The sequence below is a fragment of the Curtobacterium sp. MCBD17_023 genome, from assembly GCF_003224415.1.
Taxonomy (GTDB): domain Bacteria; phylum Actinomycetota; class Actinomycetes; order Actinomycetales; family Microbacteriaceae; genus Curtobacterium.
Genome location: NZ_QKLJ01000002.1, coordinates 230,351 through 287,275, shown reverse-complemented (window position 1 = coordinate 287,275; position 56,925 = coordinate 230,351). Strand labels below are relative to the sequence as shown.

At 72.0% G+C, this 56,925-nt stretch carries 55 protein-coding genes (2 of these 55 only partly in view); 22 read left to right on the top strand and 33 right to left on the bottom strand.

What is annotated here, in order from left to right; all coding sequences use genetic code 11:
• The 15 genes from DEI84_RS15585 to DEI84_RS03830 form a co-directional block, all read right to left on the bottom strand.
• Positions 1–1,191, bottom strand: the 5' portion of a protein-coding gene (locus tag DEI84_RS15585) for a flagellar hook-length control protein FliK (protein WP_110889746.1). Its footprint begins 432 nt before the window's first position; the window shows 1,191 of its 1,623 coding nt (coding positions 1–1,191); it begins with the start codon at positions 1,189–1,191; its stop codon lies off the left edge, out of view.
• The gene (locus DEI84_RS03895) at positions 1,188–1,934 is read right to left on the bottom strand and encodes a C40 family peptidase (protein WP_110889745.1); all 747 of its coding nucleotides are present in this window, start codon (positions 1,932–1,934) and stop codon (positions 1,188–1,190) included. The genes DEI84_RS15585 and DEI84_RS03895 overlap by 4 nt, the downstream gene beginning before the upstream one ends.
• The gene (locus tag DEI84_RS03890) at positions 1,931–2,356 is read right to left on the bottom strand and encodes a flagellar FliJ family protein (protein WP_110825491.1); all 426 of its coding nucleotides are present in this window, start codon (positions 2,354–2,356) and stop codon (positions 1,931–1,933) included. Before DEI84_RS03890 ends, DEI84_RS03895 begins: the two co-directional genes overlap by 4 nt.
• Positions 2,356–3,696, bottom strand: coding sequence for a FliI/YscN family ATPase (locus DEI84_RS03885; RefSeq protein WP_110889744.1), 1,341 nt, complete (start codon positions 3,694–3,696; stop codon positions 2,356–2,358). The genes DEI84_RS03890 and DEI84_RS03885 overlap by 1 nt, the downstream gene beginning before the upstream one ends.
• Positions 3,693–4,322, bottom strand: a complete 630-nt coding sequence (locus DEI84_RS15580; RefSeq protein ID WP_111059827.1) for a hypothetical protein — start codon at positions 4,320–4,322, stop codon at positions 3,693–3,695. Before DEI84_RS15580 ends, DEI84_RS03885 begins: the two co-directional genes overlap by 4 nt.
• Positions 4,315–5,352, bottom strand: coding sequence for a flagellar motor switch protein FliG (fliG, locus tag DEI84_RS03875; RefSeq protein ID WP_110889743.1), 1,038 nt, complete (start codon positions 5,350–5,352; stop codon positions 4,315–4,317). The genes DEI84_RS15580 and fliG overlap by 8 nt, the downstream gene beginning before the upstream one ends.
• A complete protein-coding gene (gene fliF / locus DEI84_RS03870) occupies positions 5,349–7,013 on the bottom strand; it encodes a flagellar basal-body MS-ring/collar protein FliF (RefSeq protein ID WP_110889742.1) in 1,665 nt (554 codons plus the stop codon). The genes fliG and fliF overlap by 4 nt, the downstream gene beginning before the upstream one ends.
• The gene (gene fliE / locus DEI84_RS03865) at positions 7,013–7,318 is read right to left on the bottom strand and encodes a flagellar hook-basal body complex protein FliE (RefSeq protein ID WP_110825486.1); all 306 of its coding nucleotides are present in this window, start codon (positions 7,316–7,318) and stop codon (positions 7,013–7,015) included. The genes fliF and fliE overlap by 1 nt, the downstream gene beginning before the upstream one ends.
• Positions 7,318–7,713: a flagellar basal body rod protein FlgC gene (locus tag DEI84_RS03860; protein ID WP_258365955.1), complete on the bottom strand. Its 396-nt coding sequence runs from the start codon at positions 7,711–7,713 to the stop codon at positions 7,318–7,320. The genes fliE and DEI84_RS03860 overlap by 1 nt, the downstream gene beginning before the upstream one ends.
• Positions 7,710–8,054, bottom strand: a complete 345-nt coding sequence (locus tag DEI84_RS03855; RefSeq protein WP_110825485.1) for a flagellar basal body protein — start codon at positions 8,052–8,054, stop codon at positions 7,710–7,712. Before DEI84_RS03855 ends, DEI84_RS03860 begins: the two co-directional genes overlap by 4 nt.
• Before the next feature lie 159 nt (positions 8,055–8,213).
• Positions 8,214–8,540 (bottom strand): hypothetical protein, encoded by a 327-nt coding sequence (locus tag DEI84_RS03850; RefSeq protein ID WP_110889741.1) that lies wholly within the window; start codon positions 8,538–8,540, stop codon positions 8,214–8,216.
• Positions 8,530–9,012 carry a flagellar export chaperone FliS gene (gene fliS, locus DEI84_RS03845; protein ID WP_110889740.1) on the bottom strand — a complete coding sequence of 161 codons (483 nt, stop codon included), beginning with the start codon at positions 9,010–9,012 and terminating at the stop codon, positions 8,530–8,532. The genes DEI84_RS03850 and fliS overlap by 11 nt, the downstream gene beginning before the upstream one ends.
• A 17-nt stretch (positions 9,013–9,029) precedes the next feature.
• Positions 9,030–10,433 (bottom strand): flagellar filament capping protein FliD, encoded by a 1,404-nt coding sequence (gene fliD, locus DEI84_RS03840; RefSeq protein WP_110889739.1) that lies wholly within the window; start codon positions 10,431–10,433, stop codon positions 9,030–9,032.
• Positions 10,434–10,555: 122 nt separating this feature from the next.
• Positions 10,556–11,722: a flagellin gene (locus tag DEI84_RS03835; protein WP_110889738.1), complete on the bottom strand. Its 1,167-nt coding sequence runs from the start codon at positions 11,720–11,722 to the stop codon at positions 10,556–10,558.
• Between the two features lie 131 nt (positions 11,723–11,853).
• Positions 11,854–12,672: a sigma-70 family RNA polymerase sigma factor gene (locus tag DEI84_RS03830; RefSeq protein WP_110825534.1), complete on the bottom strand. Its 819-nt coding sequence runs from the start codon at positions 12,670–12,672 to the stop codon at positions 11,854–11,856.
• Between the two features lie 371 nt (positions 12,673–13,043).
• Between DEI84_RS03830 and DEI84_RS03825 the strand changes: the two genes are divergently transcribed.
• Genes DEI84_RS03825 through DEI84_RS03805 form a run of 5 tightly spaced genes read left to right on the top strand, consistent with a single transcriptional unit; the run spans position 13,044 to position 17,140 of the window.
• Positions 13,044–13,529 (top strand): flagellar protein FlgN, encoded by a 486-nt coding sequence (locus DEI84_RS03825; RefSeq protein WP_110889737.1) that lies wholly within the window; start codon positions 13,044–13,046, stop codon positions 13,527–13,529.
• 2 nt (positions 13,530–13,531) lie between these two features.
• Positions 13,532–14,968: a flagellar hook-associated protein FlgK gene (flgK, locus tag DEI84_RS03820; RefSeq protein ID WP_181420338.1), complete on the top strand. Its 1,437-nt coding sequence runs from the start codon at positions 13,532–13,534 to the stop codon at positions 14,966–14,968.
• A 2-nt stretch (positions 14,969–14,970) separates the two neighbouring features.
• Positions 14,971–15,855: a flagellar hook-associated protein FlgL gene (flgL, locus tag DEI84_RS03815; protein ID WP_110889736.1), complete on the top strand. Its 885-nt coding sequence runs from the start codon at positions 14,971–14,973 to the stop codon at positions 15,853–15,855.
• The gene (fliW, locus tag DEI84_RS03810; RefSeq protein ID WP_110825478.1) at positions 15,852–16,244 is read left to right on the top strand and encodes a flagellar assembly protein FliW; all 393 of its coding nucleotides are present in this window, start codon (positions 15,852–15,854) and stop codon (positions 16,242–16,244) included. Before flgL ends, fliW begins: the two co-directional genes overlap by 4 nt.
• Before the next feature lie 59 nt (positions 16,245–16,303).
• Positions 16,304–17,140, top strand: a complete 837-nt coding sequence (locus DEI84_RS03805) for a hypothetical protein (RefSeq protein WP_181420337.1) — start codon at positions 16,304–16,306, stop codon at positions 17,138–17,140.
• A gap of 79 nt (positions 17,141–17,219) precedes the next feature.
• On the opposite strand, the gene DEI84_RS03800 is transcribed toward DEI84_RS03805, so the two are convergent.
• Together DEI84_RS03800 and DEI84_RS03795 are read right to left on the bottom strand one after the other, a co-directional pair.
• On the bottom strand, positions 17,220–18,188 hold the full coding sequence (locus DEI84_RS03800) for a beta-ketoacyl-ACP synthase 3 (protein WP_110889735.1): 969 nt from the start codon (positions 18,186–18,188) through the stop codon (positions 17,220–17,222).
• Between the two features lie 63 nt (positions 18,189–18,251).
• Positions 18,252–18,641 carry a ChaB family protein gene (locus DEI84_RS03795; protein WP_110889734.1) on the bottom strand — a complete coding sequence of 130 codons (390 nt, stop codon included), beginning with the start codon at positions 18,639–18,641 and terminating at the stop codon, positions 18,252–18,254.
• Between the two features lie 89 nt (positions 18,642–18,730).
• Here DEI84_RS03795 and DEI84_RS03790 point away from each other — a divergent pair, with 89 nt between their 5' ends.
• A complete protein-coding gene (locus DEI84_RS03790; protein WP_110889733.1) occupies positions 18,731–19,702 on the top strand; it encodes an aldo/keto reductase in 972 nt (323 codons plus the stop codon).
• Between the two features lie 68 nt (positions 19,703–19,770).
• Positions 19,771–20,094, top strand: a complete 324-nt coding sequence (locus DEI84_RS03785; protein WP_146236301.1) for a hypothetical protein — start codon at positions 19,771–19,773, stop codon at positions 20,092–20,094.
• 69 nt (positions 20,095–20,163) lie between these two features.
• On the opposite strand, the gene DEI84_RS03780 is transcribed toward DEI84_RS03785, so the two are convergent.
• Both DEI84_RS03780 and zapE read right to left on the bottom strand, forming a co-directional pair.
• Entirely contained in the window at positions 20,164–21,438 is a 1,275-nt protein-coding gene (locus DEI84_RS03780) for an ammonium transporter (protein ID WP_110889731.1), read from the bottom strand.
• 176 nt (positions 21,439–21,614) lie between these two features.
• Positions 21,615–22,685, bottom strand: coding sequence for a cell division protein ZapE (zapE, locus tag DEI84_RS03775; protein ID WP_258371689.1), 1,071 nt, complete (start codon positions 22,683–22,685; stop codon positions 21,615–21,617).
• A 135-nt stretch (positions 22,686–22,820) separates the two neighbouring features.
• On the opposite strand from zapE, the gene DEI84_RS03770 reads away from it, so the two are divergent.
• The 6 genes from DEI84_RS03770 to DEI84_RS03745 all read left to right on the top strand — a co-directional run bounded on the left by DEI84_RS03770 (position 22,821) and on the right by DEI84_RS03745 (position 26,479).
• On the top strand, positions 22,821–23,732 hold the full coding sequence (locus DEI84_RS03770; RefSeq protein ID WP_110889730.1) for a sulfurtransferase: 912 nt from the start codon (positions 22,821–22,823) through the stop codon (positions 23,730–23,732).
• Positions 23,729–24,178, top strand: coding sequence for a SufE family protein (locus DEI84_RS03765; RefSeq protein WP_110889729.1), 450 nt, complete (start codon positions 23,729–23,731; stop codon positions 24,176–24,178). The genes DEI84_RS03770 and DEI84_RS03765 overlap by 4 nt, the downstream gene beginning before the upstream one ends.
• A gap of 284 nt (positions 24,179–24,462) precedes the next feature.
• Positions 24,463–24,873: a DUF6188 family protein gene (locus DEI84_RS03760; RefSeq protein WP_110889728.1), complete on the top strand. Its 411-nt coding sequence runs from the start codon at positions 24,463–24,465 to the stop codon at positions 24,871–24,873.
• Positions 24,870–25,244, top strand: coding sequence for a hypothetical protein (locus DEI84_RS03755; RefSeq protein ID WP_110825464.1), 375 nt, complete (start codon positions 24,870–24,872; stop codon positions 25,242–25,244). Before DEI84_RS03760 ends, DEI84_RS03755 begins: the two co-directional genes overlap by 4 nt.
• The gene (locus DEI84_RS03750) at positions 25,241–25,636 is read left to right on the top strand and encodes a DUF6188 family protein (protein ID WP_110825463.1); all 396 of its coding nucleotides are present in this window, start codon (positions 25,241–25,243) and stop codon (positions 25,634–25,636) included. Before DEI84_RS03755 ends, DEI84_RS03750 begins: the two co-directional genes overlap by 4 nt.
• Positions 25,637–25,684: 48 nt before the next feature.
• Positions 25,685–26,479 (top strand): hypothetical protein, encoded by a 795-nt coding sequence (locus DEI84_RS03745; RefSeq protein ID WP_110889727.1) that lies wholly within the window; start codon positions 25,685–25,687, stop codon positions 26,477–26,479.
• 94 nt (positions 26,480–26,573) lie between these two features.
• Here the strand turns inward: DEI84_RS03745 and DEI84_RS03740 are convergent, their stop codons facing one another.
• Entirely contained in the window at positions 26,574–27,818 is a 1,245-nt protein-coding gene (locus DEI84_RS03740; RefSeq protein ID WP_181420336.1) for a S9 family peptidase, read from the bottom strand.
• A gap of 98 nt (positions 27,819–27,916) precedes the next feature.
• Between DEI84_RS03740 and DEI84_RS03735 the strand changes: the two genes are divergently transcribed.
• From DEI84_RS03735 to DEI84_RS03720, 4 genes are all read left to right on the top strand, one after another.
• Positions 27,917–28,513, top strand: a complete 597-nt coding sequence (locus tag DEI84_RS03735; RefSeq protein ID WP_110889725.1) for a DUF3000 domain-containing protein — start codon at positions 27,917–27,919, stop codon at positions 28,511–28,513.
• Positions 28,506–29,864, top strand: a complete 1,359-nt coding sequence (locus tag DEI84_RS03730) for an HRDC domain-containing protein (protein ID WP_110889724.1) — start codon at positions 28,506–28,508, stop codon at positions 29,862–29,864. The genes DEI84_RS03735 and DEI84_RS03730 overlap by 8 nt, the downstream gene beginning before the upstream one ends.
• A gap of 126 nt (positions 29,865–29,990) precedes the next feature.
• Positions 29,991–31,202: a thiolase family protein gene (locus DEI84_RS03725; RefSeq protein ID WP_110889723.1), complete on the top strand. Its 1,212-nt coding sequence runs from the start codon at positions 29,991–29,993 to the stop codon at positions 31,200–31,202.
• Between the two features lie 2 nt (positions 31,203–31,204).
• A complete protein-coding gene (locus DEI84_RS03720; protein WP_110889722.1) occupies positions 31,205–33,343 on the top strand; it encodes a 3-hydroxyacyl-CoA dehydrogenase NAD-binding domain-containing protein in 2,139 nt (712 codons plus the stop codon).
• 193 nt (positions 33,344–33,536) lie between these two features.
• Here the strand turns inward: DEI84_RS03720 and dxs are convergent, their stop codons facing one another.
• The 5 genes from dxs to dut form a co-directional block, all read right to left on the bottom strand.
• A complete protein-coding gene (gene dxs / locus DEI84_RS03715; RefSeq protein ID WP_110889721.1) occupies positions 33,537–35,471 on the bottom strand; it encodes a 1-deoxy-D-xylulose-5-phosphate synthase in 1,935 nt (644 codons plus the stop codon).
• Positions 35,472–35,599: 128 nt separating this feature from the next.
• The gene (locus DEI84_RS03710; RefSeq protein ID WP_110889720.1) at positions 35,600–38,437 is read right to left on the bottom strand and encodes an aconitate hydratase; all 2,838 of its coding nucleotides are present in this window, start codon (positions 38,435–38,437) and stop codon (positions 35,600–35,602) included.
• 129 nt (positions 38,438–38,566) lie between these two features.
• On the bottom strand, positions 38,567–39,337 hold the full coding sequence (locus DEI84_RS03705; protein ID WP_110889719.1) for a DUF3159 domain-containing protein: 771 nt from the start codon (positions 39,335–39,337) through the stop codon (positions 38,567–38,569).
• A 41-nt stretch (positions 39,338–39,378) separates the two neighbouring features.
• Positions 39,379–40,104 (bottom strand): DUF3710 domain-containing protein, encoded by a 726-nt coding sequence (locus tag DEI84_RS03700; RefSeq protein WP_110889718.1) that lies wholly within the window; start codon positions 40,102–40,104, stop codon positions 39,379–39,381.
• Complete coding sequence (dut, locus tag DEI84_RS03695) at positions 40,101–40,664, bottom strand: dUTP diphosphatase (protein ID WP_375537640.1); 564 nt, start codon at positions 40,662–40,664, stop codon at positions 40,101–40,103. The genes DEI84_RS03700 and dut overlap by 4 nt, the downstream gene beginning before the upstream one ends.
• A gap of 77 nt (positions 40,665–40,741) precedes the next feature.
• Between dut and DEI84_RS03690 the strand changes: the two genes are divergently transcribed.
• Complete coding sequence (locus DEI84_RS03690; protein WP_110825451.1) at positions 40,742–41,203, top strand: DUF3093 domain-containing protein; 462 nt, start codon at positions 40,742–40,744, stop codon at positions 41,201–41,203.
• Positions 41,204–41,338: 135 nt separating this feature from the next.
• On the opposite strand, the gene DEI84_RS03685 is transcribed toward DEI84_RS03690, so the two are convergent.
• Positions 41,339–41,638, bottom strand: a complete 300-nt coding sequence (locus DEI84_RS03685; protein WP_110825450.1) for a DUF4193 domain-containing protein — start codon at positions 41,636–41,638, stop codon at positions 41,339–41,341.
• A gap of 262 nt (positions 41,639–41,900) precedes the next feature.
• Between DEI84_RS03685 and sepH the strand changes: the two genes are divergently transcribed.
• The gene (sepH, locus tag DEI84_RS03680) at positions 41,901–42,920 is read left to right on the top strand and encodes a septation protein SepH (RefSeq protein ID WP_181419580.1); all 1,020 of its coding nucleotides are present in this window, start codon (positions 41,901–41,903) and stop codon (positions 42,918–42,920) included.
• A 96-nt stretch (positions 42,921–43,016) separates the two neighbouring features.
• On the opposite strand, the gene DEI84_RS03675 is transcribed toward sepH, so the two are convergent.
• Positions 43,017–44,171: an alkaline phosphatase family protein gene (locus DEI84_RS03675; protein ID WP_220032864.1), complete on the bottom strand. Its 1,155-nt coding sequence runs from the start codon at positions 44,169–44,171 to the stop codon at positions 43,017–43,019.
• A 25-nt stretch (positions 44,172–44,196) separates the two neighbouring features.
• Between DEI84_RS03675 and DEI84_RS03670 the strand changes: the two genes are divergently transcribed.
• Positions 44,197–46,683: a DNA topoisomerase (ATP-hydrolyzing) subunit A gene (locus DEI84_RS03670; RefSeq protein WP_110889715.1), complete on the top strand. Its 2,487-nt coding sequence runs from the start codon at positions 44,197–44,199 to the stop codon at positions 46,681–46,683.
• A gap of 143 nt (positions 46,684–46,826) precedes the next feature.
• On the opposite strand, the gene DEI84_RS03665 is transcribed toward DEI84_RS03670, so the two are convergent.
• Positions 46,827–49,034, bottom strand: a complete 2,208-nt coding sequence (locus DEI84_RS03665) for a type IIA DNA topoisomerase subunit B (RefSeq protein ID WP_110889714.1) — start codon at positions 49,032–49,034, stop codon at positions 46,827–46,829.
• 178 nt (positions 49,035–49,212) lie between these two features.
• Here DEI84_RS03665 and DEI84_RS03660 point away from each other — a divergent pair, with 178 nt between their 5' ends.
• Positions 49,213–49,440, top strand: a complete 228-nt coding sequence (locus tag DEI84_RS03660; RefSeq protein WP_110825445.1) for a hypothetical protein — start codon at positions 49,213–49,215, stop codon at positions 49,438–49,440.
• A gap of 102 nt (positions 49,441–49,542) precedes the next feature.
• On the opposite strand, the gene DEI84_RS03655 is transcribed toward DEI84_RS03660, so the two are convergent.
• From DEI84_RS03655 to DEI84_RS03635, 5 genes are all read right to left on the bottom strand, one after another.
• A complete protein-coding gene (locus DEI84_RS03655) occupies positions 49,543–50,316 on the bottom strand; it encodes a hypothetical protein (RefSeq protein ID WP_110889713.1) in 774 nt (257 codons plus the stop codon).
• Entirely contained in the window at positions 50,313–51,575 is a 1,263-nt protein-coding gene (locus DEI84_RS03650) for a MurT ligase domain-containing protein (protein ID WP_110825443.1), read from the bottom strand. Before DEI84_RS03650 ends, DEI84_RS03655 begins: the two co-directional genes overlap by 4 nt.
• A gap of 7 nt (positions 51,576–51,582) precedes the next feature.
• Positions 51,583–52,896 (bottom strand): RNA polymerase sigma factor, encoded by a 1,314-nt coding sequence (locus tag DEI84_RS03645; protein WP_110889712.1) that lies wholly within the window; start codon positions 52,894–52,896, stop codon positions 51,583–51,585.
• Positions 52,897–53,067: 171 nt separating this feature from the next.
• On the bottom strand, positions 53,068–54,387 hold the full coding sequence (locus DEI84_RS03640) for a nitrate/nitrite transporter (RefSeq protein WP_110889711.1): 1,320 nt from the start codon (positions 54,385–54,387) through the stop codon (positions 53,068–53,070).
• 84 nt (positions 54,388–54,471) lie between these two features.
• Complete coding sequence (locus tag DEI84_RS03635) at positions 54,472–55,386, bottom strand: proteasome assembly chaperone family protein (RefSeq protein ID WP_110889710.1); 915 nt, start codon at positions 55,384–55,386, stop codon at positions 54,472–54,474.
• Positions 55,387–55,481: 95 nt separating this feature from the next.
• Between DEI84_RS03635 and DEI84_RS03630 the strand changes: the two genes are divergently transcribed.
• Positions 55,482–56,925, top strand: partial view of a leucyl aminopeptidase gene (locus DEI84_RS03630; RefSeq protein WP_110889709.1) — the 5' portion only. Its footprint extends 62 nt past the window's final position; only the first 1,444 of its 1,506 coding nucleotides appear in the window; it begins with the start codon at positions 55,482–55,484; its stop codon lies beyond the right edge, outside the window.

Sequence of the window (56,925 nt, the reverse complement as noted above, 5' to 3'; positions counted from 1 at the left end):
GTTCGGCGCTGCGGTGCCGGTGGGGGCGGCGGGTGCGGTTGCGCCGCTGGTCGACGCGGTCGACCCGGTGGTCGCCGGGGCGGCGAGCACGACCGGTGCGTCTGTTCCGGTCACGGCCGGGAGGCCCGTCCCGCCCTGGTCGGGAGCGGCTGCGCCCGCCGCGTGGCCGGGTCGAGCGGCGCCCGACTGCGCGCCACCGGCTGCCGCGCCGGCCGTGGTCGGAGCGGCCGTGGCCGGGGCCGCCAGCGCCGGAGTGGACAGCACCGGGGTGGCCAGCGCCGGGGTGGACAGCGCCGGAGTGGACAGCGCCGGAGTGGACAGCGCCGGAGTGGAGAGGGCGGGAGTGGCCGGTGCCGGGTCTGCCTGAGCGGGAGCGGACTGCCCGGTGGCCGACGATGCCGTGGCGACCGGTGTCGGCGTACCGACCCCGCTGCCCGTCGCGCCCGCTGTCGAGCCGCTCGGGGAACCGGTGGCGGCGGCTGCCGGGACCGCGATGGCCGGGACCGCGCCCGTCGCGACCGCGGCGCCGGCGTCCGGGGATCCCACGGCGACGATCGGTGCGGAGGGGCCCGAGTGCCCACCGGCGCCGTCGGCCGTGACGACGTCCGCGGCACGAGTGGTCTCGCTGCCGGTCGAGGACCGGTTGGCGGCGGTAGTGGACGGTCCGGACGCGGGAGCGAGTGCTCCCGCCGTGTCGAGGCCGGTCGGAGCGGCAGCGACGGCGGCGGACGGACCCCCGGTCATCACCGCGACGGTCTCCGGGCCTGCCGTGGTCGGCTCGCCCGGGTCTGCGGCGCCCGGGGTCCCACCGTTCGCCGCCGGGACCGGCGCAGCGGATACGGGACCGGACTGCGTACCCGACGCCACCGTCCCACTCGTCGGCACGACCGGGAGGGTCCCGCCGAGAGCGACCACACCGGCGTCGACGACCGACGGGTCGCCGGCGGGGGCTGTGGCGTCGGCGTCGGCGCTCGGTCGGGCGGCGGTGTCGGCCGACGACCGGCTCGCGGACGAGGTCCTGCCGTCCGGGGCCACACCGCGGTCGTCGGACCGCCCGGAGGCGAGCTGCGCGGCGGCGGTCGTCAACGCCAGTCCGAAGCCGGCAGCGGCGTCCGGCCTGCTGGTGCTCCGGCCACGGGACGCGTCGGCCCCCGGGGCGACTCCGGACGGCGGAGCGGTCACGGCGTTCATGCGGCGCTCCCGGCGAGGAGCGACTTGAGTGCCGCGGTCTGCAGGTCGGTCGTGCTCGGCGTCCCCGCTGCACCGACCGTCGGGACGGACTTCGCGGCGGCAGCGGCTGCTGCCTCCTGGCCGGAGGGGACGATGCGCCGGATGGTGGCGATGTCGCCGTCCGAGTACCAGTTGTCGACGATCCGGACGTCCTTGCCGGGCCGCGGCGCGTGGAGGACCTTGCCGTCGCCCAGGTAGATGACGATGTGCCCCTCGCCCTTCGGGATGATGAGGTCACCGGGTTGCGCCTGCGCGAGCGACGGCACCGCGACGCCCATGTCGGCCTGGTCCGGCACGACGCGGGGCATGCTCACGCCGAGGTCCTTGAAGACGGTCTGCACGAGACCGGAGCAGTCCATGCCGGCCCGGGTCTCGCCGCCGAACACGTACGGGACGCCGAGGTACTGCTTCGCGGCGGCGACGACGTCGTCCCCGGTCGCGCCGCTGCCGGTCGCGATGGTGCCGTGCCCGGCGTCGACGGAGGTCGCGGGGGCGGCAGACGCGGCGGCCGTGCTCGCCGGAGCGGCGGGCGCCGCCGTGGCGGAGCCGGTGCCGGTACCCGTCGCGGTGGCCAGGGCGTCGGCGAAGGCGGACGAGGACGCGGCGGCCGACCCGGCGGCCGTCGGCACGGTGGTACCGCCCTGCAGCGTCTCGATCCGGCTGCGGATCTCACTGATCCGCGAGAGTACGGCGTCGATGCTCATCGGCTTCCTCCTTCGGTGCGGCGGCGCGCGGCGATCTCGTCGAGCGCGGTCTGTTCGGCACGCAGGTCCTCGGCGGCGACACGGCTGGTGTGCTGCCCCTCGAGCTTCTCCAGCCCGAGGGCGGACCGGCGTGCGGCGTTGTAGGTCTCCTGCGCCCGCTCGGCGTCGGCACGGCGGGACCGGACGACGGCGTCGAGTTCCTCGAGCATCCCCCGGGTCGCGGCACGGGCCGACGCGACGGCGCTGAGCGTCGCTGCGTCGGTCACCGTCTGCGGCTCGTCGTCGAGGGTGCGGCGTGCGGCCATCCGGGCGTCGGCGGCGTCGCGGACCCGTCCGTTCGCGTCGGCGAGGGACGCTGCGGCACGGTCCTGTTCGGCGTGGCGGAGGCGGAGGAGCCCGGCGAGCGGGAACCGGCGCGCCATCAGGACACGCTCCCGGACACGCCGAGCGTGCGGACGAGACCGGCCAGACGCTCCCAGGACCCCGCGGCGGTGACCTGCTCGGCCATGCCCTGCCGGAGGAACCCGTCGATGGCGTCCTGGTGGTCCACGGCGGCGTCCACGAGCGGGTTCGTCCCGCGCTGGTAGGCACCGACGTCGAGCAGGTCCTGGGCGCTGCGTCGCGCTGCCATGACCTTCCGCAGGGTGGTCGCGACCGCCCGCTGCTCGGGGGTCGTCACCTTCGAGGCCACGCGCGAGATCGACCCGAGCGCGTCGACGGACGGGAAGTGCCCGGTGACCGCGAGCTTGCGGTCGAGCACGACGTGTCCGTCCAGGATGCTGCGCGCCGCGTCGGCGATCGGCTCGTTGTGGTCGTCGCCGTCCACGAGCACGGTGTACAGCCCGGTGACGCTGCCGACCCGGTCGGTGCCGGCACGCTCGAGCAACCCGGCGAGCACGGAGAAGGTCGACGGTGGGTAGCCCCGGGTGGCCGGGGGCTCCCCGACCGACAGCCCGATCTCGCGCTGGGCCATCGCGACGCGGGTGAGCGAGTCCATCATGAGGACGACGTCCTGGCCGGCGTCGCGGAACGACTCCGCGATCCGGGTGGCGACGAAGGCCGCGCGCAGCCGCATGAGGGCCGGTTCGTCGGACGTCGACACGACGACGATCGACCGCGCGAGCCCCTCCGCGCCGAGGTCGTCCTCGAGGAACTCGCGCACCTCGCGGCCGCGCTCACCGACGAGGGCGATCACGTTGACGGCGGCGTCGCTCCCCCGCGCGATCATCGACAGCAACGAGGACTTGCCGACGCCGGAGCCCGCGAAGAGCCCCATGCGCTGCCCCCGCCCGACCGTCGTGAGTGTGTCGAGCACCCGGACGCCGAGCTGCAGCGGGGTGTCGATCCGGGTGCGCGCCATCGCGTTCGGCGTGTCGTGGTCGAGCGGGACCCACGCGTCGGTGTCCAGCGGTCCCCGGTCGTCGATCGGCCGTCCGAGCCCGTCGAGCACCCGCCCGAACAGGCCGGTCCCGGTCGGGACGAGGACGGGTCGCCCGGTCGACCGCGCCGGGGTGCCCGCGGTGATGCCGGTGAGCCGCCCGAGGGGCATGCAGCGCACGCCGGACGCGTCGGTCGCGACGACCTCGACGGCGGTCTGCTCGCCGCCCTCCGCCCCGACCGTGATGACCTCGCCGACACGGGCGTCGAGCCCGGCGATCGTCAGCCCGAGACCGACCGCGCTCGTCACGGTCCCGACGCGCTGCGGGCGGGCCGCGGCGACGGCCACGTCCAGACCGCGTGGCCGGAGCAGGGTCGCCGTCACCGGAGGACCCCGAGCGCGACGCGGGCGCGGGCGAGCGCTGCGTCGATCCGGGCGTCGAGGACGCCGTCCGGCAGGTCGACCACGGCGTCGCCGTCCCGCAGCGCGGGGTCGGCGACCACCGGGACCGGCAGGGTCACGTCGGCGAGCACGGCCGCGTCGGCCGGGCTCAGCCGCACCGCCGTCGCGACCGGCGCGTCCGCGGCCGCGAGGGCGCGTCGGACGGTCTCCTCGGCCGAGGCGGCGCGTCGGCCGGTCGGACCGCTGCCGTCGCCGTCCGGACGGGAGGCCCGGATCGCGGACCCGACGACGGCCTCGGCGAGGTCGACGGCCGCGGCGGCGACGGACTCCTCGGCGGCCGCCAGCACCGGTGCGACCCGGGCCTGCAGCGCTGCCGCGGCGCGGTCGAGGACGGCGACCCGTTCGGCGACGACGGCGTCGAGGGCCGCGAGGCGCGCCTCGTGCTCGGCGACGAGCCGTGCACGGAGCGCCTCCGTCTCGACCTGGGCGACCCGGAGACCGGCTGCGTAGCCGGCAGCGTGCCCACGGACGTCAGCGCTCGCGGCGCGGCGGGTGACCGCGGCGTCCGTGATGACCGGGAACGCGACCGGGGCGAAGGCGTCAGTCAACGAGCTCGTCCTCCTCGGCACGGTGCACCGTGATGACGCCCTGGGCCTCGAGCTCGCGGACGGACCGGACCACCTCGGCGCGGGCCTCCTCGACCTGCGACACCCGGACCGGGCCCATCGACTGCACCTCGTCGTCCAGGAGCTCGCGGTTGCGCTCGGACACGTTGGCGCGGATCGTCTCGACGACCGCGACCGGGGCGCCCTTCATGGCGGTGGCGAGGATCTTCGAGTCGATGCCGCGCAGGACCTGTTGGATGTCGCGCGACTCGAGCTTGACGATGTCCTCGAAGGTGAGCATGCGGGAACGGATGTCCTCGGCGAGCTCCGGGTCACGGGCCTCCAGGCCGTCGAGCACGGCCTTCTCGGTCGCGACGTCGGAACGGTTGATGATCTCGACGAGCGGCGCGATGCCGCCGACGACCTCGACGCTCTCGCGGGGCGAGACGACGGCACCGGCACGCGCACGGAGGACGCCGGCGACGATGCCCACCGACTCCGGGGTGGCGGTGCCCATGGTGGCGAACGACTGCGCGACGTCCGTCCGGACCCGCTCGTCCACGCCGGCGAGCACGGCGCTGGCCTGCCCCGGCTTGAGGTGTGCGAGGACCAGGGCGATGGTCTGCGGCAGCTCGCCCTCGAGCAGGGCGATGACCTGCCCGGGCTCGGCGTCGTCGAGGAACTCGAACGACTGACCGGCCAGGTTGGAGGCGAGACGGTCCATCACGCCGGCGGCGCGCTCGGCCCCGAAGGACGCCTCGAGCAGCCCGAGCGCGGTGTCCTTGCCGCCGCGGCGACCGGTGCGCCCGGTGCGGGTCAGGCGGTGGAACTCGCTGAGCGTGCGGTCGACGGTCTCGTCGTCGACGCGACGCATCCGCACGATCTCGGCCGAGATCTCCTCGGCCTCGAGTTCGGAGAACTGCTTCATCACCTCGGCGGCGCGCTCGGTCTCCATCTGCATGAGGATGAGCGCCACCTTCTGCGCGCCGGTCAGCTGCCGGTCGGTGCCGGGCGCGGGGACGACGGTGCTCACACCGACGCCCGGTCGTCGAGCAGCCCGCGGAGGAGCTCGGCCGTGCGCTTCGGGTCCCGCTCGGCGAGGGCGGAGATGTCCTGGCGCCGACGCTCGGCCGTGATCTCGTCGGTGGTGAGCACCTCGGTCGGGGCGTCCTCGACGGGCAGGGCCTGCAGGGCGACGGTCGGCGCGTCCCCGGCGTCCAGACCCGTGCGGTGGTCGGCCGGTTCGACGGCGAGCGGCAGCTGGAACGCATCGCCGAACGCGTCGAGCTCGCCGATGTCGACCTGCTCACGCTGCTGACGCCGGCTGCGGCGGGCGAGGAACACCATCACCGCGACGAGTGCCAGCACGACGCCGATGACGATGCCCGCCGTGCGGATCGCCGACCAGAGCGCTTCCTGCTCGTCCGCCTTCTGCTGCGCCTCGAGCGCCTTCGCCGCGTCGTCCGCGGCGCTCGTGTCGAAGTCCATCATCGCGACCTCGACCCGGTCGCCCCGCGCCGTGTCGATGCCGGCGGCGTTCGCGACCAGGTCGTTGATGCTCTGCAGGTTGACGCCCTGCACCGACGTCGCCCCGGAGTTGAGTGCGACCGAGATCGTCTGGCGGTCCATCGCCCCGGCCGGGATCTGGGTGGTCTCGGTCGTCTTGTCGACCGCGTTGTTCTTCGTCGCCGACTCGTTCTGGTAGCCGCCGTCCGTCCCGGCGCCCGCGGTGCCGTTCGGCACGGCGATGTTGTCCGGACCGAGGACACCGGTGGCGTTCGCGCCGGCACCGGAGCCCGCGCCGTACTCCTCCTTCGTGGAGGACTCGTTGAGCGCGACGGGGCCGGTCGTCGGCGTCGTGTAGGACTCGGTCGTCCGGGTGCCGGAGTTGTCGCTCATCGTCGCGGAGACGACGACGCTCGCGTTGCCGGCGCCGAGCGTCGTGTCGAGCAGGTCCTGGATCTTCTTGCTCGTGGCGGCGTCGTAGTCGGCGGCCTGGTCGGTGCCCGAGCCGGTCGCGCCGGTGCCCACCGCGGACAGGGTCTGCCCCTTCTGGTCGACCACGGACACGTCGGTCGGCTGCATGCCCTCGACGGCGGCGCTCGTCAGGTGCACGATCGCCTGGACCTGGTCCGAGCCGAGCTCGGCACCGTTCTTCGTCGCGATGAACACCGACGCGGTCGGGTCCTTCTCCTCGTCGACGAACACGGACTTCTCCGGGATGGCGAGTTGGACGCTCGCGGTCTGCACGCCGTCCATCGCGGAGATGGTCTTGGCGAGCTCGCCCTCGATCGCCCGCTTGTACGTGACGTCCTGCTGGAACTCGGAGCTCGTCACGCCCATCGTGTCGAGCAGCGAGTAGCCGCCCTCGTTCGAGGACGGCAGGCCGTTCGACGCCGCCGCGAGTCGCTCCCCGTACACCTTGTCCTGCGGCACGAGGATCGTCGCCCCGCCGTCGGTGAGCTGGTACGGGACGCCGTCGGTGGTGAGCTGGTCGGTGATCGAGCTCGCGTCGGCCGCGGCCAGCCCGGTGAAGAGCGGCGCGTAGGACGGCTTGCCGAGCCAGGACGCCAGCGCGATGCCCCCGAGCACGAGGGCGGCGATGCCGATGACGGCGATGGTCCGCTGCGCGGCGGTGAACCCCTTGACGTACGCGCCGAGCCGGCCGAGCACGCCCTGCATCCCCGCGGGCATCAGGCCTGCATCCGCATGATCTCGTTGAACGCGTCGACGCCCTTGTTGCGGACGGCGGCGACGAGTTCGAGGGTGACCTGCGCGCGGGTGGACGCGATGGTGGCGTCGTGGATGTCGTCGAGGTTGCCGGTGACCGCCTTGAGCGCGAGCGTCTTCGAGTCGCTCTGCAGCTGCTGCAGGCCGTCGACGGCGGACCCGAGGCTCGCGGCGAACCCGTCGCCGCCGTCGCTCGTGGTGCCGGACACGCTGGTCGCGGCGTTCGTCATCGCGTTGGTGGTCACACCGTTCACGGCGTCGATGGGCATCAGTTCTTCCCGATCTGCAGTGCCGCCTCGTAGGCGGTCTTGGCACGGTCGACCACGGCGGCGTTCGCCTGGTAGCCGCGCTGGGCCATGATGAGGTCCGCCATCTGCGTCCCGAGGTCGATGTCCGGCATGCGGACGTACCCCTCGGCGTCCGCGAGCGGGTTGTCCGGCTCGTAGGTCACGCGGCCGGCGGCGCTGCCGAACGCAGCGCCCTTCACGTACGCGCCGGACACGCCGTTGCCCTCCTGGACCTCGACGTACCGGGCCTGGAACGCGGAGTCGTCCATCGACCGGACGGTGTTGACGTTCGCGATGTTGTCGGAGATCGCGTCGAGCCACTTCCGGTGCACGGTCATGCCGGTGCTCGCGATGCCGATCGCGTCGAAGGTCGTCACGAGTTGGTCCGCATCGCCGTGCGGAGGCTCGTGGCCTCACCGCCGACCGCCTGCGTGGCGAACTGGTAGCGGAGCACGGTGTCGACGTTCGAGAGCGTCTCCTCGTCGAGGTTGACGTTGTTCCCGTTCGTGTTGGTCGGCTCGAGGCTCCGCGCGACGGACGGCGCGGTGTGGCCGTCCCCGTCGACGATGCTCTTCGCGAGCGCGTCCTCGAACCGGACCTTCTGCGCCCGGTAGCCGGTCGTGTTGATGTTCGCGATGTTGTCGGCGATCACACGCTGACGCATCGAGAGACCGTCGAGCGCGCTCTGCAGCGCAGCCGACGTCACGGAGTCGAACACGGAGGGTTCCCCTCGTCGGGCGTCGTCACCGAGGACGTCGCCGAAGCGGTGGTGGCCGATCCGTGGCCTGTCGTCGAGCGATCCGTGCTCGGGATGGCCTATCGGCGGGTCCGTCGAGCCGTGTAAGCCGTCGCCCCGAACGGGGGGCCGACGGGTGCGTCAGGCGCTGGCGTCGAGGTACACGGAGCCGGACGGCAGCCGCGTGGCGTCGACGGCGCGCAGTGCGCCGAGGTGGTCGAGGGCGGTGCGGCGGGCGTCCTCGACGGCGACGATGCGGTCGCGCTGCGCGGCGAGCAGCCGGGAGGCGCGGCCCACCAGGTCGCGCGGGACCGGTCCCAGCCCGGTCGGTTCGGTCCACGGCTCGTCGGCGGTCGCGCCACCGTCGAGCGTCGCCTCGAGGGCGTCGAGCACCGCTTCCCAGCGGGCGCGCGAGTCGCCGTGCGCGTCGGACGGACCCGCGGCGTCGGTCTCCGACTCAGGCGACACCGAGGGCCCCGCCGGCGGTCTGCTGCGGTGCGGCCGGGGTCGCCGGCAGCGAGGCGGCCGCGTCGTGCCAGGCCTGGCGGAGCGGCTCGAGGATCCGGATGCAGTCACGCGTGGCCTGCACGTCCCGGTGCACGTTCGCGGTGATGAGGGACGTCGACGCGTAGTTGTACACCGCGAGCAGTCCCTCGCCGCCGTCCCACACGTCGATCTTCAGCGTGGACGACAGCTCCCCCACGATCGCCTGCGCGTGCATGAGCTGGTCGCGGGCGCCGTCCCAGTCGGACGCCACCTGTGCGGTCTCGGCCCGGTGCAGGTCGAGCAGCAGTCGGTCGTACAGCATCGTGACGAGCTGCGCCGGGGTCGCCGACAGGACCGCCTCGTTCGTGTACTGGGCACGGCGCTGCTCGGTCACCGAACGTGGCGTCGCTGCCTGCCGGAAGGCGGCCGCGCCGCTGAGGTCGTAGGCGTTCATGTCGGTTCTCCTGCGGCTCAGTTCGCGGACATCGACGCGAGCTGCCCGGCGAGCCAGCTCGACTGCGACTGCAGCTTGCTGAGGCTCGTCTCGAGCGCGGCGTACTGGGTCTGCAGCGTCGCCCGACGCATGGTCAGGCGGTCGGTCCACGAGTCGATCTGCGTGGTGAGGTCCTTGACCACGGACTGCTTGCCCGTGATCGCGGTGGTGATGGAGCCGGAGTACTTGTCGCTGGCGGTGGTGGCGGCGTCCGCGACGGCCTCCGCGACGCCGGACAGGATCGCCTGGGTCCCGGCGGGGTCGGCCGCGAGGGCCTTCTGGAAGGCGGCTGCGTCGAAGTCGAAGTCGCCGTCCTTCGAGATGACGATGCCGATGGAGGACGGGGACTTCCCGTTCACCGGTGTCGACATCGCGCTCGTCAGCCGTTGCACGGCCGAGCGGGTGGTCGCGTCCCCCAGCAGGACACCGGCGGTGGTGCTGGTCGTCCCGTTCGTCGGGCTGGTGGTGCTCGTCACGCCGGTGTTCGAGGCGTAGTAGGACGTGACGGCGTTCAGCGCGTCGACGAGTCCGGACGCCACGCCCTGGGCCTTCGTCGTGTCGCGGGCCACCGTGATCGTCACGGGGTCCGCGGACGCCTTCGAGACGGTGACGTTGACGCCGGGCAGCAGGTCGGTGAACGCGTTCGTCGCGCTCGTCACGGTCTGGGCGGCGGCGGAGCCCGCCCACAGCGTGACCGAGGCGTCGGCGGCCCGGGTCACGACGGCGGCGCCGGTCTCGGCGAACACGTCCGTCGCGGTCCCGGCCGTGACGTCGGCGGCGGTCCCCCGGTGCAGGGTGAAGCCGTTCGCCGCGCCGGTGGCGGTGCTCGTCAGTTGCAGGCGGTAGAGCTTCGTGCCGGCGGCGTCGGTGCCGGCGGCGACCTTCGTCGCGGTGACCCCGGCGGTGGAGGCGTTGATCGCCGTCACGGTGTCGTCGAGCGAGCCCGTCTTCGGCGTGACCGTCGTGGTCGTGCCGTCGGGCGTCGTGAACGTCAGCGGCGACGCGGTGTCCCCCCAGGACGACATCGCGGCGGTGACGCCCACCTGCGCGGCGGCGGTCTGCCCGACGGTGAACGAGACGGAACCGGGCGTGGCCGCCGCACTCGTCGACACGGTGGCGTTCGTCGCGCTCGACGTCGCCGTGTACAGGTCGAGCGAGCCGGCCTTCGCCGCGGCGGAGGCCTTGGTCGCGAGCGACTGCACGAGCCCGTTGATCGTCTGCAGGGACGAGATGAACGAGTTGGTCGTCGTGACCTTCGCCTTGAGCAGGGTCTGCGGGACCTGCTCGATCGACATGAGCGAGTTGATGAGCTCGGACGTCTTCAGGCCGGAGACCAGGCCGTCGATCGCGAGCGAGGTGCTCGTCGCGGACGTGGTGGACATCGCGGGCTCCCCGGCGGTCGTCGGATCGAGGTGGTGGCGGACCGACCGCGGTCAGTCCGAGGGGGTGGGCGCCACCACCGAGGAGCACCCGAACGGCTCCTCGGTGGTGACGACCGGTGCGACTAGCGGAGCAGCGACAGGACGCCCTGCGTGCTCTGGTTCGCCTGCGCGAGCATCGACGTGCCGGCCTGGCTGAGGATGTTGTCGCGCGTGTACTTGACCATCTCCTCCGCCATGTCGACGTCGGTGATGCGGGACTTCGCCGCGGTGAGGTTCTCCTTGGCCACGTTCGTCACGTTGATGGCGTGGTCGAAGCGGTTCTGGATCGCACCGAGGTTGGAGCGGGCCGAGGAGACCGAAGCGATCTGCTCGTCGATGACCTTGATGGCCTTCTGAGCAGAATCCGCGTCGGCGAAGGAGATCGCGCCGGCGGAAGCCGCCGTGCCCTCGGTGCCGCCGGTCAGAGCGCTGCCGTCCGCGACCGAGTTCTTCACCGTGCCGCCGTTGATCGCCGACACGATGATGCCGCTGCCGGCACCGTTCGCGTCGTGCTCGACCTCGACAGTGAAGTTCGCCGAGAAGTCAGCGTTCTTGCGCAGGTCCTCGGCGTACTTGTCGACACTGTCGTACGACGCCGCCATACCCGAGACCGAGACGGTCTTGGTCTCGTTCCCCTTGGTGACGGTGAACTCCTGGGCCTGTCCGCCGAGGTCCGCCGGGTCAGCGATGGTGAACTGGGTCCCGGTCGAGCCCGTGCTACCGACCGTGAGCTTCGCGGCGATCGCAGAGACGTTGGCGCCCGACAGGTCGACCGAGATCTGGCTGTCCGTGCCGGCGTTCGCTCCGACCTGGAACTTCAAGGTGTCGTTGCTGTTCAGCAGCGACGTACCGTTGAAGTTGGTGGCCTTCGCGATGCGGGTGAGCTCCTGCTGGAGCTGCCCCACCTCAGTGCTGATGGCCGTTCGCGACGTCTCGTTGTTCGAGTCGTTGCCGGCCTGGACGGCCAGGTCGCGCATGCGCTGGAGGATCGAGTGGGTCTCGGTGAGGCCACCTTCAGCGGTCTGCACGACGGAGATGCCGTCCTGCGCGTTGCGGGCGGCGACCGTGAGGCCACCGACCTGCGACTTCAGGCCCTCGGAGATCGACAGACCGGCAGCGTCGTCGGCAGCACGGTTGATGCGGAGGCCGCTCGAGAGCTTCTCGAGGGACTTCGACAGGTCGTTCTGCGTCGCGTTGAGGTTCCGGTACGTGTTGAGTGCCGAGAGGTTGGTGTTGATGGACATACCCATGGTGTGTTCCTCCGTGAAACTGGGCCGATCGTCAGCCCGTCCGTGGGCTGACATGTGCTCCTCTCGACCGATCGGCCGGAGGCGTTAGGCGATCCGTCGGACGATTTCCCGCCCGGCGGACCGCCGGACGGTCAACTGGCCGCGACCCGGCCGAGCGGGGCGGCGTCGTGCACCGCGCGGGCGACCCCGGCGGCGGCGTTCGTGGCGACGCGGGCGAGGTACGCGCTCCGGCGGGCGGCCGTGGTGCGCGAGGCGGGCTCGGGCGTGACTCCGTCGTCGCCGTAGTGCGCGGCGAGTCCGTCGCGGAGCAGCCGCATCGCCTCGGACCGCTGCTGGGAGACGGCGGAGTGCGTGATGCCGAGCTCGGTGGCGACGTCCGTGACGGTGCGGTCGCCGAAGTAGACGGCCTCGACGATGAGGCGCATGCGGTCGGGCAGCGCCAGGACGGCGGCGCGCAGGTACCGGCGCTTCTCGGCCTCGAGCAGGTCCTCGCCCGGCAGCGGGAGGTCGGCGGCGACCGTGTCGTGCACCGTCTCGTCGATCGGGGTGATCGTCCGCGCCGCGTCGGTGAGCGCGTCGACCGCGGTCTGCCGGTCGACGCCCATCGCGTCGGCGATCTCCTGCGGCGTGACGCTCCGACCGAGACCGGCGGAGAGGGCCTCCTGCGTCGCGAGCGTCTCGCGGATGCGCTTGCGGGTGCCACGGCTGGCCCAGTCGCCGGCGCGCAGGTCGTCGGCGATCGCGCCGGTGATGCGGGTCCGGGCGTAGGCGCCGAAGGGGACGCCGAGGGTCGGGTCGAACGCGTCGGCCGCCTGCACGAGGGCGACGGAGCCGACCTGTGCGAGGTCGTCGCGGCTGAGGTGGGTGGCGCGTGCGCAGGTCTCGGCGACGATGTAGCCGACGAGCGGCAGGTGCTCGACGATCATCGCGTTGCGTGCGTTCCGGTCCATGGTGTTCCCCTGGTCGTCCTGGTTCGGCTGACCCGTCCGTGGGCATGACGACCACCGGCGTCGGGACCGCCGGAGTACGTCGAAGAACCGCGCGGATCCGTCCTCGCGGTGCACCCGCGCCCTGGGCGCGACCTGGGGGTTGTCCCCCGGTGCTGCTTCCGAACCTATCGGCTGTGCAGGGGCTGAACGAGTGCCTGTCCGTACCCAGTGCGGGGGTGGGCGCCGCACACGCCGGTCCGCCCTTCTGCGGACACGGTCCGCCCGTGTCCCCCGATCGGCGGACCGGGCGCGCGCTGCTTACGCCGGGACCGACGGCGTCGATAACCCCTGGAGACCGCACCCGGCGGTCGATCCGATCCCGGAGGGGGCTGATGAGCGTGAACGACCTGTCCGCCGTCCTGTGGCGTGAACGCGAACTGCTCGAGCTGCTCACGTTCAAGCTCGAGGAGGAACAGCTCATCCTCGCCGCCGGGCGCTCCCGCTGGGTGTCGCACGCCAGCCGCGAGGTCGAGCAGGTCCTCGACCGCCTGCGCAGCACCGGTCTCGAACGCAGCGCCCAGAGCGCCGCCGTCGCCGAGGAGTGGGGCGTGTCCTCGGACGCACCGTTGCGCGAGGTCGTCGCCGCCGCGCCGTCCGGACCCTGGAGCGAGATCCTCGCCTCCCACCTCGCCGCCATGCTCGAACTGACCACGCGCATCGGCGCCCTGCGCGACGAGAACGACCGCTTCCTCCGCGTCGCCGCCCAGGCGACGCAGGAGACGCTCGCGGGCACGGTCGCCGACGCGGACACGTACGACGCGACCGGCTCCTCGGGCGCCAACCCGGACGGCGCCCGCCTGTTCGACGGGAACCTCTGACCATGGTGAGCACCTTCGGATCGCTCCAGACCGCCTACTCCGGGCTCGCCGCGGCCCGTGCCGGCCTCGACGTCACCGGCCAGAACATCGCCAACGCCGGGACGACCGGCTACACCCGGCAGCGCCTCGTGCAGACCGAGGTCGGCGCACCGGCACAGACCGGCTTCCTCCGCGGCACCGCGGCCCTCGCCGGCCAGGGCGTGTCGGTCGACGCCATCGCCCGTCTGGCGACCGCCACCCTCGACACCCGCGTCCGGCTCTCCGCCGGCGCCGCCGCCTCCGCCGACACCCGCGCGACCGCCCTCGACCAGCTCGAGACCGGGCTGCACGAGCCGGGCGCCGACGGGCTCTCCGCGAAGCTCGACGGGCTCTGGTCCGCCTGGAGCGACCTCGCGACCCACATCGACGACCCGGGTGCCGCGAGCGCGCTGCTCGGCGCCGCGAAGACCGTCGCCACGGCCCTCTCCGCCGGGTCGAAGAGCGTCGACGCGCAGTGGACCGCGACCCGGTCCACCGTCGCCACGCAGGTCACCCGGCTCAACGACGCCGCCGCGCAGATCGCCGACCTCAACGGGCAGATCCGGTCGACGGTGGCGTCGGGCGGGAACGCGAACGAACTCCTCGACCGACGCGACCAGCTCACCGAGTCGATCGCGACGCTGACCGGAGCCACCGTCCGCGACAACGGCGACGGCACGGTCGACGTCGTCATCGGCGGGAACGCGCTGGTGCAGGGCACCTCCGCCCGCGCCGTCGCCCTCGCCGGTGCCGGCTCGTTGGCCGACACCCGCAGCGGTTCCGGCGCACCGGCTCTGTCCTGGGTCGGCGGCTCCGCGGGTCCGGTCGCCCTCGACGGCGGGTCGATCGCGGGTGGGCTGTCCCTGCTCGCGCCCGCGAACGGCGCACGGACGGGTGGTGCCCTCGCCGAGGCCGCCGCCGCGTACGACGCCGTCGCCACGGACCTCGCGACGTCGTTGAACGCCCTGCACGCCACCGGCACCACGCCGTCCGGGGCCACCGGCAGCCCGTTCTTCGCCCTCGCCGCCGGTGTCCCCGCGGCCCAGGGGCTGTCCGTCGTCCCGACGGACGCGAGTGGACTCGCCACCCGGAGCGCCACCGGGCAGTTCGACGCCTCGGTGCTGACGGCCATCGCGGCGGTCGGCGACCGTGCCGGAGGTCCCGACGCGACCTGGGCGACCTTCGTGACGGGCGTGGGCAGTGCCTCCCGGACGGCGACGTCGGAGGCGACGCTCACCGGGCTCGCCCTCACCAACGCGCGCACCCAGCAGCAGTCGAGCGCCGGCGTCGACATGGACGAGGAGAACGTGTCCCTGCTCGCGTACCAGCACGCCTACCAGGGCGCGGCACGCGTCCTGACCGCCGTCGACGAGATGCTCGACACCATCATCAACCGCCTCGGCCTCGTCGGGAGGAGCTGACCGTGATCACCCGTGTGACCACCCAGATGACCATGGCCGCCGCGCAGTCGCGTCTGCAGGCCGGTGCCGCGAAGGTCGCCGACCTGACCGACCAGGCCACGAGCCTCAAGGCGATCCGGAAGCCGTCCGACGACCCGACCGGCACCGCGACCGCCATGCAGGTGCGGAAGGAGCAGGCGCAGGCCGCCCAGCACGCCCGGAACGCGGACGACGCCGTCGGGTGGCTCGCCACGACCGACAGCGCCCTCGCCGGGGTGTCGAAGGTGCTCGGCAAGGTCCGGGACCTCACCGTGCAGGCCGCGAGCGACGGGACGATGGGCACCACCGACCGGCAGGCGTTCATCAGCGAGCTCCAGGGCCTCAAGGCCGACCTGCTCAGCTCGGCGAACACGAAGTACGGCACGCGATCGGTCTTCGCCGGGTCCTCCCCCGCCGCGGCCGCGTACGCGCCGGACACGACGTGGGCCGGCTCCCCGTCCGCCAGCGTCACCCGTACGGTCGGCACCGGCGACGAGGTCCGCGTCGACACCGACGGCAGCGCCGTGTTCGGGACCGGCGACGCGTCGGTCTTCGCACTCCTCGACGACATCGTCGCCGACCTGCAGGCAGGGACGAACGTGAACCCCCGACTGAACGAGATCGACGCGGCGCAGGCCGCCGTCCGCGGTGCGCAGGCCGACGTCGGTGTGCGGCACTCCGCGGCGCTGTCCGCACAGGACGCGCTGAAGACGCTCTCGACCACACTCGAGGGTCGCCGCTCCGGCGTGGAGGACAAGGCGCTCGCCCAGGCCGTCCTCGACCTGCAGGTCCAGAGCACCAACTACCAGGCAGCCCTCGCCGTGACCGCGAAGGTCCTGCAGCCGACCCTGATGGACTACCTCCGATGAGCATCGACCTGACCTTCACCGTCGCACCGTTCGGCCTCGAGCCGCTGCGGTCGTTCACCCTCGACCCCGTCGACGGCGCCGACGGCCTGTTCGCCCTGGTGGGCACCGGCACGACGGACTCCGGCGTGACCGACCCGCGGCTGTACCTGCTCGACGCCGCCGTGCACCTGCCCGACTACGCGCCGGTGCTCGCTGACGAGCAGGCCGACCGCATCGGGCTCGAGCGCGCGGAGGAGGCCATGCTCCTCGTCGTCGCGAACCCGGACGCGGCCGGCACCACCGTGAACCTGCTCGCCCCGGTCGTCGTCAACGCCCGCACCGCCGTCGGCGCGCAGTTCATCCTCGAGGACCAGGACCTGCCGATCCGGGCCGAGCTCGCCCACAGCTGACCCTCCGGAGAGCGACCGCGCTCGGCCGCTCCGAGCACCCCCCGCGTAGCGTCGACGTCATGTCCCGCACCCCCAAGGGCCACGACGCGATCGTGCCGATGCCCCCCGCACCCGTCCAGACCGCCCCGTCCGCCGACGGTCAGCGCGTCCAGTCCGACGACACCTCGGGCTGGACCGCATGGCTGGACCGGGCGATCTCGGTGCAGCGGCCCGTCGTCGTCGCCCACGTCGCCCGTGTCCGTCGTCGTCACCCCGACGCCTCCCCGGCCGAGGTCATCGAGATCCTCGAGCGCCAGTACCTGACCGCCGTGACCTCCGGCGGCGCCGCCGTCGGCGCGAGCGCCGTCATCCCCGGCGTCGGGATGGTCGCGAGCCTCGGCCTGAGCGGAGCCGAGACGGTCGGGTTCCTCGAGGCCAGCGCGCTCTTCGCCCAGTCCGTCACCGAGGTGCACGGCATCACCGTCGAGGACCCGGAGCGCGCCCGCGCCCTCGTGATGGCGATGATGCTCGGCGCGCCCGGGACGCAGCTCGTCCAGCAGCTCGCGGGCCAGGCCCGCGGCGGCAAGGGTCGCACCGCGTTCTGGGGCGAGCTCGTCACGTCGTCGCTGCCGAAGCAGGCCGTGAGCGGCATCGGCGGGAAGCTGCGCAACACCTTCGTCAAGCGGTTCCTGACCCGCCAGGGCACGTCCGTCCTCGGCCGCGCCATCCCGTTCGGGATCGGTGCCGTCGTCGGCGGCCTCGGCAACCACGCGCTCGGGCGCAAGGTCGTCCAGTCCTCCCGCAGCGCGTTCGGTCCGCCGCCCGCGCACTTCGCGGTCGTGGTCGACGCCGAGCCGGTCGGCTCGGACTCCGCGAAGCCCCTCAGCAAGCGGCAGCAGCGCAAGCTCGACCGCTGACACGCCCGACGGACGGGAGGCCCGGCACCACCCGGTGGGGAGCCTCCCGTCCGTCGCCCGGGCGGGCCGGCGCTCGCGGTCAGCGGCGACGGACCGGCGTGGTGACCACCTGTCCGGCGTGCGCGAACCCGCCCCCGAACCCGAAGAGCAGCGCCGGGACACCCTCCGGCAGTTCCCCGCGGTGCCACGCCTTCGACAGACCGAGCGGCACGCTCGCTGCGGAGGTGTTGCCGGACTCGACGACGTCGCGCACGACGTACTTGCCCTCGCCGCCGAGCGCCGTGACGAGTGGCTCGATGATGCGCAGGTTCGCCTGGTGGAAGGCGAAGACCCCGATGTCGTCGAGGGTCAGGCCGGCCCGGTCGACGACCGCGCGCGCGTGTCCCTCGGCCTCGGTGATCGCCCACCGGTAGATGGAGCGGCCCTCCTGCTGGAACACCTCCGGGTCGTGCGTGACGCGGACGGCGTCCTGCAGGTGCGGCACGCTCCCCCACGACACCGGTCCGATCTGCGGCTCGTCGGAGACCTGCAGGACCGCTGCGCCGGCGCCGTCGCCCACGAGCACGCATGTCGAGCGGTCGGTCCAGTCGGCGATGCGCGAGAGCGTCTCGGAGCCGATGACGAGCGCGGTGTCGGCGGACCCGGAGCGGATGGCCTGGTCGGCGATCGCCATGGCGTACTCGAAGCCGCTGCACGCGGTGTTGATGTCGATGGGGGCCGGGCCGTTCGACATGCCGAGCGCTGCCGCCACCCGTCCGGCCGTGTAGGGCGAGCGGTCCCGGTGGGTGGTCGACGCGACCACGACCAGGTCGACGTCGGTCGGCGCGACGCCCGCGTCCGCCAGGGCGTTGCGCGCCGCCTCGGTCGCCATGGACGTCACGCTGTCGTCCGGGCCGGCGATGCGCCGGGTCCTGATCCCGGTGCGTGTCGTGATCCACTCGTCGTTCGTGTCGACCATCGTCGACAGTTCGTCGTTGGTGAGGATCCGGTCGGGCTGGTGGTGGCCGAACCCGGTGATCCGGCTGCCTCGGAGTGCTGGGATGTTCACCCGCAGAACGCTACGCCTGTCGTCCAACGTCGCATGCCGGGCACGGCATGGGGTGGGCGCAGATCAGTCGCGCGCCTTCGCCGTCGCTCGGCGGTTCGCCTTCTTGATCGCGTCGACGAGCTCGTCCTTCGTCATCCTCGAACGGCCGCTCACCTCGAGGCGCTTCGCGACGTCGAGTAGGTGCGCCTTCGAGGCGTTCGCGTCGACGCCCTCCTGCGTCGTGCCGGAACCGCGTGTGCCGGCGGCGCCCGAGTCCGACGGGCCGGCGGAGTCCTTCTCCTCCCAGTGGTCGCCGACCTTCTCGTACTCGTGCTTCACGGCGGCCCACGCGGTCCGGCCGGCGCGCTGTCCCTCGCCGTACTCGGCCTCGGCGGACCGCAGGGTGGCGCGGTAGACGTCCTGCGCGTGCTCCGGGGACCGCTGCAGCGTGCTCGGGATGTCGTCGTCGGGCATGGTCGTTCCTCCGTCGCGTGGTCGTCGAGGCCTCCACGGGTACTCCCGGGCCCTGACAGCGCGTCGAGCCGGGGGCGTAGACCTGGTGCATGGACTACACACACCTCGGACGGACAGGGCTGTCGGTGTCACGGGCAGTGCTCGGCACGATGAACTTCGGACCGGAGACCAGCGAGGACGACTCGCACGCGATCATGGACCGGGCGCACGAGCTCGGCGTCAACTTCTTCGACACGGCCAACGCGTACGGCGGCTCGGTGGGCAAGGGCGCCACCGAGGAGATCATCGGCCGGTGGTTCGCCAAGGGCGGCGGACGACGCGACAAGACGGTGCTCGCCACGAAGGTGTACGGCGAGATGACCGACTGGCCGAACGGCGGCAAGCTGAGCGCGCTGAACATCCGCCGGTCGATCGACGCGTCGCTCCAGCGGCTGCAGACCGACCACATCGACCTCTACCAGATGCACCACGTCGACCGGGCGACACCGTGGGACGAGATCTGGCAGGCGATGGAGATCGCGGTGGGCCAGGGCAAGGTCCTCTACGTCGGGTCGTCGAACTTCGCCGGGTGGCACATCACGCAGGCGCAGGAGGCCGCGCGGCACCGGAACTTCCTCGGTCTGGTCAGCGAGCAGTCGATCTACAACCTGGTCGTCCGTGACGTCGAGCGCGAGGTCCTGCCGGCCGCGCAGCACTACGGGCTCGGGGTGATCCCGTGGTCGCCGCTGCAGGGCGGACTGCTCGGCGGCGTGATCGAGAAGACCGAGAACGGGTCGCGCCGGTTGTCCGGGCGGAGCGCCGAGTACGTCGACGCCCACCGCGACCAGCTCACCGCGTACGAGTCGTTCGCGCAGGAGCTCGGGCACACCCCGGGGGAACTCGCCCTCGCGTGGCTGCTGCACCAGCCGGGCGTCACCGCCCCGATCACCGGCCCGCGCACCATGGAGCAGTGGGAGTCCGCCGTCCGCGCGGTCGACATCCGCCTCGACCAGGCCGCACTCGACCGCCTCGACGAGCTGTTCCCCGGCCACCAGACCGCACCCGAGGACTACGCCTGGTAGCACCGCACACCGGTCCGGGCACCGACGACTCCCGCTGGAGCCGGACCACCGACGAGAGGACGACCGCGATGACCACTTCCATGCCCAACGACCACGGCGGGGACGGCGGCAACACCGAGCTCGGCGAAGCGCTGCAGCACGAAGCCGCCACCACCGGCGACTCCGGGTCGGGCGAGGAGCAACCACGTGCCGAGGACGACCGTTCCGGACTCGACCTGGAGGACCGTGGGGACCAGGAACAGTCCGCGCTCGCCGCGCTCGGGAACGACGCCCGCGGAGGTGACGCCCTCGTCGGTGGCGGCGACGACCTCGGGGACACGTCCACCGGGACCCAGACCGACGACCAAGCGGTCCCCGACGGCTCGCGCGAGGACGGTGCCGACACGCACTGACCGCCGGCCGCACGACGACGGCCCCCGCTCCGAGTGAGCGGGGGCCGTCGTCGTGTGCGGCAGGAGCGGTCAGCGCACGCCGACCGGGCTGTTGTCCTCCTGGTCGTAGAGGACGTAGCCCTCCTCGCCGTGGACCGCGGTGTCGATGCCGGCGACCTCGTCCTCGGTCTTCACGCGGAAGCCCATCGTCTTCTCGATGAGGAAGCCGATCACGAAGGCCAGGACGAAGGAGTAGAGCCCGACGGCGAGGGCAGCGGCGGCCTGCTTGCCGAGCTGCTCGAACGAGCCCGAGTAGATCAGGCCGGTGTCGTTGGCGAAGAAGCCGAGGAACAGCGTGCCGAAGACACCGCCGACCAGGTGCACGCCGACCACGTCGAGCGAGTCGTCGAAGCCCAGGCGGTACTTCCAGTCGATCGCGAAGCAGCAGACGATGCCGGCGAGGAAGCCGAGCACGATGCCCCAGCCGGGCGTCAGGTTGGCGCAGGCCGGCGTGATCGCGACGAGGCCGGTGACGGCGCCCGAGGCGGCACCGACTGAGGTGGCCTTGCCGTCCTTGAGCTTCTCGATGAGCAGCCACCCGAGGATCGCGGCGGCGGGGGCGGCGAGCGTGTTCACCCAGGCGATCGCGGCGATGCCGTCAGCAGCGCCCTCGGACCCGGCGTTGAAGCCGAACCAGCCGAACCAGAGGATCGCGGCACCGAGCAGGACGAAGGGCGGGTTGTGCGGCTTGTGCGCACCCTTGGCGAAGCCGACGCGCTTGCCGAGCACGAGCGCCAGGGCCAGGCCCGCGGCACCGGCGTTGATGTGCACCGCGGTACCACCGGCGAAGTCGATGACGCCCCACGTGGCGGCCCATCCCGACGTCAGGTTGAACACCCACGAGGCGACCGGGAAGTAGACGACCGTGACCCAGATGCCGGCGAAGACCATCCACGCGCCGAACTTCGCGCGGTCGGCGATCGCACCGGAGATGAGGGCGACCGTGATGATCGCGAACGTGGCCTGGAAGCCGACGAAGGCCATCGACGGGTAGGCCGCCTGGATGTCCGACGACTGCGCCTCCTCGAACGCCTGGCCGAGGCCGAGCAGGTTCCAGTCGATGCTGAAGAAGCCGACGATTCCCGTCACGGCCGTGTTGTCCCCGTGGTTGGCGAAGGCGATCGCGTAGCCGTAGAGCACCCAGAGGACGCTCACCAGCGCGATGGCCCCGAAGGACATCATCATCATGCTGATGACGGACTTGGCCTTCACCAGACCGCCGTAGAAGAAGGCCAGGCCGGGTGTCATGAACAACACCAGCGCCGCCATGACCAACACGAACGTCGTGTTGCCCTGATCAAGCATGTGTGCACCTCTCGTCGCTGTGCGGCTCTCCGTCCGCCTCGGGTGCGACCGAGTCTGGCGACGACGTGTTTCACCGGGAGGCGCGCTCTGTTTCGCGGAGGTAACGTCACGGCGCGTTCTGTGAACGCTGTGTTTCGCGGCCCCGAGCGGCGCCCGGCAGGGGTGTTCCGGGACGCTCAGGAGGCCCGGGGCGACTCCTCCGCGCGGGTCAGCGCGACGACGCGGCTCGCGGCACGCAGGTACTTCTTGCGGTACCCGCCTTCGAGCATCACGTCGGGGTACACCGTGTCGAGCGGGATGCCCGAGGCGACGATCCGGACCTGCGAGTCGTAGAGGCGGTCGACGAGCGCCACCCACCGGAGCGCGTCGGTCTGGTCCGTGAACGCCTGCACGTCGGTCAGCCCGACGGCGTCGAGCCCGTCGACGAGCGCGACGTACCTGGACGGGTGCACGGACGCCAGGTGGGCCACGACGGACCGGAAGTCGTCCTGCGTGACGCGGGCCGGGCCTCCCGTCCCGGACGGCGTCGACGAGGTCAGGGCCGCCAGCGCGGCGGGGACGTCCTCGACGACCGACGCCGACTCGTCGACGGCACGACGACGGAAGTCCAGGCCGTCGATGCGCATCGTGTCGAACCGGTCGGACATCGCCTGGATCTCGCGGAGGAAGTCCTGCGCGGCGAAGCGCCCCTCACCGAGTGCCCCGGGCGGGGTGTTCGACGTCGCGGCGAAGCGCGTGCCGGTCTCGGTGAGCTCCTTGATGAGCCGGGTCATCACCATCGTGTCGCCCGGGTCGTCGAGCTCGAACTCGTCGATGCAGACGAGCGCGGTCCCGCGGAGCAGGTCGACCGTGCCCTGGAAACCGAGCGCCCCGACGAGCGCGGTGTACTCGATGAACGTGCCGAACGTCTTCCGTCCGCTGGCCGCGTGGTAGGCCGCGGCGAGCAGGTGGGTCTTGCCGACGCCGAACCCGCCGTCCAGGTACACGCCGGACTTCGCGGGCACCTCGGGCTCCTTGCGCTTCCGACCGAACAGCCCGCGCCTGGCCGGCTCGGGGACCGTCGTGACGAAGGTCTCGACCGCGTCCCGCACCTCGGCCTGCGAGGCGTACTCCGGGTCGGGCCGGTACGAGGCGAACGACGCTTCGGCGAACTGCGGCGGCGGCACGAGCGCGGCGGCCATCTGCTGCGGGGTGACCTGCGGGTCGCGGTCGACGAGGTGTTCCGGCGCGGGGCGCGGTTCTGGCACGGTGCGGGACCTTCCGTCGGCCTGTCGTCTGGTGTCACGTCACGGCTGCGACACGGTGCTTCCGCGTACCGTTGAGGGTGACGCGCAAGGACCGATCCTAGTCCGCGCGCCATCGATCCCCAGGAGGTACCCCCGATGACCGCACCGGTCGACCCGTCCGAGAAGTTCCGCTCCTACGCGCACCCCGAGCGCCTGGTGTCCACCGAGTGGCTGCAGGAGCAACTCGACGCCGGCGTGGGGTCGCCCGAACTCGTCGTGGTCGAGTCCGACGAGGACGTCCTGCTCTACGAGACCGGGCACATCCCGGGCTCGGTGAAGATCGACTGGCACACCGACCTCAACGACCCGGTGCAGCGCGACTACATCGACGGCGAGGCCTTCGCCCGGCTCGTCGGCGGCAAGGGCATCGGCCGCGACACCACCGTCGTCATCCACGGCGACAAGGACAACTGGTGGGCCGCGTACGCACTCTGGGTGTTCACGCTCTTCGGGCACGAGGACGTCCGCCTGCTCGACGGCGGCCGGGCGAAGTGGATCGCCGAGGGTCGGGCGATGACCACCGACCGGACGTCGGTCGACGCGGTGGAGTACCCCGTGGTCGAGCGCGACGACGCCACCGTCCGCGCCTTCAAGGAGGACGTCCTCGCACACCTGGGCAAGCCGCTCGTGGACGTCCGCAGCGCCCCGGAGTACTCGGGCGACCGCACGACCGCGCCGGACTACCCGGAGGAGGGTGCGCTGCGCGCCGGGCACATCCCGACCGCCGTCAACATCCCCTGGAAGTCCGCCGCCGCTGCCGACGGCACGTTCAAGTCGCGCGAGGAGCTCGACGCCGTGTACCGCGAGGGCGCCGGCATCGGCGACGCGGACGAGGTCATCGCGTACTGCCGGATCGGCGAGCGGTCGAGCCACACGTGGTTCGTCCTGCAGCACCTGCTCGGCATCGAGGACGTGAAGAACTACGACGGCTCATGGACCGAGTGGGGCAGCGCCGTCCGCGTCCCGATCGTGGTGGGCTCCGAGCCGGGTACGCTGCCTGCTCGATGACGGACGCAGCGCTCCCCCAGCCCCTCGCCGAGATCCGCGACGACTTCCTCGCGCTGACGCAGAACGACCGCCTGCAGCTCCTGCTCGAGTTCTCCGACGACCTGCCTGCGCTCCCGCCGCGCCTGCAGGGCCACGAGGACGAACTCGAACGCGTCGAGGAGTGCCAGTCGCCGGTCTTCATCACCGTCACTGTGGGCGAGGACGGCGACGGCCCGGACGTCGTCCGGATGCACGCCACGGCTCCGCGTGAAGCGCCGACCACGCGCGGCTTCGCGTCGATCCTGGCGCAGGGGCTCTCCGGCCTGACCGTCGAGCAGGTGCTCGCCGTGCCGGCGGACTACCCGCTGACGCTCGGGCTGAACGAGGCGGTCAGCCCGCTGCGGATCCGCGGCATGGTCGGCATGCTCGGTCGGGTGCAGCGGCAGGTGCGGGCGGCGGCCGCGTAGCGGCTTCTGGAAGACGGGAGGCGCGGTACCAGCTGGTGCCGCGCCTCCCGTCCGTGGTCCCCCGGCCCCGCGTCGACCTCCCCCGACGGACCACTGCCGCAAGCCGCCAGGTACCAGACCGACGCCGAGGCAGCCGGGCGCGAGTTGCTCATCTGGGTGCACGACGGCAGGATGCAGATGGTCGAGCTCCCGTGGTGCACCGACGCGATGCCGACCGAACTACCGCGTCTCGATCAGCTCGTCTTCCCCGCAGAGCGAGACGCCGGCGACGGCGAGAGGACACCGTGACGAACACCACGCCGGTTCCCATCCAGTTGCACGTCGCCGGCGACACGGTCGACGCCGTCACGATCGACACCGCCGTCACCGTCCGGTTCTCGAGCGGGGCGACCCTCCGGTTCGAGACCGCCTTCTCGCTGACCGAGACCGACGGCACGCACACCTTCATGGAACCGGGCGACCCACCCTCGCTCCTGCCGCTCCTCGCCCTGCACACGACGGTGGTGGAACGCGGTACCGTCACCGGCGCCCGCATCGACGTCCGCTTCGCATCGGGTGCGTTGCTGGAGGGGTGGTCCCACCGCGACCGGCCCTCGTGGCACTGGTCCGAACCAGGACGAGCGCGCCTGGACATCGACGTCCTGACCGGCGGCGAGGTCGTCGCTCGAACGCTGCCGGGAGGAACGGCGTCATGACGGACGACCTGTCGGTCGACGACCTGCGCCGACGCCTACCGGCGTCCGACCCGCTCGTCCCGGGCCGGGTGCACGAGGTGTTGTCCGCTGTCGCCGACGATGCCGAGGTCCTCACCTACGACGTGCCGGCACGCTCCTTCACCGAGGTCGTCCGGCGCAGCTACGCGCAGGACGAACCCAACCTGCTGCCACTGGTCGAACCACTCGGGCCGCTCGGGGACGCACTCGTCCTCGTGTGCCAGGTCGAGTCCGGGTCGGAGATCGTCACCGTCCTCCTCCGTGCTGCTGACCGGGTCTTCCTCTCCGCCACGGCGTACGACCGATCGGCGATCACCAGATCGCCCGACCGGCCGAGGAAGGAGACACCGTGACCGAAGACCACCGACTCGAGTTCACCGACGCCCGGGTGGACGTCCTCAGATTCACCTTCGAGACGAGCCTGGGGTTCTCGAACGGCACGACGATGCAGTTCGAGGCCGAGTTCGCGATCACCGGTCCGGACGGGGAACGCCGGATCGTGGACCCGACGGACCCGACGTCGCTCGCACCCGTCCTGGCCCTGCACGGCGACACGGTCACGGACGCGACACTCGACGGCCCCGACCTCCGGCTCCACTTCGCATCCGGAACGGTCCTCGAGGCCTGGCCCGACGACTCGTACGAGTCGTGGCAGTACGACGGCGGCGGGCCGGAGCGCCGGATGATCGTCGCCCTGCCCGGTGGTGGCCTGGCGGTCTTCGGACCACCAGCGACCTCCGACTGACCAGCCGTGCCACGATGAGGGCGCCATCGGACGAGGGGAACGGACGACGTGTTCGGCAAGCGCAAGAGGGACCAGCCATCGGGCTCCGAGTTCCACCATGCTGACAGCGATCAGCAGCTCTTCGCGCAACTCCTGGCCGAGACCAGGGCTGACCCGGAGAAGGTCTTCACCATCGAGATCGTCGGCCGCGGCAGACCCGGCCGTGACCTCGACGAACAGGTCGAACGACTCCGACGCTCCGGTGTGACGGCGTCACGTCCGCCGGCCACGGAAGCAGCAGCAGACCGCGCGTCCGGACGCGCCGATGCCTCCGCCGACGAGCTGGTCCCGCTCAGCCGCGAGCCCTTCACGGCCGAGACCGGTGACGTCTTCCTCATCCCGGACGGTGGCGGCAGGGTGCTGCTCGGGCACGTCCTCGCGACGCTGCACGATGCCGTGTACGTCGCGGTCTTCCAGCGCCCCGAGGACCTCCCGCGCCCCGCCGACCCGCTCGTCGTGCTCGCCACGCAGCCGGTGGTGGCCGGGCTCACCCTGCCGGCACGGTTCCAGCCGGGCATGTGGGAGGTCGTCGGCAACGTCGCCCCGGACACCGACCGTCTGTTGCCCGCGTACACCTGGGGCACCGACGTCGACGGCGTGCACGTCACGGACTTCGACGGGTCCCGCTCCCGACCCGCGACCGAGATCGAGGCGACGACGGTCCCCCGCCGCGTGGTCGTCTCGCCGTACTTCATCGACATCGCCGTCCGCGCCGTGGTCGGCCTCGTCGACTGGCACCCGGACTTCGAGCATCTCCGCTACCGCTCCACCCCGCGCTCCGTCGACCTCTTCCCCGCGCGCTGAAGCGGGCGCGGGCGGCCACCCCGGGTGGGGTGGTGACCACCCGTCGGACGGGAGGCGCGTCACCGCTGGTCCCGCGCCTTCCGTCCGACCCTGGTCACCGCACGTCGGCCGCCGGCCGCGGCTCGACCACGTCGGTGAGCCACGCCAGGATCCGCGCGTCGAACCAGTCGGCATCGTGGTTCCAGAGCTTCGTGTGCCGGGCGACATGCGCGACCTCGAGCTGCACCAGGTCCGGTCGTGCAGCGGCGAGGGCGCGTGCCGCCGACGAGGGGACGAAGCCGTCGTCGTCGCTGTGCAGCAGCAGGATCGGGACGTGGAGTTCGTCGGCGCGGGCGACCATGTCGAGTTCCCGCACGTCGATCGGCCGCTCGAGCCCGGCGATCCGGTGCACGACCGCGGTGCGGAGGACCCACTGCGCCACCTTGCGGACCGGCCGGGGCAGCCGGAGCGCGCGGCTCTGCGACTTGAGGACGGCGTTCCAGTCGACGACCGCCGAGTCCAGGACGACGCCGGTGACCAGTCCTGCGAGCCCGGAGCGGACCAGGGTCTGCAGGACCACGGCGCCGCCCATCGACCAGCCCATGAGGACGACGCTCGTGGCGCCCTGCTGCGCGACCCAGTCGAGCGCGGCGTCGACGTCCTCCCACTCGGTCGAGCCGAGACCGTAGCGCCCGTCCGCACTCGGGGGCGCGACGCCGTCGTTGCGCCACGACACCAGCAGCACCGAGTACCCGGCCGCGCGGAACACCGGGACGGCGCGGATCGTCTCGGCACGGGTGACGCCGCGACCGTGGACGAGGACCGCCCAGGGCGCGGCCGGGTCCTCGGCGCGGACCACCCAGGCGGGCGCGGGGCCGTTCGGGGTGAGCACGTCGACGTCCTCGACGGGGACGCCGAGCTCCTGCGGCGTCAGGTAGAACCAGCCGCCCCAGCGTCCGCGGCGTGCTGCGGTCGGGTCGCCGGCGTCCACGGCGATGATCCGCCGGGTGACGGTGGTGTCGGTCACGGCCAGGACCTCGCCGACCCGCATGTGCCCGGTGGCGGCGCCGAACCACAGGCTGTACCGGCCCTGGAGCTCTGTGTCGGGACTGCGGCCCAGGGTGACGGTCCGGGCCTCCAGGTCGACCGCGGTGATCGGGACCCGCTCGGTGCGCTTGCGGTCCGGGGTGACGACGGCGCGGGCGACGGCCACGACGGAGCCGGCGATGACCGCGACGCCGACGGCGGCGGCGGTCACACCGGTGCCGAGCGCGACGACGCCGGCCGAGCGCGCCGTGCGTCCAGCGGGGCCCGGCCGCGACCGACGTGTGGGACGGACAGCTGCGGGGCGGCGGAGCATGCGGGCCTCCAGGAAGAGGACGACTGCGGGCAGCACGACTGCGCGACGGACGGCGTGCCGCCCGCACCGGTGCTCGGTCCGGAGCCTAGTCTGCATCCGTGCCTGAACCCCGAGTCCCCGACGCCGAACCGGAGGCGTTCGCGCGTCTCCGCGCGTTCGTGTCGACGGGCAGGACCCGCACCGAGACCACGGTCACCGAGATCCCCTCGCCGAGCCGCATCGCGCCGTACTCGATCGCCCTCGCGGCGGACGTGTCCGGGGTCGTGCACGGCGTCGATTCGGACCTCGGCACCGGACGCTTCATCGCCCTGCACGACCCCGACGAGCCGGAGGGATGGGGCGGCGCGTACCGCATCGTCACCTTCGCGCAGGCCCCGCTCGAGCCGGAGATCGGGGTCGACGAGTTCGTCGCCGACGTGACGTGGAGCTGGCTGGTCGACGCCCTCGGCGCGCACGGCGCCCGGTACGCCAACGCCTCCGGCACGGCGACGAAGATCATCTCCCGCGGGTACGGCGAGCTCGCGACCCAGGGCGACGGTGCCCAACTGGAACTCCGGGCGTCGTGGACGCCCCTCGACGACGACCTGACGCCGCACGTGCAGGCCTGGGAGGAGATCGTGGCGATGCTCGCCGGTCTCCCCCCGGCCTCGGACGGCGTCTCGCTCCTGGCCCCTCGGAGGCTCGCCCGTGACTGAACCCGATCCCGCCTACGAGGCCGCGCACGCCGCCGTCCACGTGATCGAGAGCCGCGAGGAGTACCTCGACGCCGTGGCACGCATCGCCGCCGGCACCGGTCCGGTCGCCGTCGACGCCGAACGCGCCAGCGGCTACCGCTACTCACAGCGGGCCTACCTGATCCAGGTGTTCCGCCGCGGCTCCGGTTCCTTCTTGTTCGACCCCATCGCGATCGGCGACTTCAGCGACCTCCAGGCCGCGATCGTCGACGAGGAGTGGGTGTTCCACGCCGCGTCGCAGGACCTGCCGTGCCTCCGCGAGGTCGGCCTCGTCCCGACCCGCATCTTCGACACCGAGCTCGGTGCCCGGATCGCCGGGTTCCCGCGGGTGGGGCTCGGCGCGGTCGTCGAGCAGCTCCTCGGCATCACGCTCGCGAAGGCCCACTCCGCCGCGGACTGGTCGACCCGGCCGCTCCCGCAGGCCTGGCTCGTCTACGCCGCCCTCGACGTCGAGCTGCTCCCCGACCTGCGCGACTCCCTCGCCGAGGTCCTCGAGGCCGCCGGCAAGACCCGGATCGCCGAGGAGGAGTTCGCCGCCGTCCTCGCCCGTGCCCCGAAGCCCCCGCGTGCCGAGCCGTGGCGGCGTCTCTCCGGGATGAACGTGCTCCGCGGTGCCCGTGCCCTCGCGATCGCACGGTCGCTGTGGCAGGCACGCGACGTTTACGCGCAGGAGACCGACATCGCGCCGGGCCGGACCATCCCGGACGCCGCGATCGTCGCCGCTGCCGCCGCCGCTCCCGCCTCCCGGGCGGAACTCAGCGCGCTCAAGACGTTCACCGGGCGGGCCAGCCGCTCCGAGCTCGACCGCTGGTGGGCCGCCGTCGAGGAAGGCCGGACCACCGAGGACCTGCCGCGCCTGCGTGGCGGGGGTGAGCCGAGCCTCCCGCCGCCCCGCGCCTGGGCCGACCGCAACCCGGACGCGGACCGTCGGTACCGCGCCGCGCGGGCCGCCGTCACGGCCCGGGCCGCCGAGCTCGACCTGCCCGTCGAGAACCTGCTCACCCCGGAGACGCTCCGTCTCGTGTCGTGGAACCCGCCGGCGACCGTCGCGACGGAGACCGTCGGTGCCACGCTCGCGTCGCACGACGCCCGGCCGTGGCAGGTCGAGGAGACCGCGTCGGTCATCGCACACGCGTTCGAGGTGGCAGCGGACCGGTCCGTCGCGGACCCGGCGGCAGTGGTCACCGCGACCACGGCCTCCCGGCCGGACGGCGAGCCGGACGACGCGGCGCTCGACGCCGCTCAGCAGGGTGACGCCGCTCTTGTCGCAGACGGACAGCCCGACGCCGCCACCGGGACGACCGGCTCGTAGGAACCGCCCAACCGACGTGCCGCCGCTCAGCCGGGGGTACTAGCGTCGGAGCGTCGCCGGGCGAGGCCCGGCCAGGTCGGGGCGACAGGACCCCCGGCCCGATCGTTGTGGATCTGGAGGCTCGCATTGCCGAAGACATCAGACGTCGTGTTCGTGGACGGTGTCCGCACACCGTTCGGCCGCGCCGGTGAGAAGGGCGTCTTCTGGCGCACCCGTGCCGACGACCTGGCGGTGCACGCGATGCGTGGCCTGCTCGACCGGAACAGCTCGCTGGACGGTGCCGCCGTGGACGACGTCGCGGTCGCCGCGACGACCCAGCAGGGCGACCAGGGTCTGACCCTCGGGCGCACCGTCGGCATGCTGGCCGGTCTGCCGAAGTCCGTCCCCGGCTACGCGATCGACCGGATGTGCGCCGGCGCGATGACGAGCGTCACGACCCTGGCCGGCGCGATCGCGTTCGGCGCCGCCGACGTCGCCATCGCGGGCGGCGTCGAGCACATGGGCCGCCACCCGATGGGCTTCAACGCCGACCCCAACCCCCGCTTCGTCGCGGAGCGCATGGTCGCCCCGGACGCGCTCGTGATGGGCAACACCGCCGAGCGCCTGCACGACCGCTTCCCCGCGATCACGAAGGACCGCACCGACGCCTTCGCCGTGCAGTCCCAGCAGCGCTACGCCGCCGCCTGGGGCGCCGGCAAGCTGCAGCCCGACGTCGTCCCCGTCGAGGTGAACACCGGCCAGGGCTGGGACATCGTCTCGAAGGACGAGCCGCCCCGACCGGGCACCACCCTGGAGGCCCTGGCTGCGTTGAAGACGCCGTTCCGGCCGCATGGACGGGTCACCGCCGGCAACGCCGCGGGCCTGAACGACGGCGCGACGATGAGCCTGCTCGCGTCCGAGGACGGCGCGAAGCAGCACGGCCTGCCGACCAAGATGCGCATGGTGTCCTTCGCCTTCGCCGGCGTCGAGCCCGAGGTCATGGGCGTCGGTCCGGTGCCCGCGACCGACAAGGCGCTGCGGAAGGCCGGGCTGTCGATCGACGACATCGGTCTGTTCGAGATCAACGAGGCGTTCGCCGTGCAGGTGCTCGCGTTCCTCGACAACTACGGCATCGCGCAGGACTCCCCGAACGTGAACGCCTGGGGCGGCGCCATCGCCGTCGGGCACCCCCTCGCGTCGAGTGGCGTCCGCCTGATGACCCAGCTCGCAGCGCAGTTCGCCGAGCGCCCGGACGTCAAGTACGGCATCACGACGATGTGCATCGGGCTCGGCCAGGGCGGCACGGTCATCTGGGAGAACCCGAACTTCAGCAAGAGCGCGGCACGGAAGGCGGCCTGACCATGACCATCGCACCGACCGACCAGTTGACGGCCCTGAGCGAGGACGAGGTCGTCACCCACTCGTACGTCAAGCACGTCGCGCTGCCCTCCGGCGGCACCCTCGCGCTCATCACGCTCGACAACGGCAAGGACTACAAGCGACCCTCGACGCTCGGGCCGCGCACGATGCGTGAGCTGTCCGACGTGCTCGACGGGCTCCGCGCTTCGGCGGCGGCGGGCGACATCCAGGCCGTCGCCGTCACCGGCAAGGAGTACTGCTTCGCCGCGGGCGCCGACCTCTCGCAGGCTGCCGCACTGCCCTCGCGCGAGGTCGCGCACGAGCTCGGCGTCCTCGGGCACGCCACCCTCCGCAAGTTCAGCGAGCTCGGGGTCCCGTCGTTCGCGTTCGTCAACGGCATCGCGCTCGGCGGCGGGCTCGAGGTCGCGCTGCACTGCACGTACCGCGTGTTCTCGTCCGCCGCGCAGGGCATCGGGCTGCCCGAGGTCTTCCTCGGCATCATCCCCGGCTGGGGCGGCGCGACGCTGCTCCCCCGGCTCATCGGTCCCGAGAAGGCCCTCCGGGTCATCGTGGAGAACCCGCTGAAGAACAACCGCCTGATGGACGGCAAGGCCGCGGTCGAGCTCGGCATCGGCGACGCGCTCATCCCGTCGGTGACGTTCCTGCCGTCCGCGGTCGCCTGGGCCGACGGCGTCGTGGCGGGCCGGACCAAGGTCACGCGGAAGAACGAACCCGGGATGCTCGAGAAGGCAGCCTGGGGCACGGTCGTCAAGGTCGCACGCAGCCAGGTCGCGTCGAAGATCGGCACGGTCCCGAAGTCCCCGTTCCGTGCGCTCGACCTGGTCGCCGCGGCGAAGTCGGGATCGCTCGACGAGCGGTTCGCGGGGGAGGACGACGCCCTCGCCGACCTCCTGGCCGGCGACCAGTTCGCCGCGTCGATGTACGCGTTCGACCTCGTGCAGAAGCGTGCCAAGCGTCCCGTCGGTGCCCCCGAGGGCGTCGACGCGAAGAAGATCACGAAGGTCGGCGTCCTCGGCGCCGGGCTCATGGCGTCGCAGTTCGCCCTGCTCTTCGCCCGCCGTCTCGGTGTGCCCGTCGTCATCACCGACGTGTCGCAGGAGCGGGTCGACGCGGGGGTGGCGCGGATCGCCGGTGAGGTCGCGAAGCTCCTCGAGAAGGGCCGCATCTCCCCCGACGACGCGAACCGCATCACCGGACTCGTCTCCGGGTCGGTGTCCTACGACGCGTTCGCCGACGCCGACTGGGTCATCGAGGCCGTCTTCGAGGAGATGAGCGTCAAGCAGGAGGTGTTCCGCAAGATCGAGCAGGTCATCGCGCCGGACGCGATCCTCGCGACGAACACGTCGTCGCTGTCCGTCGACGAGATGGCCTCGGTCCTGACGAACCCCGAGCGTCTGGTCGGCTTCCACTTCTTCAACCCGGTCGCGGTGATGCCGCTGCTCGAGGTGGTGCGGGCGGCGAAGACCTCGGACGAGGCACTCGCCACCGCGCTCGCGGTCGCGAAGACCCTGAAGAAGACGGCGATCGTCACCGCCGACCAGCCGGGCTTCGTCGTCAACCGGGTGCTCGCCCGGGTGCTCGGCGAGGCCATGCGCGGCGTCGAGGAGGGCACCTCCTTCGAGACCGTCGCCGAGGGGGCCACTCCCCTGGGCCTGCCGATGTCGCCGTTCGAGCTGCTCGAGCTCGTCGGTCTGCCGGTGGGCGCGCACGTGCTCGACTCGCACCACGCTGCGTGGCCGGAGCGCTTCTACCCCGGCGACGGACTGAAGCGGATCGCCGAGCACGGCACGATCCTGACCCGCGACAAGAAGGGCAACGCGACCGGGTACGACCCCGCCGCCGTGAAGCTCGTCGCGCCGTCGAAGAAGGACGCGAAGCCGGTCGACGCTGCCGAGATGCAGCGCCGGTTCGAGGACGCCCTGGCCGACGAGGTGCACCGCATGCTCGAGGACCACGTGGTCGAGCACGTCGAGGAGATCGACCTCGGGCTCATCCTCGGCGCGGGCTACCCGTTCCAGGCCGGCGGCATCAGCCCGTACCTCGACCGCAGCGGAGCCTCGGAGCGCGTCTTCGGCGGCACGTTCCACGAGCCGCGGATCGTCGGCCCCGCCAGCCGCTAGCCCGGCCGGCCGGGGCCCCGGCCCCGGCCCGGCCCCGGCCCCGGCACCGGCCGGACCCGCACAACAGGAACCGCCTCGAACCACGGACGTCCGTGGTTCGAGGCGGTTCCCGTTGTGCCGTGCCGAAGTGCGCCACGGCTGCGGGCGCGGGTCGGCGGGGTCCGCCCGGGCAGCGCCGGGCAGCGCCGGGCGTTCAGCGCTCGGCGGACTCCCGCGAGCGGGCCGGCTTCGCCTGGGGCACCTTCGTGCCGACGACCTGGTCGATGACGTCGCGGGCGATGGCCTGCGCCGTCAGCCCGGCGTCAGCGAGGATCTGGGTCCGGCTGGCGTGGTCGATGAACTCGTCCGGGAGCCCGAGCTCGTTCACACCGGTGTCGACCCCGGCAGCGCGGAGGTCCTGCCGCAGCCGGGTGCCCACACCGCCGACCCGGACGCCGTCCTCGATGGTGATGACGAGTCGGTGGTCGCGGGACAGGTCGATGAGCGACACCGGGATCGGGACGACCCAACGCGGGTCGACGACGGTCACGCCGATGCCCTGCGCCTCGAGGAGCGCCGCCGCCTCGAGCGCGGTCGGCACCATCGACCCGACGGCCACGACGAGGACGTCCGGTTCCTGGTCGTCGGCGGGCCTCCGGAGCACGTCCACCCCGTCCACCAGCCGTTCGACCGCGGGGATGTCCGGTCCGACCTGGCCCTTCGACCACCGGAGCACGGTCGGGGCGTCGTCGACGGCCACGGCCTCCCGGAACTCCTCGCGGAGGGTCGCAGCGTCGCGCGGGGCGGCGATCCGGATGCCGGGCACGACCTGCAGGAGCGCGAGGTCCCACATGCCGTGGTGCGACGGACCGTCGGGGCCGGTGATGCCCGCGCGGTCGAGCACGAACGTGACGCCGGCCCGGTGCAGGGCGACGTCCATGAGCACCTGGTCGAACGCGCGGTTGAGGAACGTCGCGTAGAGGGCGACGACGGGGTGCAGACCGCCGTAGGCGAGCCCTGCAGCGGTCGTCACGGCGTGCTGCTCGGCGATGCCGACGTCGTAGACACGGTCGGGGTGCGCCTGCTCGAAGAGGTGCAGGCCGGTCGGCCGGAGCATCGCGGCCGTGATCGCGACGATGCGGGGGTCCTCGTGCCCGACCTCGGCGAGGGTGGTCGCGAAGACCGAGGTCCACGACGGACCCGACGACACGTCGAGCGACTCCCCGGTCTCGGGGTCGATGTGCCCGACGGCGTGGAACTGGTCCGCCTGGTCGCGGAGCGCCGGCGCGAAGCCGTGGCCCTTCTCCGTGATGGCGTGCACGATGACCGGGGACCCGTAGCCCTTCGCCTGCCGGAGCGCCGCCTCCATCGCCTGCTGGTCGTGCCCGTCGACGGGGCCGACGTACTTGATGTCGAGGTTCGAGTACAGCGCCTCGTTGTTCGTGAACCGGGACAGGAATCCGTGCAGGCCACCCCGGAGTCCCCGGTACACCGCTCGGCCGGGCGCCCCGAAGAGGTCGGCCGCCGCACGGCTCTTCTCGTACAGCGTGCGGTACTCGCGACGGGTCCGCACCGAGCTGAGGAAGCGGGCCATGCCGCCGATCGTCGGCGCGTAGGACCGGCCGTTGTCGTTGACGACGATGACCAGTCGACGGTCGTTCTGGTCGGAGATGTTGTTGAGCGCCTCCCAGGTCATCCCGCCGGTGAGGGCACCGTCGCCGACGACGGCGACGACCGTGCGGTCGCTCTGCCCCGTCTGCTGGAACGCGCGGGAGATCCCGTCCGCCCAGGACAGCGACGACGACGCGTGTGAGGACTCGACGATGTCGTGCTCCGACTCGCTCCGCTGCGGGTACCCGGCGATCCCGCCACGTTCGCGGAGGTGCGAGAAGTCCTGCCGTCCGGTGACGAGCTTGTGCACGTAGGACTGGTGCCCGGTGTCGAACACGAACGGGTCGTGCGGCGAGTCGAACACGCGGTGCATCGCGAGCGTCAGCTCGACGACGCCGAGGTTCGGCCCGAGGTGCCCGCCGGTCTTCGCGACCTCGGCGACCAGGAAGCTGCGGATCTCCGCTGCGAGGTCGGTCGTCTGCGCGTCGGAGAGACGCTTCAGGTCGCGCGGCGACGTGATGCTGGCGAGCAGGCTCACGGGCGATCCTTTCGTGCGGTGTCGGCCCACTCTATGCGCGTGACCCGACAGCAGACGGGAGGCCCGCCACCAGCTGGTGACGGGCCTCCCGGAGGTGTCGTGCTCGCGTCGACGACCGCGCCGGGATGTCAGACGAGCGACCGGAGGACGTACTGCAGGATGCCGCCGTTGCGGTAGTAGTCGGCCTCGCCCGGGGTGTCGATGCGGACGACCGCGTCGAACTCGACCGTCTGCTTGCCGGCGGGCGAGTGCTCGCTCGGCTCGGCGGTGACATGCACCGTCTTCGGCGTGGTGCCCTCGTTCAGCGCGGTGAGCCCCGAGATCGAGATGACCTCGGTGCCGTCGAGCCCGAGGGACTCGATCGACTCACCAGCGGGGAACTGCAGCGGGACGACGCCCATGCCGATGAGGTTCGAGCGGTGGATGCGCTCGAAGCTCTCGGTGATGACCGCCTTGACGCCGAGGAGGCTCGTCCCCTTCGCCGCCCAGTCGCGGGACGACCCGGAGCCGTACTCCTTGCCACCGAGGACGACGAGCGAGATGCCCTGCGCCTGGTAGTGCTCGGACGCGTCGTAGATGAACGACTGCGCGCCGTCGGGCGTGGTGAAGTCGCGGGTGTAGCCGCCCTCCACGCCGTCGAGGAGCTGGTTGCGGAGGCGGATGTTCGCGAACGTGCCGCGGATCATCACCTCGTGGTTGCCGCGACGCGAGCCGTAGGAGTTGAAGTCCTTGCGGTCGACGTCGTGCTCGGCGAGGTACCGCCCCGCTGGGCTGTCCGCCTTGATGGAGCCGGCCGGCGAGATGTGGTCCGTCGTGACCGAATCGCCGAGCTTCGCGAGCACGCGGGCGCCCGAGATGTCCGAGACGGGGTCCGGCTGCATCGTCATGCCGTCGAAGTACGGGGGCTTCCGCACGTAGGTCGACTCGCTGTCCCACTCGAAGGTGTCGCCCGTCGGGGTGGGCAGGTTCTTCCACCGGTCGTCGCCCTCGAACACGGAGCCGTACTCGTGCGTGAACATGTCGGTGTCGATCGACGCGTCGATGACCTGCTGGACCTCGGCCGTGTCGGGCCAGATGTCCTTGAGGAAGACGTCGTTGCCCTCGGTGTCGGTACCGAGCGCGTCGGTGTCGAAGTCGAAGTGCATCGACCCGGCGAGGGCGTACGCGATGACCAGCGGCGGGGACGCCAGGTAGTTCATCTTCACGTCGGGGTTGATGCGCCCCTCGAAGTTGCGGTTGCCCGAGAGCACCGCGGTGACGGCCAGGTCGTTGTCCTGCACGGCCTGCGAGATCTCCTCGGGCAGCGGGCCCGAGTTGCCGATGCAGGTGGTGCAGCCGTAGCCGACCGTGTAGAAGCCGAGGTCCTCGAGGTAGGTCGTGAGGCCGGCCTTCTCGTAGTAGTCGGTGACGACCTTGGAGCCGGGCGCGAGGGTCGTCTTGACCCACGGCTTGGCCTTGAGGCCCTTCCGAGATGCGTTGCGCGCGAGGATGCCCGCGGCCATCATCACCGACGGGTTCGACGTGTTCGTGCAGGACGTGATCGCGGCGATGGCGACGGCGCCGTGGTCGATCGTGAACGGGTCGCCGTCGGCGATCGCGACGGACGTCGGCTTCGAGACCGAGCCGGGAGCGCTGGAGGCGTGCACCGGCACCTCGGACGCCGGGGCGTCCTGCAGGTCGTCGACGGCGTGCTCGTCACCCGGGGCCGCGGCGACCGGGTCGGACGCCGGGAACGTGTCCGCCACGGCCTTGTCCTCTTCGGTGTGGTCGATGCTCGCGTAGTTGGCGAGGTCGACCTCGAACTGGTCCTTCGCCTCGGTGAGGACGATCCGGTCCTGCGGGCGCTTCGGCCCGGAGATCGACGGGACGACCGTGGAGAGGTCCAGTTCCATGTACTCGGAGTAGACGGGCTCGACCGAGGGGTCGTGCCAGAGGCCCTGCGTCTTCGAGTACGCCTCGACGAGGGCGATCTGCGCCTCGTCACGACCGGTCAGGCGCAGGTAGTCGAGCGTGACGTCGTCGACCGGGAAGATCGCCGCCGTGGAACCGAACTCGGGGCTCATGTTGCCGATGGTCGCGCGGTTCGCGAGCGGGACCGCACCGACGCCCTCGCCGTAGAACTCGACGAACTTGCCGACCACGCCGTGCTTCCGGAGCTGCTCGGTGATCGTGAGCACCACGTCCGTCGCGGTCACACCGGCGGGGATCTCGCCGGACAGCTTGAAGCCGACGACCTTCGGGATGAGCATCGACACGGGCTGGCCGAGCATCGCCGCCTCGGCCTCGATGCCGCCGACGCCCCAGCCGAGCACGCCGAGCCCGTTCACCATCGTGGTGTGCGAGTCGGTGCCGACGAGGGTGTCCGGGTAGGCGTAGGTCTCGCCGTCGAAGTCGCGCGTGTAGGTGACCTTCGCCAGGTACTCGATGTTCACCTGGTGGACGATGCCGGTGCCCGGCGGGACGACCTTGAAGTCCTCGAACGCCGTCTGACCCCAGCGGAGGAACTGGTAGCGCTCCCCGTTGCGCTCGTACTCCAGGTCGGTGTTGCGCTGAAGGGCGTCGGTGCTGCCGAACAGGTCCGCGATGACGGAGTGGTCGATGACCATCTCGGCCGGCGAGAGCGGATTGATCTTGTTCGGGTCGCCGCCGATCTCGGCCATCGCCTCGCGCATGGTGGCGAGGTCGACGATGCACGGTACGCCGGTGAAGTCCTGCATGACCACGCGGGCCGGGGAGAACTGGATCTCGGTGTCCGGCTCGGCCTCGGGGCGCCAGGAGCCCAGCGCGCGGATCTGGCCCTCGGTGACGTTCGCGCCGTCCTCGGTGCGGAGCAGGTTCTCGAGCAGCACCTTCAGGCTGTAGGGCAGCTTCTCGTGCCCGGGCACCCGGTCGATCCGGTGGATCGCGTAGTCGACACCCCCAACCGAGAGCGTGTCCTTCGATCCGAAGCTGTTGACTGCAGCCACTGTGCCGCCTCCTGAGTTGATCGGTGTGCCCTCATCCTCGCGGGCCGCGGGACGTCCCACCAGCAAGGTGAACCTAAACCCGAGGACGCCGTCGTGCCCGGGCGGAAGTGTCTTGACGTCGAGACAACTCTACACCGCGGCCGGTTCGTCCCGGACGAAGACGGTCCGGACGAGCAGCCACGTCACCCAGAGCAGCGCGGCGTACAGGGGCACGCCGGTGATGAGCTTGATGCCCGCGAGCAGCTCGACCTGCGCGGTCAGCCAGAGCGGGATCTCGAAGGCGAGGCGGAAGGCGAACAGTCCGGCCCACATCCACGTCGCGACGGTGAGCACCCGACGCTTCGCCGGGTCGTCCCGCCAGTCGTGCCCGTCCTCGTCGCCCGGGACGAGGAGACCGACGACCAGGCCGATGAGCGGTCGCCGGATCGCCAGGGTCACGAGGATCACCGCGAGGAACACCGCGTTGATGACGATGCCCGGGATGAAGTTGCTCTCCGCCCGGCCGGTCAGCAGCGCGAGGCCCGCCGAGATCGCGACACCGAAGATGCCCGCGAAGGACATCATGATCGACTGCCGCTGCACCAGGCGGAGCACCACGAAGACGAGCCCGATCGCGACCGGGACGACGACGCTCGGCACGACCTCCTTCGTCACCGCGTAGACGATGAGGAACGCGAAGCCGGGCAGCACCGACTCGGCGAGCCCGCGCACCCCGCCGACCGCGGTCAGCAGGGCCCTGCCCGACGGAGCCTCCCCCGGGGCGACCTGCCCGATGCCGGCGCTCCGCACGGCATCCCGGAGCTGGGCCTGGAGCGAGAGCGGCTCCGCCCGCTCCTCGGCGTACGGGTCGCGCTCGGGCGCGACCCCGTCCGGACGTGGGCGGTCGTCGTGGTCCGTCACCGGGCCTCCAGGCTGGGTCGAGCGTTCGGCCGGCGGCCGGGTCAGATGGTCGACTGCGTCGACTTCGGCATGTGCAGCGGGATGAGGTCGCGCGGCGGCATCGGCGTCGTGCCCCGCACGACGACGACGCTGCGGAACAGCTCCTCGATGTCCGCGGAGTCCTCGGGTCGGTCGGCGGCCTTGCCGGCGATCACACCGCGGAGGAACCAGCGCGGGCCGTCGACGCCGACGAACCGGGCCGCGCGGACGCCGTCCGTGACGCCGGCGCCGCCGACGACGGGGACCTGTGCGCGGAGCTCGGGGCCGAAGGGGCCGTCGACCTCGGTCACGACACCGCCCTGCTGCTCGATCTGCTCGGCGATCTGCGCGCGGATCTCGTGCCAGAGACCGGTGGTCCGCGGGGCGGCGAACGGCTGCACCTGCAGGGTGGACTCGTCGAAGTCGAGCCCGACCGCGACGACGCGCTTCGAGTCCTCCTCCACCTCGAGCCGGAGGTGCAGGCCCTCGCGCGGCAGGATCTTCACGCCGCCGAGGTCCACGTAGGGTCGCACGAGGTTCGCCTCGGTCTCGTCGAGCGGGCCGTTCTCGCTGCGGTCGGCGGGGGCGGACTTGTCGGTCGACTCGGTGGCGAGCACCTCGTCCAGCCCGGCGTCGGCGTCGTCGGCGAGTTCGATCTCGGGCGTCGGCCCGGCCACCTCGACGTCGTCCACCACGGCCTCGGCGACCTCGACCTCGACCTCGTCGCGCTTGCGTCGTCCGATCCTCATGACCGCGTCCCTTCTCGACCCTGTTCGTGCATGTCGACGGGCGTCGCCGCGCCGTCGTGTCCGTCGGTGCCCGCGTCCCGTCGGGCGTCCCCCACGCCGTAGACGCCCGGGTGCCCGCCCTCGTCGTCACGGTAGCCCGACGAGCCGAAGCCGTCCTGGCCGCGGACACTCTCCGGCAGGTCGGCGACCCGTGTGAACGTCACCCGCGGGACGGGGAGGACCACGAGCTGCGCGATGCGGTCTCCGACCTGGACGGCGTAGGGCTCGGTGGCGTCCGTGTTGAGCAGCGCCACCTTGACCTCGCCGCGGTAGCCGGAGTCGATCGTGCCGGGGGCGTTGACGATCGTGATGCCGTGCTTCGCCGCGAGCCCGCTCCGGGGCACCACGAACCCGACGTGTCCCTCGGGGAGGGCGATCGCCACACCGGTCCCCACCAGGCGCCGCTGTCCGGGCGCGAGGACGAACGCCTCGGCCGAGACGAGGTCGGCCCCGGCGTCACCGGGTTTCGCGAAGACGGGAGCGGCATCCCCGGTCCAGAGCACGTCGACTGCATCGGTCACGAGTCGAGGGTAGTGCAGACCGTGACCGATCCGTGACCTGGCTCGGAGCACGCAGCGATGCATGGTCGAATGGAGGGGTGACCGTGTACCGCGAACGACTGTGGGCGCCGCCCGCCCTGTACCTGGCGACGGCGCTCGTCGTCCCCGCGAGCCTCCTCGTGTTCCTCCCCATCAGCGTGACGGCCGGAGTCGTCGTCGCGATCGGGATGGAGCTCGCCGTGCTCGTGCTGCTGTGGGTCCTGGCCCCCGTCATCGAGGTGACCGAGACCGAGTTCCGTGCGGGCCGGGCACACCTGCCCCGCACCGCGGTGGGTGCCGTCGAGGGCTTCACGGGCGCAGCCGCCACGAGTCAGCGCGGCCCGCAGCTCGACGCGCGGGCCTGGACGCTCTTCCGCGGCTACGTGCACGGCGTGGTGAAGGTCGAGGTCCGCGACGACGCCGACCCCACGCCCTACTGGCTCGTGAGCGTGCGGCACCCGGATGCCGTCACCCGCGCACTCACCGGCTCCGCCGCCACCCCCGGCAGCGACCGGCGCTGACGCCTCGCCGGGGCGGCGCCAGCAGCCCGACGCAGGACCTGCCGACGCGCAGGACCTCCTGACATGCAGGACGGCCCGCATCCGACTGGATGCGGGCCGTCCTGCACTCGGCAGCGTGCGCCGGCGCTCGTCGCCCTACAGAGCGGCGCACTCCATGCACACGGGGCCGAGCTTCGTCTCGTGGTCGAGCTGCGAGCGGTGCTTCACGAGGAAGCACTCCACACACGTGAACTCGTCGACCTGCGGGGGGAGGACCACGACGTCGAGGTCGACGTCGCTGAGGTCCTGCCCGGCGAGTTCGAAACTGCCGGGGTTGTCGGAATCGTCGTCGACGACCCCCGACATCTTGTCGGGAACGCGCTCCTTGAGGGCCTCGATCGACTCCGAGTCAGAGTTGTCGTCGGTCTTCCGAGGGGCGTCGTAATCGGTGGCCATGCCCATCCATTTCTCGTATCGAGAGGGTCGTCGCCGGAATCGGCGGCGACAGTTTGCACCACGGCCCGTCCGAGTGCAAACCGGAGCGAGGGGCGGTGCGTTCTGGCCGTGCAACCCGGCGCACGTCTGCGCCATTCCCGGAGTCGACGACCTGCGCGCGGCACGCCGTGCGCCTCCCCGGAAACTGCCCGGACGGCCTGCATACTCCTCGGGTACGACGCACGACCGTACGCAGGCAGCGGAAGGCGGAACCATGCAAGACGTGAGAGTCATCGGAGTCGAATCCGGGTCGCTCCTCCTCGCGACCGACGGCGGAACCGAGTTCCGGCTGCCGGTCACGGCGTCCCTCGCGGGTCAGGTCCGGCAGGCGAACCCCGAGTCCGGTCCGCAGAAGCGCGTGTCCCCGAAGGACGTGCAGGCGCGCATCCGCAGTGGCGCCGACGCCGCGGACGTGGCCGCCGCGCTCGGGGTCGAGGTCGACTACGTCCGGCGCTTCGAGGGCCCTGTCCTCGCCGAGCGCGCGTTCATCCTCGACGCCGCCCGACGCGTCGGCGTCACCCCGGTCGACGACGCGTCGCCGGACACCTTCGGCCCGGCCATCACCGCCCGGCTCGAAGCAGGCGACGCCACGGACATCGCGTGGTCCAGCTGGAAGCACGTGGAGAACGGCTGGCAGGTCCAGGTCCGGTACACCGCGGCCGAGGTCGAGCACGACGCGCAGTGGCGCTTCGACCCGAAGACCGCGACGCTCGTGCCGGACAACGGGGACGCCCACCGGCTGTCCCACACCGAGGACGAGGGCATCGCTCCCCGACTCCGCGCCGTCGAGTACGAGCGCCAGGACGAGGACGGCACCCGCTTCGACTCCGGGGCCTTCCACGTCGAGGAGCCGGCCGCCGCGGACGAGACCACGGCCGCGGAACCCGCCGAGCGCGCTCCGCTCCGCCCGCCGCTCCCCCGGATCGGTACCGCCTACGTCGAGGAACGCGCGCCCGGCAACGAGACCGCCGACCTGCTCGAGGCGCTCCGTCGTCGCCGCGGTGAGCGCGAAGCCGCCTCGTTCCCTGAGCAGCAGGACGCACCGCGCGGTCCGGCCGTCGGCGTGGTCGACATCCCCCTGCACGGCGCGGACGACTCCGACACCGCCCCGCAGCCCGAGGCCCGTCCCGCCGCCACGAGCGACGGCGACGCGCGCCAGGACCGGCGCAAGCGCAACCGCCGCGCGATGCCGAGCTGGGACGAGATCGTCTTCGGCACCCGTCCGGACGACGACACCGTCTGAGCCCGCGCCGCCGACCGACGGGAGGCCCGTCCCACCTCGGTGGGGCGGGCCTCCCGTCGTCCCGTGATCGAGTCAGGGTCCGGGTCCGCTCTGGTGCTACCGCTGGGCGAACGCCCCGGCCAGCCGGAGCGGTACGAGCAACTCGTCGTCGCTCATGGCGCCGTGCTGGCCGACCATCCGCCCCGGTTCGGTCCCGGCGCGGACGTCGCGGTCGTCGTTGAAGGCCCACGAGCCACGGGCGACGAGCAGGACGTCGCCGATGCGCGGGAGCACCTCGGACGCGACCGCACCGAACCACCCGGCTGCCACCGCCTCGTCCCGGCTCGCCACGATCGCGCGCTTGCCGAGGGAGGCCCGGAAGGCCTCGACCAGGTCCGGCACGTCCGTCCCGGGGGCGACCGTCAGCTGTCGGCAGCGCGGGTCCCCGGCGACGCCGACGACGTCCGTCAGCAGGTCCGGGTCGAGCGACACGTTCGCCTCCGGCGGCACGTCGAGCACGCCGTGGTCCGCCGTCACCAGGACACCCACGTCGGGTCCGACGCGAGCCGCCAGCCGGGAGAGCTCGGCGTCGACCAGCTCGAGCGCCGCCGTCCACCGGTCGGACTGCCAGCCGTGCTTGTGGCCGATCGAGTCGAGTTCGGGCACGTAGAGGTAGACGAGCTGCCGACCGGAGGCGGTGGCCTCGATCGCAGCGTCGACCCGGGCGGGGACGGTGTCCGCCGACACGAAGCGCGCGCCGCCGAGCACGTTGGCGGTCATCCCGGAGGACCGGTAGCGCCCCGGGGCGACGACGACGGGCTCGACGCCGAGTCCGCCCGCCGCGGTGAACAGCGTCTCGGAACGGAGCCACCCGGCGGGGACCTCGTCGTCCCACCCGCTGAGCAGGTTCATCACGCGCTGCCGGCCGGGGTCCCAGCCGCTGTAGCCGACGACGCCGTGGGTCCCGGGCGGGCGGCCCGTGGTCAGGGTCGTCAGGGCCGCGGCGGTCGTCGTCGGGAACCCGCTCCGCAGCCGCTTCTTCGTGGCCGTCAGGAAGCGTGCGTGGCCGGCCCGTGCGGCGAGGGCGTTCGCGCCGAGGCCGTCGACGAGCACGACGACCGCGGAACGGGCGGGGCGGAGGGGGATCCGGGCCTCCAGGCCGCGCGCCCGGAGCCAGTCGTCGTCGGCCGCGCCGAGTGCGACCAGGCAACTCGGCAGCACGTCGGCGAGGTTCGCGGTGTCGTCGGGGGCCGTCGGTACGCTGGTTGCCACCCCACCACTCTCCCAGAAAGGTGCCATGGCACGCACGGACGTCGTCGGACTGCCCGACGGTGAGCGCATCGAGGAGGTCGACGTCTCCGAGGAGATGCAGGGCTCCTTCCTGGAGTACGCGTACTCCGTCATCTACTCACGCGCTCTCCCGGACGCCCGCGACGGCCTGAAGCCGGTGCAGCGGCGGATCCTGTACCAGATGGCCGAGATGGGTCTCCGGCCGGACCGCGGCCACGTGAAGAGTGCCCGCGTCACCGGCGAGGTGATGGGCAAGCTGCACCCGCACGGCGACGGTGCCATCTACGACGCGCTCGTGCGCCTCGCGCAGCCGTTCACGATGCGCGTCCCGCTCGTCGACGGACACGGCAACTTCGGGTCCCTCGACGACGGCCCCGCCGCGGCGCGGTACACCGAGGCCCGGCTCGCCGAGCCGTCGATGGCGATGACCGAGGGGCTCGGCGAGGACGTCGTCGACTTCGTGCCGAACTACGACAACCAGATCATGCAGCCGAGCGTGCTGCCGGCGGCGTTCCCGAACCTGCTCGTCAACGGCGCCTCGGGCATCGCGGTGGGCATGGCGACGAACATGGCGCCGCACAACCTCGGCGAGGTCGTCGAGGCCGCGAAGCACCTCCTCATGCACCCGCAGGCCACCCTCGACGAGCTCATGGAGTTCGTCCCGGGCCCCGATCTGCCCTCCGGCGGCACGATCGTCGGGCTCTCGGGTGTGCGGGACGCGTACGCCACGGGCCGCGGCAGCTTCCGGACGCGGGCCAAGGTCTCGGTCGAGAACCTCACGCCGCGCAAGTCCGGGCTCGTCGTCACCGAGCTGCCGTACCTGGTGGGTCCGGAACGGGTCATCGAGAAGATCAAGGACGGGGTCCAGGCGAAGAAGCTCGTCGGCATCTCCGACGTCAACGACCTGACCGACCGCAACCACGGTCTGCGGCTCGTGATCGGCATCAAGTCCGGCTTCAACCCCACGGCCGTCCTCGAGCAGCTGTACAAGCACACCCCGCTCGAGGAGAACTTCGGCATCAACAACGTCGCCCTGGTCGACGGGTCGCCGCGCACGCTCGGCCTCCGCGACCTGCTCGACGTCTACGTGCGACACCGCCTCTCCGTGGTGACGCGGCGCTCCGAGTACCGGTTGGCCCGTCGTCGCGAACGGCTGCACCTGGTCGAGGGGTTGCTCATCGCGATCCTGGACATCGACGAGGTCATCCAGGTGATCCGGACGTCCGACGACTCCGAGTCCGCGCGCAGTCGCCTGCGGGACGTGTTCGACCTGTCGGAGGTGCAGGCCGAGTACATCCTCGAACTGCGCCTGCGACGACTCACGAAGTTCTCGCGCATGGAGCTCGAGGGCGAGCGTGACCAGCTGCTCGCCGACATCGCCGCGCTCGAAGAACTCCTCGCGTCCGACGACCGCCTGCGCAGCCAGGTCGCGACCGAGCTGAGCGAGGTGTCCGACCGGTTCGCGACGCCCCGGCGCACCCTCCTGACCGAGGCCGACGCCCCCGTCCGCGGTGGCCGGAAGGCCGCGGTCGACCCCGAGTCGCTCCAGGTCGCCGACGCTCCCTGTCGCGTGCTGCTCTCCACGACCGGGCGGCTCGTCCGCGTCGACATCCCCGCGGCCGAGTCCGGCATCGTGCACGTCCCGAAGCGGTCGAAGCACGACGCGGTCCGCTCCACGGTGGTGAGCACCGTGCGCGGGCAGGTCGGCGCCCTCACCTCGACCGGCCGTGTGCTGCGCTTCTCCCCCGTCGACGTCCCCGCCGTGCCGCCCGCGTCCGTGCGGCTCGACGCCGGCGTCCGCGTCACCGACTACCTGGGCATCCCGAAGTCCGAGACCGTCGTCGCACTCGTGTCGCTCGACGCCGCCGTGACGGAGTCGCTCGCGATCGGGACCGCGCAGGGCGTCGTGAAGCGCGTGGTGCCCGGCGCGTGGCCGGACAAGCCCGAGGTCGTCGCGATCGGGCTCAAGCCGGGCGACCGCGTCGTCGGTGCGACCCAGGCACCCGAGTCGGACGACCTGGTGTTCATCACCTCGAACGCGCAGCTGCTGCGTTTCCCGTCCGCCGCCGTCCGCCCGCAGGGGTTGCCGGCCGGCGGTGTCGCCGGGGTGTCCCTGGCCGCCGGCGCGTCCGTCATCTGGTTCGGATCGGTCGCGCTGACCGAGGACTCGGTGGTCGCCACCGTGTCCACGACGTCGACCGCCCTGCCCGGGACGGACGCCGGACGGGCGAAGGTGTCCGCGCTGACCGAGTTCCCGGCGAAGGGCCGCGGGACCCAGGGGGTCCGGGCGCACGCGTTCCTGAAGGGCGAGGACGGTCTGACCGTGGCGTGGGCGGGCGTCGCTCCGCCGCACGCGGTCGGGGCGGACGGTGCTGCCCGGACGCTGCCGGACTGGCTGTCGAAGCGTGACGGCTCCGGCAGTCCGCTCGACGCCGAGGTCGTGACCATCGGTGGGAGCGCGGCGGCCGTCGACGGGACTCGCGGCGAGGCCTGAGCCTCACGCGCGCTGAGCGCACACGAGCGTCGCAGCAGGGCGCACGCCAGCGTGGCCGCAGGGCGCATGCCGGCGTGGCCGCGCCGGGACGGACAGGAGGCGCGGGGCGGGCCGCCCCGCGCCTCCTGTCCGGCAGGGCGCCGTCAGGCGTCGATGCGCTCGCGGTCCAGACCCTCGCCGGCGAGGATGAACTCCTTGCGCGGGGCCACGTCGTTCCCCATGAGCAGCTCGAACACCTTGGCCGCCGACTCGGCGTCCGACACGTTGACACGTCGCAGGGTGCGGTGCGCACGGTCCATCGTGGTCTCGGCCAGCTGGTCGGCGTCCATCTCGCCCAGGCCCTTGTAGCGCTGGATCGGCTCGAGGTACTTCTTGTTCGAGCGCTCGAGCTTCTTGAGGAGCGTCGTCAGCTCCTGCTCGGAGTAGGTGTACAGCGTGTCGTTCGGCTTGCCGCGGTTGACCACGACGACCCGGTGCAACGGCGGCACGGCGGCGAACACCCGGCCCTGCTCGATCATCGGGCGCATGTACCGGAAGAAGAGCGTCAGCAGCAGCGTCCGGATGTGGGCACCGTCGACGTCGGCGTCAGACATGATGATGACCTTGCCGTAGCGGGCCTGGTCGAGCTCGAACGTGCGCCCGGACCCCGCACCGATGACCTGGATGATCGACGCGCACTCGGCGTTGGAGAGCATGTCCGAAACGGACGCCTTCTGCACGTTGAGGATCTTCCCGCGGATGGGCAGGAGCGCCTGGTACTCGCTGTTGCGGGCGAGCTTCGCGGTGCCGAGTGCCGAGTCGCCCTCGACGATGAACAGCTCGGTCCCGTCGACGTCGTTCGAGCGGCAGTCGGCGAGCTTCGTCGGGAGCGACGAGTTCTCGAGCGCGTTCTTGCGGCGCTGCGTCTCCTTATGCGCCCGGGCGGAGATGCGCGTCTTCATCTCGGCGACGACCTTCTCGAGCACGACCGCGGCCTGCGCCTTCTCGGTGCGCTGCGTCGAGGTGAGGATCTCCGTCATCCGCTTGGCCACCACGGAGTCGACGATCCGGCGGACGGCCGGCGTACCGAGGATCTCCTTCGTCTGGCCCTCGAACTGCGGCTCGGGCAGCCGGACGGTCAGCACCGCGGTGAGGCCCGCGAGCACGTCGTCCTTCTCGAGCTTGTCCTGCCCGACCTTGAGCTTGCGCGCGTTCGCCTCGACCTGGGCACGGACGGCCTTGACCAGACCGGACTCGAACCCGGCCTGGTGCGTGCCGCCCTTCGGGGTGGCGATGATGTTCACGAAGCTCCGGAACACCGTCTCGTACCCGTCGCCCCACCGCAGGGCGACGTCGACCTCGCACGTGCGCTCGACCTCGGTGGACACCATGTGGCCCTTGTCGTCGAGCATCGGCACGGTCTCCTTGAACGTGCCGGAGCCCTGGATGCGCCAGACGTCGGTCTTCGCCCCGTCGACGGCGAGGTGCTCGACGAACTCGCCGATCCCGCCCTCGTAGCGGAAGCGCTCGACGACCGGCCCCTGCTCGACCGCCAGGACCGGCGCGGTGTCGGTCGCGGGCCCGTCCGTCCCGGTCCCGTCGTCCGTCGTCCCGGACGCCCCGGCGCCGGCAGTCGACACCGCCAGGGCCGCACGCTGGGCGGCCGCCGCGATCGACGCCGGGCGAGCGTCGGTGATGGTGAGCCCGAGTCCCGGCACGAGGAACGCGGTCTGCCGCGCGCGGTTGACGAGGTCCCCGGTGCTGAAGGCCGCGTCCTTCGTGAAGATCTGTCGATCCGCCCAGTAGCGCACCCGCGTCCCGGTCACGCCCTTCTTCACCTTGCCGACCACCCGCAGTTCGCTCCCCGAGGTGAAGGGTGCGAACGGGGCGTCCGGCCCGATGCCCCGGGAGTCGTCGAACACGCCCGGCTCGCCCCGGTGGAACGACATGGCGTACGTCTTGCCGCCGCGGTCCACCTGCACGTCGAGTCGTTCGGACAGCGCGTTGACGACCGAGGCGCCGACGCCGTGGAGGCCGCCCGAGGCCGCGTACGACCCGGAGCCGAACTTGCCGCCGGCGTGCAGCTTCGTGAACACGACCTCGACCCCGGTCAGCCCCGTCTTCGGCTCGACGTCCACCGGGATGCCGCGCGCGACGTCGGACACCTCGACCGACCCGTCGGCGTGCAGGGTCACCCCGATCTCGTCCCCGTGTCCGGCCAGGGCCTCGTCCACGGAGTTGTCGATGACCTCCCACAGGCAGTGCATGAGCCCACGGGAGTCCGTGGAGCCGATGTACATGCCGGGACGCTTCCGGACCGCCTCGAGTCCTTCGAGGACGGAGAGATGCCGTGCGGAGTAGTCGGAGCTCACGTGATCAGGGTACCGAGCCGCACCGACACCAGCGGGCCGCACGAGCGGTGTGCCTCGGCGAGGGGACAAGCGCTCCGCGCTCAGCGAACGAGCCGGTCAGGATGCACGGCATCCAGGCGGGACGTGTTGGAATGGGTGCATTCACCGCACCGTACTGCGATCCGTGAGGAGCACAGCAATGACCCAGACCGTGCAGGACCTCTCCGTCGACGAACTCAACGACAACCACCAGCTCACCGCGGCCGACCGCTGCGACAGCTGCGGTGCGCAGGCGTACATCCGCGCCACCATGGCCAGTGGTGAACTCCTGTTCTGCGCCCACCACGGCGCCGAGTTCAAGGACAAGCTGGCAGCCACCGCCCTCGAGTGGCACGACGAGTCCTCGCGACTCCACGAGTCCAAGTAGGCGGCACCGCCGCGACGCACCGGAGGCCCGGTGCCGGTCCACGAGACCGGCACCGGGCCTCCGGTGCGTCGTCCTGTCGTCGGGCGCTGCCCGTCGGCGGGATCAGGTGATGCGCTTGAACGCCTTGTCGACGTAGCGGTCGACCGTGGCGCGGGCTTCGCGGGCGTACCGGTCGATCGTCGCGGTGCGCTCGGCGTCCGGTGCGTACGTCCGTCCGAGGCGAGCGGTCGCCGCGGCGAGGACCGCGTCCGTGAGCTGCGGGTTGAGCGGCAGGATCGGCCCCTGGGTGTGGGTGCCGAACGACGTGCCGGCGATCGCGCCCTCGACCGGTGCACCGGCCTGGTTGCCGCCACCGGACACGACGTCCGCGAACGGTTCGACGCCGTCGGCCAGCTCGATGCGCGCGGCGTGGTCCTCGAAGCCCGCGAGGCGCGTGGAGGCGCCGGGGAGCAGCGGGTACCGTGTCTCGAGCACGAAGTAGTTGACCCGGCGCTCGGCACCGCGGACGGCGCGGGCGTCGAACACCCCGAACCCGTCGACCGGGGCGCCCTCGGTCGGCACGACCTGGTTCGTCGCGAGGTCGAACCCGCCGCCGACCGCGACGACCGGCACACCGGCGGCGGCGAAGTCGCGCAGCGGCGCACCGACGCGGGTGACGTCGGTACCGAGCGACCGCATCGCGCTGAGCGGTCCGTTGCCGACCAGCACGACGTCCGCGGACGCGGGGAGCGTGTCGCCCGGGGCGTACTCGACGACCTCGGTGTCGATGTCGGCCGCAGCGGCGCGACGGACCAGGGCCGCGACGTTGCCGCGGTCCCCGGAGACCCCCATCTGGCGCGGGTACACGTGCAGGATGGTCAGGCGATCGGCCGTCATGCGGTCTTCTCCAGGTCCGGGTGGCCGAGGGCCTTCCGGGCGATCATCATGATCTCGTAGTTGACGATGAAGTTCTTCGTGCCGGTCGTCGTCGCCCCGAGGCCCTGCATGTGCCGGATCGCTGACTCGACGTCGGGTTCGACGCGGCCGATGCGGACGCCGGCGTGCTCGAGGGCGATCGCGATCTGCCACGCCTTGTCACCCGACACGACGTCCACGTGGTCGAGCTTCGAGAAGTCGATGTCGTAGATCCACGAGATGTCCGGGGTGCCCTCGTCGATCGCCATGAGCACCTGTTCCGGGTGCGCGGGCAGCGCGTCCAGGTTCAGCTGCAGACTCGCGGCGTTCTTGAACATCGTGAACTCGGCGGACTCGCCCGCGATCGGCAGACGCTCACCACGCCCGTACGCCGGCTTCATCCGCTGGAACGCCTTGGTCACGGCATCCGCACGGAACTGGGCGCCGAGCGCGGCACTCGCGGTCGCGGTCGCCGCCGCGGCGTCGACGGCGTAGTGCAGGCCGCGAGCCGGCAGGCGCACCGGCACCTCGTCGCCGTCGAAGGCGATGGTCGCGCCGTCGCCGGTGAACACGACGACCTCGGCGTCGGCCGTCGTCTGGGCACGGTCCGTCCCGGCGACGAAGTCGTCGGCGTTCTGCAGGCCGTTCGGCGCAGCGGCCACGACCTCGGAGCTCGCACCGAAGCGGAGCACGCGCTGACCGTCGACGGGCGTGTAGGCGTCCAGGAACTGGTCGTCGTGGTTCGTGATGACGTTCGCGGACGACAGCGCCGCGGTGTCGAGCATCATCGTGGCGACGCGCTCGGTCTCGAAGAACCGGTAGAGCTGGTCGACCTGGACGTTGAGCATCGTCACCGTCGACGGCGACAGGATGCCCGCCAGTTCGACGGCGAAGGCCTCGTCCACCTCGAGGATGCCGATGTCCGCCTTGAGCTTGCCGGTCAGCGACACCTCGGACAGGAGCGCGGACGCGATCCCCTGCGGCAGGTTCGCCCCGGACGGGTTCGTGAAGACCCGGAGCCCGTGCGCACGCACGATCTCCGAGATCATGTGCGTCGTCGTCGACTTGCCGTTCGACCCGAGGACGAACACGACGCCGTTCGGGAACTGCCGGGTGACGTGCTGCAGGAAGTCCGGCACGAGCTTGAGGACGACGTAGCCCGGGTAGGCGGATCCGCCGCCCCGCGCACGAGCGAGGGCACGGAGGATCCGCCCGACCAGGATCGGGATCGCGAAACGCACGGGCGGCCTACTCGAGGTAGTCGCGGAGCGACTGCGACCGGGACGGGTGGCGGAGCTTCGCCATCGTCTTCGACTCGATCTGACGGATCCGCTCGCGCGTGACCCCGAACGTGTCGCCGATCTGGTCGAGGGTCTTCGGCTGGCCGTCACCGAGGCCGAAGCGCATCCGGATCACGCCGGCCTCGCGCTCGGACAGGGAGTCGAGCAGGCTCTCGAGCTGCTTCTGCAGCATGGTGAAGCCCACCGCGTCGGCCGGGACGACCGCCTCGGTGTCCTCGATGAGGTCACCGAACTCCGAGTCGCCGTCCTCGCCGAGCGGCGTGTGCAGCGAGATCGGCTCGCGGCCGTACTTCTGCACCTCGACGACCTTCTCGGGCGTCATGTCGAGCTCGCGGGCGAGCTCTTCCGGCGTGGGCTCGCGGCCGAGGTCCTGCAGCATCTGCCGCTGCACCCGGGCGAGCTTGTTGATGACCTCGACCATGTGCACCGGGATGCGGATGGTGCGGGCCTGGTCGGCCATGGCACGGGTGATGGCCTGACGGATCCACCACGTCGCGTAGGTCGAGAACTTGAAGCCCTTCGTGTAGTCGAACTTCTCGACCGCACGGATCAGGCCCAGGTTGCCCTCCTGGATGAGGTCGAGGAACTGCATGCCGCGGCCCGTGTAGCGCTTCGCGAGCGAGACGACGAGACGGAGGTTCGCCCCGAGCAGGTGCGACTTGGCACGCTGACCGTCACGCGCGACCCAGCGGAGCTCGCGCTCCTCAGGCTTCGAGAGCCCGGTCGAGTGCTGCAGCTTGTCCTCGGCGAACAGGCCGGCCTCGATGCGCATCGCGAGCTCGACCTCCTGCTCGGCGTTCAGCAGCGCGACCTTGCCGATCTGCTTGAGGTAGTCCTTCACCGGGTCCGCGGTGGCACCCGTGATGGTCGTCGAGTAGACCGGAGCCTCGTCGTCGTCGGTCTGCGAGATGACGAGCGCACCCGCGGCGACCGCGGCGGCTTCGGTCGAGGGCTTCGCACCCGACTCGTCCTCGGCGTCCTCGGCGACCTCGTCGGTGGTCTCGGCCGTGTCCTCCACGACCTCGACCGGGGCGTCGTCCTCGCCGTCGCCGTCCTCGTCGTCGGCGGCGGCGGTCGCCTTCTTGCCCGCGGCCTTCTTCGGGGCCGCCTTCTTCGGCGCGGCCTTCTTGGCGGCGGTGGTGGTCCTGGTGGCGCGCTTCTTCGGCGCGACCGTGCCCTCCGTCTCCGTGGCGTCTTCCGCCACGGCGCCGTCGGGCGTGGTGTCCTTCGTGGGATCGACCGTCGTGCTCCGGGCAGCCATGCGATCACCTTCCTCGTCGTGCCACGTTCCTGGGGTCGTGGCCTTCCCTCGCCGCCCAGGGCCACCGCCGCGGTCCCCCACGTCGTCTGGTCCTACCGTTCCGGGCAGCACTAGGACCCATGTCAAGTCCCCCGACGTCGGACGCGGGGAACCCGAAAGGGTCCGTGGTCATTATTGCACGCGCTGTTTCCGCAGGCGTGCAACCAGTGCAACCCACAGCGGTCCCACCCGTATTCCGTCCTCGGCGTGCAGACGGGCGCGGGTCCGGCGACGGGCGGACAGGAGCATCACGACGCCGAACCCGACGACGACGTACTGCACCGTCATCGCGACGCGGAAGTTCTGCCACGCGAACGTGTCGGTACCGGAGGCCGAGGCGAGGACGTCGAGCAGCGTCCCGATGGCGAACATCATCACGAAGGCCGCCAGGAACCCGCCGACGTTCACGACGCCGTTCGCCGATCCGAGCGACCCCACGGGGTTGAACGACCGCGCGAAGTCGAACCCGATCAACGAACCCGGTCCCCCGACGCCCATCGCCACGACGAGCAGGACGAGCAACCACGTCGGCGGCTGCCCCGGCCAGAGCAGCACCGCGGTCCAGACGACGCCCAGGGCGGTGACGATCCCGAGCACCAGGTTCGACCGGCGCATCGGGAAGCGCGCGCACAGGAGTCCCAGGACGGGTCCCGCGACGAAGCCGACCACCACGATGACCGTCAGGAAGCTCGCCGCCTCGGTCGGTGAGTACCCGAGCCCCCGCAGCATCGGGACGCCCCACAGCAGGCTGAACACGGTGCCGGAGGACTGCGTCACGTAGTGCGACCAGAACCCGAGTTGCGTGCCCGGCCGACGGAGGGCGTGCCCGAAGGTGCTGAACGCGGCACCCCACGAGTGCGGGATCGGGATCGTGTCCGTGCGCACGGCGACCGGCCCCGCGCGGACGAAGACCACCGCCAGGACCAGGCCGACGGCACTGGCGACGGCTGCGACGCCGAACGCCGCGTCCCACCCGACCGAGTGCAGGAGCAAGGCGAACGGGAACGCGGAGACGATCTGGCCGATCTGGCCGAGGTTGCCCGTCCACTGCGAGATCTGCGGCAGCAGCGTCCCGCTGAACCACATCGGCAGCAGTCGCATCACCGAGATGAACGTCATCGCGTCGCCCGCGCCGACGAGCACGCGCCCGATGACGGCCGGGCCGATGGTCGGTGACACCGCGACCACGGCCTGCCCGACCGTGAGCAGCACCGCCCCGAGGAGCACCAGGCGGCGCGGACCGACGCGGTCGAGCGCGATCCCGACGGGGATCTGCAGTCCGGCGTAGACGGCGATCTGCACGACCGCGAGCGTCGACAGCACGGCGGCCGACACGGCGAAGCGGTCCTGCGCGTCGACCCCGGAGACCCCGAGGGACGACCGCTGCACGACCGCGAGGACGTATGCAAGGACGGCGACGCCCCAGACGACGAAGGCGCGGCGGGAGTTCACCCGACCAGGCTAGCCACCACGCGGGCACCGTCCGCGCGGGCGGACCGTGACCCCGCGCGTGCGGACCGTGACACCGGGCCGACGTCAGTCGTCGTCGGCGGTGCGACGGTCCGCGAGGAACCGTTCGAGTTCCGCGGCGATCGCGTCCGCCGTCGGCACCTCACCGTCGGCGCCGGTCAGCGGGGAGGCCACCGGGTTGCCCTCCATGTACGTGTCGTGGCGCTGCTCGAGCGCGCCGACCAGGCGCTGGAGTTCGGCGTTGCCGGCGACCTGCTCGTCGACCCGGGACAGGAACTCCCGACCCTCCTCGCGGAGGGCGTCGGTCGGGAAGATGAGCCCGGTCGCGGTCGAGATCCCGGACAGGGCGGCGACGGCCGCGTCGGGGTACTCGGTGTCCGCCAGGTAGTGCGGGACGAGCAGGACGAGCCCGGTCACCTGCTGCCCGAGCTCGGCGAGGCGGTGTTCGACCAGGTGCAGGACGTTCGCCGGCGCCTGCGTCTCGGGCTTCCAGACGCTCATCGACTCGACCAGGTCCGCGCGCGTGCCGGACACGGTGGTGCCGATCGCCCGGGTGTGCGGCACCGGCATCGGGATCGCCTGGACCCAGGTGGTGTCGGCGACCTGCAGGTCCTCCGCGAGGTCGACGACGGCGCGGACGAAGCGGTTCCACTGGAAGTCGGGTTCGTAGCCCGACAGGAAGAGGAACTGCTGGCCCAGCTCGTCGCGCACGAGGTGCAGGGTCAGCCGGGGCGGCTCCACGGCGGTGATGTGGTCGTGCTCGAACGTGATCACCGGGCGGCGGGCGCGCCAGTCGAGCAGGACGTCCGGGTCGAACTCGGCCACGAGCTGCGACTCGAGGGAGCCGGTGATCGACGTCGTGATCTGTGCCACCGCCGAGCCCGCGTCCGCGAAGCCCGTGAGGGCGGCGACGAGGTGCAGCCCGGCGGGCACCGTCGGGGCGGACTCGTCGAGCGTGTAGAGGTCCTCGGGGTGGTTCACCCGGCCAATGCTAGGCGGGCCCGCCGACGCGGCCCGGACCGCCGCCCACGCCGACAGCGAACAGGCCGTCAGAGCACCGTCAGTAGGCTGGTGCGATGGTCCGACCGACGCTCTCCACCACTTCCTCCTCCCCCGCCTCCGTCGACGCCGACGTCCTCGTCGTGGGTGTCCGCCCCGGCACTGACGGCGGCCCCGCCACCCTCGCACCGACCGCCGTCGGCCCCGTCCCCGGCCTCGAACAGCTCGACCTGGAGGCCGTGGGCGCCACCGGCGCGAAGGACCAGCTCGTCCGCATCCCCGGTGGTGCCGCCGCCGGGGTCGTCGCCGCCGGCGTCGCCCTCGTCGGGCTCGGGAGTGCGACCGGGACCGCCGCCGTCCGCTCCGCCGCGGGCAGCGCCGTCCGTCAGCTCCCGCACGTCGGCTCGATCGCCCTCGCGCTGCCCACCGAGGACGACGACGCCGTTGCCGCCGCGCTCGAGGGCGCGGCCCTCGGCTCGTACGCCTTCACCCGGCACAAGGGCACCGGCACCACCGGTCCGGTCCGCGGTGACCAGCGCATCACGGTCCTCGCCCCCGCATCGGTGGACGCCGACGCGACCGTGCGTCCGGCCGTCGTGGCCGAGGCGGCATCGCTCGTACGCGACCTCGTGAACACCGCCGCCGGCGACCTCGGTCCGTCGGACGTCGCCGACGTCGCGGCCGCGGTCGCCGAGGGGCTGCCCCTCACGGTCGAGGTCCTCGACGAGACGGAGCTCGAGCAGCAGGGCTTCGGCGGCATCGCCGGGGTCGGTCAGGGCTCGGTGCGGCCGCCGCGACTCGTCGTCGTCCGGTACGAGCCGGCCGGTGCGGCGAAGCACCTCGCGCTCGTGGGCAAGGGCATCACGTTCGACACCGGCGGCCTCTCGCTGAAGCCCGCCGCGTCGATGCTCGGCATGAAGACCGACATGACCGGCGCGGCGACCGTGCTCGCCGCGACGGTCGCCGCGGCACGCCTGGGTGTCCACACGAAGATCACGGCCTGGCTCTGCCTCGCCGAGAACATGCCGTCCGGGTCGGCGATCCGCCCCGGCGACGTCCTCACCCTCAAGAACGGGAAGACCGTGGAGGTCACCAACACCGACGCCGAAGGACGCCTCGTCCTCGGTGACGGGATCGCGGCGGCCTCGCTCGAGCAGCCCGACGCGATCGTCGACGTCGCGACGCTCACCGGCGCGCAGATGGTCGCCCTCGGCGACCGGACGACCGGTCTCATGGGCAGCGACGCGTTCGTCGCGCAGGTCCGCGCGGTCGCCGACGCCGTCGCCGAACCGGTCTGGCCGATGCCGATGCCGGAGGAGCTCGACGGCCGGCTCGCGAGCGACGTCGCCGACATGGTCAACGCCACCGTCGGCCAGACCGCGGGCGGCATGCTCCTCGCCGCCAAGTTCCTCGAGCGCTTCGTCGGCACGACCGCCGACGGCGCGACCATCCCGTGGGCGCACCTCGACATCGCCGGCCCGTCCGAGAACCGCGGTGCCGGGTACGGCTGGCTCGGCAAGG

What these genes read in the sequence shown, in the direction of transcription:
- DEI84_RS03895 (WP_110889745.1), bottom strand. Translation starts at nt 1,934, where the DNA reads ATGAGCATCGACGCCGTACTCTCGCGGATCAGTGAGATCCGCAGCCGG.
- DEI84_RS03890 (WP_110825491.1), bottom strand. Translation starts at nt 2,356, where the DNA reads ATGGCGCGCCGGTTCCCGCTCGCCGGGCTCCTCCGCCTCCGCCACGCC.
- fliF (WP_110889742.1), bottom strand. Translation starts at nt 7,013, where the DNA reads ATGCCCGCGGGGATGCAGGGCGTGCTCGGCCGGCTCGGCGCGTACGTC.
- fliE (WP_110825486.1), bottom strand. Translation starts at nt 7,318, where the DNA reads ATGCCCATCGACGCCGTGAACGGTGTGACCACCAACGCGATGACGAAC.
- fliS (WP_110889740.1), bottom strand. Translation starts at nt 9,012, where the DNA reads ATGAACGCCTACGACCTCAGCGGCGCGGCCGCCTTCCGGCAGGCAGCG.
- fliD (WP_110889739.1), bottom strand. Translation starts at nt 10,433, where the DNA reads ATGTCCACCACGTCCGCGACGAGCACCTCGCTCGCGATCGACGGCCTG.
- DEI84_RS03835 (WP_110889738.1), bottom strand. Translation starts at nt 11,722, where the DNA reads ATGGGTATGTCCATCAACACCAACCTCTCGGCACTCAACACGTACCGG.
- DEI84_RS03830 (WP_110825534.1), bottom strand. Translation starts at nt 12,672, where the DNA reads ATGGACCGGAACGCACGCAACGCGATGATCGTCGAGCACCTGCCGCTC.
- DEI84_RS03825 (WP_110889737.1), top strand. Translation starts at nt 13,044, where the DNA reads ATGAGCGTGAACGACCTGTCCGCCGTCCTGTGGCGTGAACGCGAACTG.
- flgK (WP_181420338.1), top strand. Translation starts at nt 13,532, where the DNA reads ATGGTGAGCACCTTCGGATCGCTCCAGACCGCCTACTCCGGGCTCGCC.
- fliW (WP_110825478.1), top strand. Translation starts at nt 15,852, where the DNA reads ATGAGCATCGACCTGACCTTCACCGTCGCACCGTTCGGCCTCGAGCCG.
- DEI84_RS03805 (WP_181420337.1), top strand. Translation starts at nt 16,304, where the DNA reads ATGTCCCGCACCCCCAAGGGCCACGACGCGATCGTGCCGATGCCCCCC.
- DEI84_RS03795 (WP_110889734.1), bottom strand. Translation starts at nt 18,641, where the DNA reads ATGCCCGACGACGACATCCCGAGCACGCTGCAGCGGTCCCCGGAGCAC.
- DEI84_RS03790 (WP_110889733.1), top strand. Translation starts at nt 18,731, where the DNA reads ATGGACTACACACACCTCGGACGGACAGGGCTGTCGGTGTCACGGGCA.
- DEI84_RS03785 (WP_146236301.1), top strand. Translation starts at nt 19,771, where the DNA reads ATGACCACTTCCATGCCCAACGACCACGGCGGGGACGGCGGCAACACC.
- DEI84_RS03780 (WP_110889731.1), bottom strand. Translation starts at nt 21,438, where the DNA reads ATGCTTGATCAGGGCAACACGACGTTCGTGTTGGTCATGGCGGCGCTG.
- DEI84_RS03770 (WP_110889730.1), top strand. Translation starts at nt 22,821, where the DNA reads ATGACCGCACCGGTCGACCCGTCCGAGAAGTTCCGCTCCTACGCGCAC.
- DEI84_RS03765 (WP_110889729.1), top strand. Translation starts at nt 23,729, where the DNA reads ATGACGGACGCAGCGCTCCCCCAGCCCCTCGCCGAGATCCGCGACGAC.
- DEI84_RS03755 (WP_110825464.1), top strand. Translation starts at nt 24,870, where the DNA reads ATGACGGACGACCTGTCGGTCGACGACCTGCGCCGACGCCTACCGGCG.
- DEI84_RS03740 (WP_181420336.1), bottom strand. Translation starts at nt 27,818, where the DNA reads ATGCTCCGCCGCCCCGCAGCTGTCCGTCCCACACGTCGGTCGCGGCCG.
- DEI84_RS03720 (WP_110889722.1), top strand. Translation starts at nt 31,205, where the DNA reads ATGACCATCGCACCGACCGACCAGTTGACGGCCCTGAGCGAGGACGAG.
- DEI84_RS03700 (WP_110889718.1), bottom strand. Translation starts at nt 40,104, where the DNA reads ATGAGGATCGGACGACGCAAGCGCGACGAGGTCGAGGTCGAGGTCGCC.
- DEI84_RS03685 (WP_110825450.1), bottom strand. Translation starts at nt 41,638, where the DNA reads ATGGCCACCGATTACGACGCCCCTCGGAAGACCGACGACAACTCTGAC.
- DEI84_RS03670 (WP_110889715.1), top strand. Translation starts at nt 44,197, where the DNA reads ATGGCACGCACGGACGTCGTCGGACTGCCCGACGGTGAGCGCATCGAG.
- DEI84_RS03660 (WP_110825445.1), top strand. Translation starts at nt 49,213, where the DNA reads ATGACCCAGACCGTGCAGGACCTCTCCGTCGACGAACTCAACGACAAC.
- DEI84_RS03655 (WP_110889713.1), bottom strand. Translation starts at nt 50,316, where the DNA reads ATGACGGCCGATCGCCTGACCATCCTGCACGTGTACCCGCGCCAGATG.
- DEI84_RS03645 (WP_110889712.1), bottom strand. Translation starts at nt 52,896, where the DNA reads ATGGCTGCCCGGAGCACGACGGTCGATCCCACGAAGGACACCACGCCC.